This window comes from Klebsiella grimontii (assembly GCF_900200035.1).
Classification (GTDB): Bacteria; Pseudomonadota; Gammaproteobacteria; order Enterobacterales; family Enterobacteriaceae; genus Klebsiella; species Klebsiella grimontii.
The window spans coordinates 855,904-912,502 of sequence record NZ_FZTC01000015.1 but is presented as its reverse complement, the minus strand read 5'-3'; the positions used below and the strand labels follow the sequence as shown (position 1 = coordinate 912,502).

56 protein-coding genes (2 of these 56 running past the window's edge) are annotated in these 56,599 nt (G+C 56.7%); 28 read left to right on the top strand and 28 right to left on the bottom strand.

Annotated elements, in window-relative coordinates; all coding sequences use genetic code 11:
* The 4 genes from cydD to infA form a co-directional block, all read left to right on the top strand.
* A protein-coding gene (gene cydD / locus KOSB73_RS12105; protein ID WP_064371664.1) for a heme ABC transporter permease/ATP-binding protein CydD crosses the window boundary here: on the top strand, nucleotides 1-574 show its final stretch. The gene continues 1,193 nt to the left of window position 1, outside the view; 574 of the gene's 1,767 nt are visible here — the last part of the coding sequence; the start codon falls outside the window, past its left edge; its stop codon occupies nucleotides 572-574.
* Nucleotides 575-2,296 carry a heme ABC transporter ATP-binding protein/permease CydC gene (cydC, locus tag KOSB73_RS12100; RefSeq protein WP_024360088.1) on the top strand — a complete coding sequence of 574 codons (1,722 nt, stop codon included), beginning with the start codon at nucleotides 575-577 and terminating at the stop codon, nucleotides 2,294-2,296.
* 38 nt (nucleotides 2,297-2,334) lie between these two features.
* A complete protein-coding gene (gene aat, locus KOSB73_RS12095; RefSeq protein WP_024360089.1) occupies nucleotides 2,335-3,039 on the top strand; it encodes a leucyl/phenylalanyl-tRNA--protein transferase in 705 nt (234 codons plus the stop codon).
* Nucleotides 3,040-3,318: 279 nt separating this feature from the next.
* The gene (infA, locus tag KOSB73_RS12085) at nucleotides 3,319-3,537 is read left to right on the top strand and encodes a translation initiation factor IF-1 (RefSeq protein WP_002211347.1); all 219 of its coding nucleotides are present in this window, start codon (nucleotides 3,319-3,321) and stop codon (nucleotides 3,535-3,537) included.
* A gap of 138 nt (nucleotides 3,538-3,675) precedes the next feature.
* Here the strand turns inward: infA and clpA are convergent, their stop codons facing one another.
* Nucleotides 3,676-5,958, bottom strand: a complete 2,283-nt coding sequence (gene clpA, locus KOSB73_RS12080) for an ATP-dependent Clp protease ATP-binding subunit ClpA (protein WP_032711149.1) — start codon at nucleotides 5,956-5,958, stop codon at nucleotides 3,676-3,678.
* Nucleotides 5,959-5,988: 30 nt separating this feature from the next.
* The gene (gene clpS, locus KOSB73_RS12075) at nucleotides 5,989-6,306 is read right to left on the bottom strand and encodes an ATP-dependent Clp protease adapter ClpS (protein ID WP_004130898.1); all 318 of its coding nucleotides are present in this window, start codon (nucleotides 6,304-6,306) and stop codon (nucleotides 5,989-5,991) included.
* Nucleotides 6,307-6,630: 324 nt separating this feature from the next.
* Between clpS and cspD the strand changes: the two genes are divergently transcribed.
* Complete coding sequence (gene cspD / locus KOSB73_RS12070; RefSeq protein WP_004100627.1) at nucleotides 6,631-6,861, top strand: cold shock-like protein CspD; 231 nt, start codon at nucleotides 6,631-6,633, stop codon at nucleotides 6,859-6,861.
* A 68-nt stretch (nucleotides 6,862-6,929) separates the two neighbouring features.
* Here cspD and macB read toward each other — a convergent pair whose 3' ends face one another.
* The 3 genes from macB to KOSB73_RS12055 form a co-directional block, all read right to left on the bottom strand.
* The gene (macB, locus tag KOSB73_RS12065; RefSeq protein ID WP_024360091.1) at nucleotides 6,930-8,876 is read right to left on the bottom strand and encodes a macrolide ABC transporter ATP-binding protein/permease MacB; all 1,947 of its coding nucleotides are present in this window, start codon (nucleotides 8,874-8,876) and stop codon (nucleotides 6,930-6,932) included.
* Nucleotides 8,873-9,988: a macrolide transporter subunit MacA gene (macA, locus tag KOSB73_RS12060; RefSeq protein WP_004871729.1), complete on the bottom strand. Its 1,116-nt coding sequence runs from the start codon at nucleotides 9,986-9,988 to the stop codon at nucleotides 8,873-8,875. The genes macB and macA overlap by 4 nt, the downstream gene beginning before the upstream one ends.
* A gap of 172 nt (nucleotides 9,989-10,160) precedes the next feature.
* Nucleotides 10,161-11,819: an ATP-dependent endonuclease gene (locus tag KOSB73_RS12055; RefSeq protein ID WP_004871731.1), complete on the bottom strand. Its 1,659-nt coding sequence runs from the start codon at nucleotides 11,817-11,819 to the stop codon at nucleotides 10,161-10,163.
* Between the two features lie 384 nt (nucleotides 11,820-12,203).
* Here KOSB73_RS12055 and aqpZ point away from each other — a divergent pair, with 384 nt between their 5' ends.
* From aqpZ to hcr, 4 genes are all read left to right on the top strand, one after another.
* Nucleotides 12,204-12,899 (top strand): aquaporin Z, encoded by a 696-nt coding sequence (gene aqpZ / locus KOSB73_RS12050; protein ID WP_024360092.1) that lies wholly within the window; start codon nucleotides 12,204-12,206, stop codon nucleotides 12,897-12,899.
* A 124-nt stretch (nucleotides 12,900-13,023) separates the two neighbouring features.
* Nucleotides 13,024-13,923, top strand: coding sequence for a LysO family transporter (locus tag KOSB73_RS12045; protein WP_004871736.1), 900 nt, complete (start codon nucleotides 13,024-13,026; stop codon nucleotides 13,921-13,923).
* A 145-nt stretch (nucleotides 13,924-14,068) separates the two neighbouring features.
* Complete coding sequence (gene hcp, locus KOSB73_RS12035; protein ID WP_098140534.1) at nucleotides 14,069-15,721, top strand: hydroxylamine reductase; 1,653 nt, start codon at nucleotides 14,069-14,071, stop codon at nucleotides 15,719-15,721.
* Between the two features lie 11 nt (nucleotides 15,722-15,732).
* Nucleotides 15,733-16,701: an NADH oxidoreductase gene (gene hcr / locus KOSB73_RS12030; protein ID WP_098140533.1), complete on the top strand. Its 969-nt coding sequence runs from the start codon at nucleotides 15,733-15,735 to the stop codon at nucleotides 16,699-16,701.
* A 39-nt stretch (nucleotides 16,702-16,740) separates the two neighbouring features.
* Here the strand turns inward: hcr and KOSB73_RS12025 are convergent, their stop codons facing one another.
* Nucleotides 16,741-17,175, bottom strand: coding sequence for a DoxX family protein (locus KOSB73_RS12025; protein ID WP_004871745.1), 435 nt, complete (start codon nucleotides 17,173-17,175; stop codon nucleotides 16,741-16,743).
* Between the two features lie 151 nt (nucleotides 17,176-17,326).
* Here KOSB73_RS12025 and poxB point away from each other — a divergent pair, with 151 nt between their 5' ends.
* The 4 genes from poxB (at nucleotide 17,327) to KOSB73_RS12005 (ending at nucleotide 22,755) form a co-directional block, all read left to right on the top strand.
* On the top strand, nucleotides 17,327-19,045 hold the full coding sequence (poxB, locus tag KOSB73_RS12020; RefSeq protein ID WP_098140532.1) for a ubiquinone-dependent pyruvate dehydrogenase: 1,719 nt from the start codon (nucleotides 17,327-17,329) through the stop codon (nucleotides 19,043-19,045).
* Between the two features lie 154 nt (nucleotides 19,046-19,199).
* Complete coding sequence (gene ltaE / locus KOSB73_RS12015; protein WP_004871751.1) at nucleotides 19,200-20,201, top strand: low-specificity L-threonine aldolase; 1,002 nt, start codon at nucleotides 19,200-19,202, stop codon at nucleotides 20,199-20,201.
* Between the two features lie 10 nt (nucleotides 20,202-20,211).
* Complete coding sequence (locus KOSB73_RS12010) at nucleotides 20,212-21,645, top strand: DUF2867 domain-containing protein (protein WP_098140531.1); 1,434 nt, start codon at nucleotides 20,212-20,214, stop codon at nucleotides 21,643-21,645.
* 96 nt (nucleotides 21,646-21,741) lie between these two features.
* Nucleotides 21,742-22,755 carry an NAD-dependent epimerase/dehydratase family protein gene (locus KOSB73_RS12005; RefSeq protein WP_049130688.1) on the top strand — a complete coding sequence of 338 codons (1,014 nt, stop codon included), beginning with the start codon at nucleotides 21,742-21,744 and terminating at the stop codon, nucleotides 22,753-22,755.
* Here KOSB73_RS12005 and KOSB73_RS12000 read toward each other — a convergent pair.
* Both KOSB73_RS12000 and KOSB73_RS11995 read right to left on the bottom strand, forming a co-directional pair.
* Entirely contained in the window at nucleotides 22,752-23,582 is an 831-nt protein-coding gene (locus KOSB73_RS12000; protein WP_049087316.1) for an N-acetylmuramoyl-L-alanine amidase, read from the bottom strand. The genes KOSB73_RS12005 and KOSB73_RS12000 overlap by 4 nt on opposite strands.
* Nucleotides 23,579-23,902: a heavy metal-binding domain-containing protein gene (locus tag KOSB73_RS11995; protein WP_004100606.1), complete on the bottom strand. Its 324-nt coding sequence runs from the start codon at nucleotides 23,900-23,902 to the stop codon at nucleotides 23,579-23,581. Before KOSB73_RS11995 ends, KOSB73_RS12000 begins: the two co-directional genes overlap by 4 nt.
* A gap of 117 nt (nucleotides 23,903-24,019) precedes the next feature.
* Here KOSB73_RS11995 and KOSB73_RS11990 point away from each other — a divergent pair, with 117 nt between their 5' ends.
* The 6 genes from KOSB73_RS11990 (at nucleotide 24,020) to artJ (ending at nucleotide 28,538) form a co-directional block, all read left to right on the top strand.
* Nucleotides 24,020-24,535, top strand: a complete 516-nt coding sequence (locus KOSB73_RS11990; protein WP_004849391.1) for a lipoprotein — start codon at nucleotides 24,020-24,022, stop codon at nucleotides 24,533-24,535.
* 227 nt (nucleotides 24,536-24,762) lie between these two features.
* Nucleotides 24,763-25,491, top strand: coding sequence for an arginine ABC transporter ATP-binding protein ArtP (gene artP, locus KOSB73_RS11985; protein WP_024360099.1), 729 nt, complete (start codon nucleotides 24,763-24,765; stop codon nucleotides 25,489-25,491).
* Nucleotides 25,492-25,510: 19 nt separating this feature from the next.
* Nucleotides 25,511-26,242 (top strand): arginine ABC transporter substrate-binding protein ArtI, encoded by a 732-nt coding sequence (gene artI, locus KOSB73_RS11980; RefSeq protein WP_004130868.1) that lies wholly within the window; start codon nucleotides 25,511-25,513, stop codon nucleotides 26,240-26,242.
* Nucleotides 26,243-26,248: 6 nt separating this feature from the next.
* On the top strand, nucleotides 26,249-26,965 hold the full coding sequence (artQ, locus tag KOSB73_RS11975; protein WP_049090041.1) for an arginine ABC transporter permease ArtQ: 717 nt from the start codon (nucleotides 26,249-26,251) through the stop codon (nucleotides 26,963-26,965).
* A complete protein-coding gene (gene artM / locus KOSB73_RS11970) occupies nucleotides 26,965-27,633 on the top strand; it encodes an arginine ABC transporter permease ArtM (RefSeq protein WP_004130864.1) in 669 nt (222 codons plus the stop codon). Before artQ ends, artM begins: the two co-directional genes overlap by 1 nt.
* A 173-nt stretch (nucleotides 27,634-27,806) precedes the next feature.
* The gene (gene artJ / locus KOSB73_RS11965) at nucleotides 27,807-28,538 is read left to right on the top strand and encodes an arginine ABC transporter substrate-binding protein ArtJ (protein WP_024360101.1); all 732 of its coding nucleotides are present in this window, start codon (nucleotides 27,807-27,809) and stop codon (nucleotides 28,536-28,538) included.
* Between the two features lie 216 nt (nucleotides 28,539-28,754).
* Here the strand turns inward: artJ and KOSB73_RS11960 are convergent, their stop codons facing one another.
* From KOSB73_RS11960 to KOSB73_RS11905, 12 genes are all read right to left on the bottom strand, one after another.
* A complete protein-coding gene (locus KOSB73_RS11960) occupies nucleotides 28,755-30,227 on the bottom strand; it encodes a sensor histidine kinase (protein ID WP_098140530.1) in 1,473 nt (490 codons plus the stop codon).
* A complete protein-coding gene (locus KOSB73_RS11955; RefSeq protein WP_004134579.1) occupies nucleotides 30,224-30,940 on the bottom strand; it encodes a response regulator transcription factor in 717 nt (238 codons plus the stop codon). The genes KOSB73_RS11960 and KOSB73_RS11955 overlap by 4 nt, the downstream gene beginning before the upstream one ends.
* A gap of 78 nt (nucleotides 30,941-31,018) precedes the next feature.
* On the bottom strand, nucleotides 31,019-32,149 hold the full coding sequence (rlmC, locus tag KOSB73_RS11950) for a 23S rRNA (uracil(747)-C(5))-methyltransferase RlmC (RefSeq protein ID WP_098140529.1): 1,131 nt from the start codon (nucleotides 32,147-32,149) through the stop codon (nucleotides 31,019-31,021).
* 42 nt (nucleotides 32,150-32,191) lie between these two features.
* Entirely contained in the window at nucleotides 32,192-32,680 is a 489-nt protein-coding gene (locus KOSB73_RS11945) for a YbjO family protein (RefSeq protein ID WP_004134587.1), read from the bottom strand.
* A gap of 57 nt (nucleotides 32,681-32,737) precedes the next feature.
* A complete protein-coding gene (potI, locus tag KOSB73_RS11940; protein WP_024360104.1) occupies nucleotides 32,738-33,583 on the bottom strand; it encodes a putrescine ABC transporter permease PotI in 846 nt (281 codons plus the stop codon).
* Entirely contained in the window at nucleotides 33,580-34,533 is a 954-nt protein-coding gene (potH, locus tag KOSB73_RS11935) for a putrescine ABC transporter permease PotH (RefSeq protein ID WP_014228601.1), read from the bottom strand. Before potH ends, potI begins: the two co-directional genes overlap by 4 nt.
* A 10-nt stretch (nucleotides 34,534-34,543) precedes the next feature.
* Nucleotides 34,544-35,677 (bottom strand): putrescine ABC transporter ATP-binding subunit PotG, encoded by a 1,134-nt coding sequence (gene potG / locus KOSB73_RS11930; protein ID WP_098140554.1) that lies wholly within the window; start codon nucleotides 35,675-35,677, stop codon nucleotides 34,544-34,546.
* Between the two features lie 102 nt (nucleotides 35,678-35,779).
* Nucleotides 35,780-36,892 carry a spermidine/putrescine ABC transporter substrate-binding protein PotF gene (gene potF, locus KOSB73_RS11925; RefSeq protein WP_004134594.1) on the bottom strand — a complete coding sequence of 371 codons (1,113 nt, stop codon included), beginning with the start codon at nucleotides 36,890-36,892 and terminating at the stop codon, nucleotides 35,780-35,782.
* Nucleotides 36,893-37,240: 348 nt separating this feature from the next.
* Nucleotides 37,241-37,720 (bottom strand): type III secretion system chaperone family protein, encoded by a 480-nt coding sequence (locus KOSB73_RS11920; RefSeq protein ID WP_004130838.1) that lies wholly within the window; start codon nucleotides 37,718-37,720, stop codon nucleotides 37,241-37,243.
* Nucleotides 37,721-37,809: 89 nt separating this feature from the next.
* Complete coding sequence (gene rimK / locus KOSB73_RS11915) at nucleotides 37,810-38,712, bottom strand: 30S ribosomal protein S6--L-glutamate ligase (RefSeq protein WP_004134597.1); 903 nt, start codon at nucleotides 38,710-38,712, stop codon at nucleotides 37,810-37,812.
* 103 nt (nucleotides 38,713-38,815) lie between these two features.
* Entirely contained in the window at nucleotides 38,816-39,538 is a 723-nt protein-coding gene (gene nfsA, locus KOSB73_RS11910; RefSeq protein ID WP_004134599.1) for a nitroreductase NfsA, read from the bottom strand.
* Entirely contained in the window at nucleotides 39,522-39,812 is a 291-nt protein-coding gene (locus tag KOSB73_RS11905; protein WP_004134601.1) for a YbjC family protein, read from the bottom strand. Before KOSB73_RS11905 ends, nfsA begins: the two co-directional genes overlap by 17 nt.
* 204 nt (nucleotides 39,813-40,016) lie before the next feature.
* Here KOSB73_RS11905 and KOSB73_RS11900 point away from each other — a divergent pair, with 204 nt between their 5' ends.
* Nucleotides 40,017-40,280 (top strand): GrxA family glutaredoxin, encoded by a 264-nt coding sequence (locus KOSB73_RS11900; RefSeq protein WP_004100567.1) that lies wholly within the window; start codon nucleotides 40,017-40,019, stop codon nucleotides 40,278-40,280.
* A gap of 6 nt (nucleotides 40,281-40,286) precedes the next feature.
* Here KOSB73_RS11900 and ybjM read toward each other — a convergent pair whose 3' ends face one another.
* A complete protein-coding gene (gene ybjM / locus KOSB73_RS11895) occupies nucleotides 40,287-40,670 on the bottom strand; it encodes an inner membrane protein YbjM (protein ID WP_004134606.1) in 384 nt (127 codons plus the stop codon).
* Between the two features lie 267 nt (nucleotides 40,671-40,937).
* On the opposite strand from ybjM, the gene KOSB73_RS11890 reads away from it, so the two are divergent.
* Entirely contained in the window at nucleotides 40,938-42,623 is a 1,686-nt protein-coding gene (locus KOSB73_RS11890; protein ID WP_004134610.1) for an aspartate:alanine antiporter, read from the top strand.
* 157 nt (nucleotides 42,624-42,780) lie between these two features.
* On the opposite strand, the gene KOSB73_RS11885 is transcribed toward KOSB73_RS11890, so the two are convergent.
* Nucleotides 42,781-43,323, bottom strand: coding sequence for a TetR/AcrR family transcriptional regulator (locus KOSB73_RS11885; RefSeq protein WP_004130826.1), 543 nt, complete (start codon nucleotides 43,321-43,323; stop codon nucleotides 42,781-42,783).
* Nucleotides 43,324-43,472: 149 nt separating this feature from the next.
* On the opposite strand from KOSB73_RS11885, the gene KOSB73_RS11880 reads away from it, so the two are divergent.
* Both KOSB73_RS11880 and KOSB73_RS11875 read left to right on the top strand, forming a co-directional pair.
* Complete coding sequence (locus tag KOSB73_RS11880; RefSeq protein WP_004135117.1) at nucleotides 43,473-44,675, top strand: MFS transporter; 1,203 nt, start codon at nucleotides 43,473-43,475, stop codon at nucleotides 44,673-44,675.
* Nucleotides 44,675-45,490, top strand: a complete 816-nt coding sequence (locus tag KOSB73_RS11875; RefSeq protein WP_049099688.1) for a Cof-type HAD-IIB family hydrolase — start codon at nucleotides 44,675-44,677, stop codon at nucleotides 45,488-45,490. Before KOSB73_RS11880 ends, KOSB73_RS11875 begins: the two co-directional genes overlap by 1 nt.
* A 47-nt stretch (nucleotides 45,491-45,537) precedes the next feature.
* On the opposite strand, the gene KOSB73_RS11870 is transcribed toward KOSB73_RS11875, so the two are convergent.
* Nucleotides 45,538-46,773, bottom strand: coding sequence for an MFS transporter (locus tag KOSB73_RS11870; RefSeq protein WP_024360107.1), 1,236 nt, complete (start codon nucleotides 46,771-46,773; stop codon nucleotides 45,538-45,540).
* 318 nt (nucleotides 46,774-47,091) lie between these two features.
* Here KOSB73_RS11870 and ybjG point away from each other — a divergent pair, with 318 nt between their 5' ends.
* A complete protein-coding gene (gene ybjG / locus KOSB73_RS11865) occupies nucleotides 47,092-47,685 on the top strand; it encodes an undecaprenyl-diphosphate phosphatase (protein ID WP_024360108.1) in 594 nt (197 codons plus the stop codon).
* Nucleotides 47,686-47,810: 125 nt separating this feature from the next.
* Complete coding sequence (gene deoR, locus KOSB73_RS11860) at nucleotides 47,811-48,569, top strand: DNA-binding transcriptional repressor DeoR (RefSeq protein WP_004135121.1); 759 nt, start codon at nucleotides 47,811-47,813, stop codon at nucleotides 48,567-48,569.
* A 28-nt stretch (nucleotides 48,570-48,597) separates the two neighbouring features.
* Here the strand turns inward: deoR and dacC are convergent, their stop codons facing one another.
* The gene (dacC, locus tag KOSB73_RS11855; protein ID WP_029669928.1) at nucleotides 48,598-49,800 is read right to left on the bottom strand and encodes a serine-type D-Ala-D-Ala carboxypeptidase; all 1,203 of its coding nucleotides are present in this window, start codon (nucleotides 49,798-49,800) and stop codon (nucleotides 48,598-48,600) included.
* 257 nt (nucleotides 49,801-50,057) lie between these two features.
* On the opposite strand from dacC, the gene KOSB73_RS11850 reads away from it, so the two are divergent.
* Complete coding sequence (locus tag KOSB73_RS11850; protein ID WP_004135126.1) at nucleotides 50,058-50,684, top strand: glutathione S-transferase family protein; 627 nt, start codon at nucleotides 50,058-50,060, stop codon at nucleotides 50,682-50,684.
* Between the two features lie 2 nt (nucleotides 50,685-50,686).
* Here the strand turns inward: KOSB73_RS11850 and KOSB73_RS11845 are convergent, their stop codons facing one another.
* A complete protein-coding gene (locus KOSB73_RS11845; RefSeq protein ID WP_098140528.1) occupies nucleotides 50,687-51,799 on the bottom strand; it encodes a PQQ-dependent sugar dehydrogenase in 1,113 nt (370 codons plus the stop codon).
* Between the two features lie 104 nt (nucleotides 51,800-51,903).
* Complete coding sequence (gene bssR / locus KOSB73_RS11840) at nucleotides 51,904-52,287, bottom strand: biofilm formation regulator BssR (RefSeq protein WP_004135130.1); 384 nt, start codon at nucleotides 52,285-52,287, stop codon at nucleotides 51,904-51,906.
* Nucleotides 52,288-52,666: 379 nt separating this feature from the next.
* On the opposite strand from bssR, the gene KOSB73_RS11830 reads away from it, so the two are divergent.
* A complete protein-coding gene (locus tag KOSB73_RS11830; RefSeq protein WP_165775005.1) occupies nucleotides 52,667-53,896 on the top strand; it encodes an oligosaccharide MFS transporter in 1,230 nt (409 codons plus the stop codon).
* Between the two features lie 33 nt (nucleotides 53,897-53,929).
* On the opposite strand, the gene KOSB73_RS11825 is transcribed toward KOSB73_RS11830, so the two are convergent.
* Nucleotides 53,930-54,409, bottom strand: a complete 480-nt coding sequence (locus KOSB73_RS11825; RefSeq protein WP_165775004.1) for a hypothetical protein — start codon at nucleotides 54,407-54,409, stop codon at nucleotides 53,930-53,932.
* A 298-nt stretch (nucleotides 54,410-54,707) separates the two neighbouring features.
* Between KOSB73_RS11825 and rimO the strand changes: the two genes are divergently transcribed.
* Entirely contained in the window at nucleotides 54,708-56,033 is a 1,326-nt protein-coding gene (gene rimO / locus KOSB73_RS11820) for a 30S ribosomal protein S12 methylthiotransferase RimO (protein ID WP_004135138.1), read from the top strand.
* 182 nt (nucleotides 56,034-56,215) lie between these two features.
* Here the strand turns inward: rimO and gsiD are convergent, their stop codons facing one another.
* On the bottom strand, nucleotides 56,216-56,599 hold the 3' end of the coding sequence (gene gsiD / locus KOSB73_RS11815; protein ID WP_004135139.1) for a glutathione ABC transporter permease GsiD. It continues 528 nt past the right edge of the window; 384 of the gene's 912 nt are visible here — the last part of the coding sequence; the start codon falls outside the window, past its right edge — the gene reads right to left on this strand; it ends in the stop codon at nucleotides 56,216-56,218.

The following is a 56,599-nucleotide window of genomic DNA, read 5'->3' as shown; positions in this document are numbered from 1 at the left end:
TTTTCTTCCTTATGATGGCTCTCTCAGGGTCAATGGCGTTGAGTTAAAGAGCCTGGACGCCGACCGCTGGCGCCGTCTCCTGAGCTGGGTTGGGCAAAATCCGCAGCTGCCCGCGGCGACGCTGCGCGAAAACGTCCTGCTCTCCTGCCCTGATGCTACTGAAGCCCAGCTGCAGCTTGCGCTGGATAAAGCCTGGGTCAGCGAGTTCCTCTCCCTTCTGCCGCAGGGTATCAATACCCCTGTTGGCGATCAGGCCGGTCATCTGTCGGTCGGGCAGGCCCAGCGCGTCGCCGTCGCCCGGGCGCTGCTGGTGCCCTGTCGTCTGCTGCTATTGGACGAGCCAGCGGCCAGCCTTGACGCGCATAGCGAACAGCGGGTGATGCAGGCGCTGACCAATGCGTCAACGCAGCAAACCACGCTAATGGTTACCCACCAGTTGGAAGGCCTGGCAAACTGGGATGCCGTCTGGGTTATGCAGGATGGTCAAATTGTTGAGCAAGGCAGTTATTCGCAGCTGGCGGCCGCAGGCGGCCCGTTCGCGACCCTACTCGCCCATCGTCAGGAGGAGATTTAAATGCGCGCGTTGTGGCCTTACCTGGCGCTCTACAAACGACACAAATGGCTGTTGCTGCTCGGAATCGTGCTGGCGATCGTGACGCTGCTGGCCAGTATTGGCCTATTAACGCTGTCGGGCTGGTTCCTGTCGGCATCCGCCGTGGTTGGCGTAGCGGGCATCTACAGCTTTAACTATATGCTGCCTGCCGCCGGCGTACGCGGCGCGGCGATTATTCGCACCGCAGGCCGCTACTTTGAGCGTCTGGTTAGCCATGATGCCACCTTCCGCGTCCTGCAGCACCTGCGGGTCTTTACCTTCAGCAAGCTGCTGCCGCTCTCCCCAGCCGGGCTGGCGCGTTTTCGTCAGGGCGAGCTGCTCAACCGGGTGGTTGCCGATGTCGATACCCTGGATCATCTCTATCTGCGCGTTATATCGCCGCTGGTAGGGGCGCTGGTGGTGATCCTGGTCGTCACCGTGGGGCTGAGCGTGCTGGACGTCACGCTGGCCCTGACCCTCGGCGGTATTATGCTGCTCACCCTGCTGGTGATGCCGCCGCTGTTCTATCGCGCCGGCAAACCCGCTGGTGAAAGCATGACCCGGCTTCGCGGGCAGTATCGCCAGCAGTTGACCTCCTGGCTGCAGGGACAGGCGGAGCTGATGCTGTTCAACGCCAGCGATCGCTACCGGCGGCAAATGGAAAAAACGGAAGCGCATTGGCTGGATGCGCAGCGTCGCCAGGCGGAACTGACCGCCCTCTCTCAGGCGCTGATGCTACTGATTGGCGGTATTGCAGTTATTGCTATGCTGTGGCTCGCCTCCGCGGGGGTTGGCGGCGATACTCAGCCAGGGGCGCTGATTGCGCTGTTTGTCTTTTGCGCGCTGGCGGCGTTCGAAGCGCTGGCGCCGGTTACCGGCGCATTTCAGCATCTCGGGCAGGTGATCGCTTCTGCAAAACGCATCACGCAAATAACCGAGCAAGAGCCGGAAGTCTCCTTCACTCAGGGCGAAGAGCGGAAGCTGGAGCGCGTCGCGTTGAACTTAAATCAGGTTAGCTTCAGCTATCCTCAGCAGCCCTCCCCTGCGCTGGAGAAAATTTCATTGCAGGTCAAGGCCGGGGAGCATATCGCCATTCTGGGGCGCACAGGCTGCGGTAAATCAACCCTGTTGCAGCTGCTGACCCGGGCATGGGATCCGGCGGAAGGTGAAATATTACTCAACGGTGAGCCACTGGCGCAGCTTAACGAGGCAACGCTGCGTCAGGCGATGAGCGTCGTGCCGCAGCGCGTGCACCTGTTCAGCGCCACGCTGCGCGATAACCTGCTGCTGGCTTCCCCGAACGCCAGCGACGCCCGGCTTGCCGAAACGCTTGAGCGCGTCGGTTTAGCAAAATTACTGGACGATAGCGGCCTGAATAGCTGGCTGGGCGAAGGCGGCCGTCAGCTCTCCGGCGGCGAACTGCGCAGACTGGCTATCGCCCGCGCCCTGCTCCACGACGCGCCGCTCATGCTGCTTGATGAGCCTACTGAAGGCCTCGATGCGACGACTGAAAGCCAAATCCTTGATTTACTCGCAGAAGTGATGCGTGAAAAAACCGTATTAATGGTGACCCATCGTCTGCGCGGACTGGCGCGTTTTAATCAGATAATAGTCATGGACAACGGGAAGATTATTGAGCAAGGTAGTCACGCAGAACTGCTGGCTGAACAGGGGCGTTACTACCAGTTTAAGCAGCGCCTGTAGGCTACTATTGAATCATTGCCTGATGCGTTGAGGTAAAAATGCGGCTGGTTCAGCTCTCTCATCATTCCATCGCCTTCCCCTCCCCGGAAGGCGCTTTACGTGAACCTAATGGCCTGTTGGCGCTGGGCGGCGATCTTAGCCCGGCGCGGCTACTGATGGCCTATCAGCGCGGTATTTTTCCGTGGTTTTCACCCGGCGATCCTATTTTATGGTGGTCTCCCGATCCGCGAGCGGTACTGTGGCCGGAGAAATTCCATCTCAGCCGCAGCATGAAGCGCTTCCATCAGCGCTCGCCCTATCGTGTGACGCTGAATCACGCCTTCGGTCAGGTTATCGAGGGCTGTGCCGACCATCGCGATGAGGGCACATGGATAACGGCAGGAATCGTTCAGGCCTACCATCAGCTGCACGAGCTGGGACATGCGCATTCTATTGAAGTGTGGCAGGGAGATGCTTTAGTCGGTGGAATGTACGGCGTCGCGCAGGGCGCGCTGTTTTGCGGAGAGTCGATGTTCAGCCGTGCCGAAAACGCCTCTAAAACCGCGCTGCTGATCTTTAGCCAGGTATTTTCACAGGATGGCGGAAAATTAATCGATTGTCAGGTGCTGAATAAGCATACGGCGTCGCTGGGCGCAGTGGAAATTGCTCGCCGGGATTATCTCGACTATCTCTCCGTGCTGCGGACTTATCGTCTACCGGAACGATTCTGGGTACCGAGGGTGCTATTTGCAGGAGAAGCGTAAATGTTTTCAGCACATTTTTTGTTGGGATGTTATAATTGCGCGGTAGAGTAGCTTCTGCCCGTTGCCCCGCCGCCGTTTGGGAATAATAAGAGTCAGATAACACCCATTGTTCTGTCACTCCCCCTTTACGTTTGCGCCTGTCACCCGGTTTATCCGCGTGAATTACGGGTAATGCGCCAAAACTACTTCGGCGATTTGACGTAAAACTTTACATACTTGCTGAACTTCGGCATTATCTTGCCGGTTCAAAACTACGGTAGTGATACCCCAGAGGACTAGATGGCCAAAGAAGACAATATTGAAATGCAGGGCACCGTACTTGATACGCTGCCTAACACTATGTTCCGCGTAGAACTGGAAAACGGTCACGTGGTAACTGCGCATATTTCCGGTAAAATGCGTAAAAACTACATCCGCATTCTGACGGGCGACAAAGTGACTGTTGAGCTGACCCCGTACGACCTGAGCAAAGGCCGCATTGTCTTCCGTAGTCGCTGATCGTTTTCGCGCTTAACGCGCCAGATGCTGAAGGCCGGGATAATTCCCGGTCTTTTCATTTCTACATCATAGACAACTTAAAGCGCGCAGATAAAAAAACCGGCCCTAAGGCCGGTTTTGTCATTGAGTACCAGAAACTTAATGCGCCGCTTCCGGTTTGTGCTTCTGCGCACTCTGGAAGTCGTAGGTCAGCGCGTTTTTCTCTTTATCCAGTTCCACAGTCACCTGGCCGCCGTCAACCAGTAAGCCAAACAGCAGCTCGTTGGCCAGCGGTTTTTTCAGGTTGTCCTGAATTACCCGTGCCATCGGACGTGCGCCCATGGCCCGGTCGTAGCCTTTCTCGGCCAGCCAATCGCGGGCTTCCTGGCTCACTTCCAAAGAGACGCCTTTCTGATCCAGCTGAACCTGCAGCTCGACGATAAATTTATCCACCACCTGATGGATAACCGTCGTAGACAGGTGATCGAACCAGATAATGTTGTCGAGACGGTTACGGAATTCCGGCGTAAAGATCTTTTTGATCTCATCCATCGCATCCGGACTGTTGTCCTGATGGATAAGGCCAATGGATTTACGCTCGGTTTCACGCACCCCGGCGTTGGTGGTCATCACCAGCACCACGTTGCGGAAATCCGCTTTGCGGCCATTGTTATCGGTCAGCGTCCCGTTATCCATCACCTGCAACAGCAGGTTAAAGACGTCCGGATGCGCTTTTTCAATTTCATCCAGCAGCAGCACCGCGTGCGGATGCTTGATAACCGCATCGGTCAGCAGCCCGCCCTGATCGAAACCTACGTAGCCCGGAGGCGCGCCGATTAAGCGGCTGACGGTATGACGTTCCATATATTCGGACATATCAAAACGCAGCAGCTCAATACCCAGCGACTTCGCCAGCTGCACGGTGACCTCGGTTTTACCCACCCCGGTAGGTCCGGCGAACAGGAAAGAACCCACAGGTTTGTGCTCATGGCCAAGCCCGGCGCGCGCCATCTTGATCGCTTCGGTTAAGGCCTCAATCGCCTTATCCTGGCCAAAGACCAGCATTTTCAGGCGATCGCCGAGGTTTTTCAGCGTATCGCGATCGCTGCGGGAAACGCTCTTCTCAGGAATGCGCGCAATCCGCGCCACCACGGACTCAATATCCGCCACGTTAACCGTTTTCTTACGTTTGCTCACCGGCATCAAGCGCGCACGCGCTCCGGCTTCGTCAATCACGTCAATCGCCTTATCCGGCAGATGACGATCGTTAATGTATTTCACCGCCAGTTCCACCGCCGCACGTACCGCCTTCGCGGTGTAACGGACATCGTGGTGCGCTTCATACTTCGGCTTCAGGCCGTTAATAATCTGCACCGTCTCTTCCACGGAAGGTTCGGTGATATCAATTTTCTGGAAACGACGCGCCAGGGCACGATCTTTTTCAAAGATGTTGCTGAATTCCTGGTAGGTTGTCGAACCAATTACCCGGATCTTACCGCTGGAAAGCAGCGGTTTAATCAGGTTAGCGGCATCGACCTGCCCGCCGGAAGCCGCGCCCGCACCGATGATGGTGTGGATTTCATCAATGAACAGAATACTGTTGGTGTCCTGCTCCAGCTGCTTGAGCAGCGCTTTGAAGCGTTTTTCAAAATCGCCGCGGTATTTGGTGCCTGCCAGCAGCGAGCCGATATCCAGCGAATAGATAGTGCAATCTGCCATCACTTCCGGCACATCGCCCTGCACGATACGCCAGGCAAGACCTTCAGCAATAGCGGTTTTACCGACGCCGGATTCCCCCACCAGCAGCGGGTTGTTCTTGCGACGGCGGCACAGAACCTGAATAGCGCGTTCCAGCTCTTTCTCGCGGCCGATCAGCGGATCGATACCGCCTACGCGGGCAAGCTGGTTGAGGTTGGTGGTGAAGTTTTCCATACGATCCTCCCCGCCTGCTTGCTCTTCGCTGCTGCCTGGCTGGCTTCCGCTGTTATCGGAAGACTGGCTCGGCTCGTCTTTACGCGTACCATGAGAGATGAAATTCACCACATCAAGTCGGCTGACTTCATGTTTACGCAGCAGATAGGCCGCCTGAGACTCCTGCTCGCTAAAAATCGCGACCAGAACGTTGGCGCCGGTCACTTCGCTGCGGCCGGAAGACTGGACGTGGAAAACGGCACGCTGCAGTACGCGCTGGAAGCTCAGCGTCGGCTGAGTATCGCGCTCTTCTTCCGTTGCAGGCAGTACGGGTGTGGTCTGTTCGATGAAGGCTTCAAGCTCCTGACGCAGCGCGACCAGGTCCACTGAACACGCTTCAAGCGCTTCGCGGGCCGAAGGGTTGCTAAGCAGCGCCAGCAACAAGTGCTCGACGGTCATGAACTCATGACGGTGCTCGCGCGCTCTGGCGAAAGCCATGTTTAAACTGAGTTCCAGTTCTTGATTGAGCATAGGCACCTCCCCCAAGTTTATTGCCTGCATTCAGGCTTTTTCTAGCGTACACAACAACGGATGTTCGTTCTCCCTCGCGTACTGGTTCACCATCGATACTTTGGTTTCCGCGACTTCGGCGGTAAAGACCCCGCAAATCGCTTTACCTTGATAGTGAACCGTCAGCATCAGTTGCGTTGCACGTTCAACATCATAAGAAAAGAATTTTTGTAACACGTCAATAACAAACTCCATTGGAGTGTAGTCATCATTGACTAATATCACTTTATACATAGATGGCGGTTTAAGCGCATCCTTAACTTCGTCCTCTACTAGCTGATCGAAGTCCAACCAGTCTCTCTTACTCATCGTCAGTGTTCATCATCGGTTGCTGTTGCCAACAGGCGGTGGCCTGTCGATGACCAGAGGCTATGCACATCACAAATCTACAATAGATCATAGATAATTATCATCTATTACTTCCATCCGCGATGTCTGTCACATTCCCCGGCAATAGCGTTAACTGCTTCAAATTTTGACGCATTTTTCACCGTCCCCCAGCGTCAATCGCTTGACGCATTTCCTGATTTCTCTAAATTGTAGTGGCGAGAGTTGGCGAGCAAATGAACAACTCGTCACTCCACTACCGGTTCATTCCATCTTACTTATAAGATTTACGAAGGATGTCGAAGTATGGAAATGGGTACTGTTAAGTGGTTCAACAATGCCAAAGGGTTCGGTTTTATCTGCCCTGAGGGCGGCGGCGAAGACATTTTCGCCCATTACTCGACCATCCAGATGGATGGTTACAGAACGCTAAAAGCCGGACAAGCGGTTCGGTTTGATGTTCACCAGGGGCCAAAAGGTAACCACGCCAGCGTGATTGTCCCTGTTGAAGCTGAAGAAACAGAAACAGCCGCATAACTCTTTTGCTTCATTGTGTACATCCCGCCAGCAAAATGCCAGTCCTTCTGACTGGCATTTTTTTATCGCTACTCGCGCGCCAGGGCGTCTACCGGGTCCAGACGCGCCGCGTTGCGCGCCGGTAGCCAGCCAAACAGCACCCCGGTCAGCGTGGAGCATAAAAACGCGGTCAATAGCGCCAGCGGTGAAAAACCGATCTCCCAGCCGGGTAAAAACAGCTGTAGAACAAAGGCGATCAGCAGCGAAAGCGTGACGCCCAGCGCCCCGCCGACCAGGCAAACCAGCACCGCCTCGATCAAAAACTGCTGTAACACATCGCTGGCCCGCGCCCCGACCGCCATACGGATACCGATCTCCCGCGTGCGCTCGGTGACTGAGACCAGCATAATGTTCATTACGCCAATTCCGCCGACCACCAGCGCAATCACCGCCACCAGCGTCAGAAACAGCTGTAATGTATGTGTGGTCCGCTCCGCCGTTTTCAAGACGCTGTCCATATTCCAGGTAAAAACATCTTTCTTGCCGTGACGCAGTTCCAGCAGGCGCAGCAGCTGCTGCTCAGCAATCGAGCTGTCATAACCTTCGTTCACCCGCACGGTAATGGAGTTCAGCCACGACTGTCCCATCACCCGCCCGGCCATCGTGGTATAGGGTAACCAGACGCGCAGAATTTTGCTGCTGCCGAACATCGACTGTTTTTCATCCGCGACGCCGATCACCGTTGCTGGCATATTGCCGACCAGAATGATCTCACCCACCACTTTCGCTTTGTGCGGAAACAGCTGTCGACGCGCGTTGCTGTCGAGCACCACCACCTGCGCGCGGCTATTTAGCTGGAGCTCGTTAAAGGTATTTCCTTCGCTAAAAGTCATGCCGTAGACGTTAAAATACTGCGCCCCCACGCCCTCGGCGCTGGCGGCAACGTCAATATTATCCGCCCGCAGACGCAGGCTTTTTGATACCGCCGGGGTCGCCGAGCTGACCCAGGGCTGTTTCTGAATAGCCAACAGATCATCGTACTTGAGAGACTGCTGATAGCGGGGATCGTCATCGCCGAAATCCTTGCCGGGATAAACATCAATGGTATTGGTACCGATAGCGCGAATATCGGCGAGCACCATCTGCTTCGCGGCATCGCCCACCACTACAATCGACACCACCGAGGCAATGCCGATAATAATCCCGAGCATCGTCAGCAGCGTGCGCATTTTATTCGCCGCCATCGCGCGCCAGGCCATGACCAGCGCTTCGCGAAAGCCGCTGCTGAACTGACGCCACGCCGATGGCTCAGCCGCCCCGCGCTGGTGCAGCACGCCGCCGTGGGCGGAACCCAGCGCGGGCGGATTACGCACGATTTCACCATCGTGTATTTCAATGACCCGTTCCGCCTGGGCCGCCACCTGCGGGTCGTGGGTGACAATAATCACCGTATGCCCCTGCGCTTTTAGCTGGTGAAGGATCCCCATGACCTCTTCGCCGGAGCGGCTGTCCAGCGCGCCGGTTGGCTCATCCGCCAGAATCACTTCCCCGCCGTTCATCAGGGCGCGGGCGATACTCACCCGCTGCTGCTGGCCCCCGGAGAGCTGCGAAGGCTGATATTCAGCCCTGTCGCCCAGCCCCAGCCGAATCAGCAGCTCATGGGCCCGAGCCAGGCGCGCTTTACGCTCCGCGCCGGCATAAACCGCCGGAACTTCGACGTTCTGCGCCGCGGTCAGATGCGATAGCAGATGATAGCGCTGGAAAATAAAACCGAAATGTTCCCGCCGCAGGCGTGCCAGTTCATCGCCGTTAAGACGGGCCACGTCCGTACCCGCGACCCGATAGGTGCCGCTGGTGGGTTTGTCCAGACAGCCCAGAATATTCATCAGCGTGGATTTACCGGAGCCGGACGCCCCGACGATAGCCACCATTTCTCCGGCGGCGATGCTCAACGTAATGCCTTTCAGCACCTCAACGTTGCCCTCGCCAGAAGGATAGCTGCGGCGAATATCACGCAGTTCCAGTAACGCCGTCATTTCGCCGCTCCGGCCGCACCTTCGCCGATAATCACTTCATCCCCCTCTTCCAGCCCTTTCACCACCGCCACATCGGTGTCGTTACGCGCGCCGATAACGATTTCGCGCTCTTTAACTTCACCGGTACGCAGCAGACGCACGTGATAGCGGTTATCGCCGATGGCGTCACCCAGCGCGCTCAGCGGGAGGGTGATGACGTTTTTTACTTCAGAAAGCTGGATATGCACCTGAGCGGTCATCTCCAGACGCAGGATCCCCTGCGGGTTCGGCACTTCAAAACGGGCGTAGTAGAAAATCGCGTCATTGACCTTTTCGGGTGTCGGCAGGATATCCTTCAATGTTCCTTCATAGCGCGTCAGCGGATCGCCCAGCACGGTAAACCAGGCTTTTTGCCCCGGCTTCAGATGAATCACGTCCGCTTCCGAGACCTGCGCCTTCACCAGCATGGTGCTGAGATCGGCCAGGGTTAAAATATTCGGCGCCTGCTGGGCGGCGATCACCGTCTGCCCCTGCAGGGTAGTGATTTGCGTCACTTCCCCGGACATCGGCGCCAGAATTTTGGTGTAGTCGAGGTTGGTTTTGGCCGTATCCAGGGTAGCCTGATTACGTTTGACCTGCGCTTCAATCGTACCGATTTGCGCTTCTTTGACCGCTAAGTCGGTCGCGGCGGTATCGAGGTCCTGGCGAGAGACCAACTGGCGCTGCGCCAGCTGCTGCTGGCGGGCCAACGTCGTCGCGGACAGTTTACGTTCCGCACGCGCCTGGTTGAGCTGCGCCCGCAGCTCCATCAGCGTCGCTTCAACTTCTTTAATCTGGTTTTCCGCCTGCTCGGGATCGATAACCCCCAGCAGCTGATCTTTTTTCACTTTGTCGCCAATCTCAACGCGCAGCGTTTTTAGCTGTCCGCTCACCTGCGCCCCGACGTCAACTTTTTTTAACGCATCCAGCTTACCGGTCGCCAGCACGCTCTGCTGCAGGTCTCCTTTGCGTACCACCAGCGTCTGATACTGCGGCAGCGGCGCATTCAGAATTCGCCATCCCCAGACGGCGAGGGCCAGTACGACAATCGCCAGCAGCCACCATACTTTCCTGCGCTTTCCATTTAATTTCATAAAAATTCCTGATGTTTTAACCCGCAGAACCCGCGACAATTCTATCTAAATGCGGTAATAGAATAACGCGCATTTTTAGCTGCGCTTAATTTTTGTTTAACCGAAGTTGAAGGTCGTGCGGATAAAGGCGTGCCGGGAGAGTTCCCGGCAGAGAGATAAACGGCGGTCGGCGCTAATCCGCCCGCCCGCGCGCCAGCCATAGCACGCGGGAGAACATTTTTTTCAACAGCGCAGGAATGGCGTCAACCCCGCGACGCCCGGCCTCCATCGCCACTTCAATCGCCAGGTCCGGTTTTGACGAACGGTGGATCGCTTTGGTGATCACCCGCCGCATATTCATGGGAATATTTATCGGCAGCTGGGCCACCCGATGATAAACATCGTCGAAGCCCTGGCGATACATAAAATGCTCCATATCCATCGCCGGTAGCGCGGTGAGATGGTCGCGCTCAAGCATTTTGTCGTCATTCAATAGCCCGCGAACGGTGGCGGCATATTTCTTCCCGGCCTCATCGCCGTCCACCAGCACGTGCCATTCAATCCCCATTCGCCGGGCGAATTTGATAAGCGGTTTTAATCCCGACTGGGCAAACTCAATCACCTTCACCCCTTCCGCATCAAAGTGGTGGCCGCACTGGCGCGCCAGCTCGTTGATAACCCAGGTTTCGGTCTCCCCTTCGACCAGTAGCCAGCAGCGGGCAAACAGCGATGAAGCGCGGTTAAAGCGAATATGAAAAGCGATGCGCCGGCTGTCTTCGGCATTCATCCCGCCGGGCCCCAGCCGCCAGGCGGATACCCGTGATGATTCACGCACCAGCCGGCAGACGTGCTCGACGGGCGTTAATGACAGCAGTTCGCCGGAGTTCGTCGTCGTCACCCGCTGTAGCGGCAGTAAATTAAGTAAATGCCAGGCTACGGACAGCATAATCGGATGCAGCCGGGTTTCCGGATCCTCAATCAACAAGAGCGGCCGCGCATCGCGATCGAGTCTCACCGTGCCTTTCGCCTGCAGCAGCGTAGAAAACAGTCCCAATAAAATCACCCGATGGCTGCGCCCGCCGGGCTTGTCGATCATCCTGTTAATGATGTCCAGGTAGCGCCAACTGCGCTGTTCATCATGTGAATGACGGCGCATCAGGCGATGACGCGACTGCGCGCTGCTCTGCTCGGCAAAATAGTGCTCCAGCAATTGCACCATGGCCGACAGTCCCTGGCGGATCTGCCCATCGGTTAAATTTTGCGGATGATGCACCAGTTCACGAGAGAGGAAATCAAGCTGGCGTGCGGTAATCTCGATCTGCGGCGAATGCGGAACGGTGCCGTTGTGGATCCGTCGCATAAAGCGGGCGTCGCGCAGCCGCAGAACCGGCATCAGCCGCACCAGGTGACGGGCGAGTTCATCAATATCGTCAAGCTCCAGCGCTTCCCCTTCACCGTTAATAAAACTACGCAGGGTCATTACGCTGTCGTCATCGGCAAGCTCCCCCTCGAGGCGATAGAAAACGCGCTGATAGCCGTCGTCGCAGGGCACCCAGCAGTTACTGAGAGGGCGATAGCGTCGCACTCGATGGCGGCCGGGTTCATTCTCACGGAAGGTCAAAATGATATGCAGATGATGCTCGCGTCCCTGAATATCGCCGGGCGGAAACCAAAAATCTTCCCGAACAAAATGATAAAGGTCAAACTCCGGGGACAGGAGTAGCGTCAGGGCATCCAGCAGGCTGGATTTACCCCAGGCATTTTCGCCAATCAGCACGTTATTTTGCTCAAGCATCAACGATAAACGGTTAATGCCGCGAAAACCGACTATTTCGACGCGCTCAAGATGCATATGCCCTCCGCTCGGTGGCGACTATCTCCTTCAGTTATCAGCAGTATAGCGAGGTGAGCATCAACATGACACTCCGGGCGTATTATGAATCGCTATAGGGTGAAGAGGCGGAATGTGATGCGCGGTATTTCACTTAATTGAGAAACGCATTCATCATCAAAAGTCGTTTTTTTAATCATTTTTGTTCTACACTTTTAAAAATTCCCATGAAAAAAGGAATCCCAGCACATTGTTCTAAATCAAATTACATCAATTTATTTAACTGGTCCCGGAGTAGCGATCGTCCATAGAATAGCGTCGCTTTATTCTAGTCGTCATTCTTTGTGTCGAAAATAAAGGCCGGCACGAAAACTCGTGCGCGTTTACGTTTTTATTGAGGTGGTTATGTTTAGAAAATTAGCAGCAGAATGCTTTGGTACATTCTGGCTGGTATTCGGTGGTTGCGGCAGCGCCGTTCTGGCTGCAGCGTTCCCGGAACTGGGAATTGGTTTTGCCGGCGTCGCGCTGGCTTTCGGTTTAACCGTATTAACCATGGCCTATGCCGTTGGTCATATTTCCGGCGGGCATTTTAACCCGGCGGTGACTTTAGGTTTATGGGCCGGCGGTCGTTTCCCGGCCAAAGAGGTAATTGGTTATATTATCGCCCAGGTTGTCGGCGGTATTATCGCCGCCGCTATTCTGTATGTTGTCGCCAGCGGTAAAGCGGGCTTCGAGGCCGCCGCTAGCGGGTTCGCTTCGAACGGTTATGGCGAACACTCTCCGGGCGGCTTCTCAATGCTTTCCGCCATTGTGATTGAGATTGTCCTGACCTGCGGCTTCCTGCTGGTTATTCACGGCGCCACGGATAAAAACGCCCCTGCCGGCTTCGCCCCTATCGCCATTGGTCTGGCGCTGACGCTTATTCACCTAATCAGCATTCCGGTCACCAACACGTCGGTAAACCCGGCGCGTAGCACCGCGGTAGCGATTTTCCAGGGCGGCTGGGCGCTGCAGCAGCTGTGGCTATTCTGGGTAATGCCGATTATCGGCGGCATTCTCGGCGGCGTGCTCTACCGCACCCTGCTGGAAAAACGCAGCTAAGCTCCCACGATTCTCTTGAGGCCCGGTACTGCCGGGCCTTTCTTTTTTCCGACTACTTTACTCAGTCCGGCGATTTGGGTAGTGTCAGTGACGCTATTTTCACTCTGCAAGGATCGTGTCGTTCATGTTTTCGGGACTATTAATCATTCTGCTGCCGTTGGTCATAGGCTATCTTATTCCTCTTCATCGGCCATCAGCCCTTAAACTCATTACGCGATTTCTGAGCTGGATCGTCTACGTTATTCTCTTCTTTATGGGTATTAGCCTGGCCTTCCTGGATAATCTGGCCAGCAATCTTCTGGCTATCCTTCATTATGCGGCGGTCAGCGTCGTTATTATTATGCTGTGCAATATTGCCGCCCTGATGTGGCTTGAACAGAAAATGCCCTGGCAAAATCATCATCGTCAGGAAAAATTACCCTCGCGTCTGGCAATGGCGCTGGAATCCCTTCAGCTATGCGGCGTGGTGCTTATTGGCTTCCTGATTGGTCTGAGCGGTCTCTCTTTTTTACAACACGCCACCGAGGCCAGCGAATATACGCTGATTTTCCTTTTGTTCCTCATCGGTATTCAGCTGCGTAATAATGGCATGACGCTGCGGCAAATCGTTCTTAATCGTCGCGGCATGATTGTCGCGGTGGTGGTGATGGTCAGTTCATTGCTGGGCGGCGTCATCAATGCCTTTATTCTCGACCTGCCGCTAAAAACCGGGCTGGCCATGGCCTCCGGTTTTGGCTGGTATTCGCTCTCCGGGATCCTGCTGACCGAATCCTATGGCCCGGTGATTGGCAGCGCGGCATTCTTTAACGATCTTGCCCGTGAACTGCTGGCGATTATGCTTATCCCCGGGCTGGTGCGCCGCAGCCGTTCAACGGCGTTAGGCCTTTGCGGCGCGACATCAATGGACTTTACGCTGCCGGTACTACAACGCTCAGGCGGGGTGGAGATCGTCCCGGCGGCCATCGTGCATGGCTTCATTCTGAGCCTGCTGGTGCCCATCTTGATGGCTTTTTTCTCCGCTTAATACCTCTCTGGCGGTAGTTCCCTGCCGCCAATTTTGCGCTAAATCAATCTCCCTGTAAGTTGTACGAGAAATACCTTTTATCTTCACGCGCTCGGGCATAACCTTAAACATGTATATTAAATATAACTTTAAAAAAGGTGTGACCATGTTTTGTGTGCAATGTGAACAAACCATCCGTACCCCGGCAGGGAACGGCTGCTCTTACGCGCAGGGTATGTGCGGGAAAACGGCCGAAACGTCCGATCTGCAGGATCTGTTGATTGCTTCTCTGCAGGGCCTCTCCGCATGGGCGCTTAAAGCCCGCGAATACGGCATCATCGACCATGACATCGATAGCTTCGCGCCGCGCGCTTTTTTTTCCACGCTGACCAACGTTAACTTCGACTCCCCGCGTATCGTTGGCTACGCCCGCGAGGCCATCACCCTGCGCGAAGCGCTGAAAGCCCGGAGCCTGAATATCGACGCTCATGCGACGGTTGATAACCCGATGGCCGATCTGCAGTTAGTGAGTGACGATCTCGGCGACCTGCAGCGTCAGGCGGCGGAATTCACCCCGAACAAAGACAAAGCGGCCATCGGCGAGAATATTCTCGGCCTGCGCCTGCTGTGCCTGTACGGTCTGAAAGGCGCGGCGGCCTACATGGAACACGCCCACGTTCTCGGTCAGTACGACAACGCCATCTACGCCCAGTACCACAAAATCATGGCGTGGCTCGGTACCTGGCCTGCCGATATGAACGCGCTGCTGGAATGTTCGATGGAAATCGGCCAGATGAACTTTAAAGTCATGAGCATTCTGGACGCCGGCGAGACCAGCAAATATGGCCATCCCACCCCGACGCAGGTCAACGTCAAAGCGACCGAAGGCAAATGTATCCTGATTTCTGGCCATGACCTGAAAGATCTGTACAACCTGCTGGAGCAGACCGAAGGCACCGGCGTTAACGTCTACACCCACGGTGAAATGCTGCCGGCGCACGGTTACCCGGAGCTGCGTAAATTCAAACATTTGATCGGTAACTACGGCAGCGGCTGGCAAAACCAGCAGGTCGAGTTTGCCCGCTTCCCTGGCCCGATTGTCATGACCTCAAACTGCATCATCGACCCAACCGTCGGCGCCTATGACGATCGTATCTGGACCCGCAGCATCGTCGGCTGGCCGGGCGTGAATCATCTGGAAGGCGAAGATTTCGCCCCGGTTATCGCTCAGGCGCAGCAGATGGCGGGCTTCCCGTACAGCGAGATCCCGCACCTGATCACCGTTGGTTTCGGTCGTCAGACCCTGCTGGGCGCGGCGGATACGCTGATCGACCTGGTGAGCCGTGAAAAGCTGCGCCATATCTTCCTGGTGGGCGGCTGCGACGGGGCGCGCGGCGAACGTAACTACTTCACCGATTTCGCCACCAGCGTACCGGACGACTGCCTGATTCTGACCCTGGCCTGCGGTAAGTACCGTTTCAACAAACTCGAATTCGGCGATATCGAAGGTCTACCGCGTCTGGTCGATGCCGGTCAGTGTAACGACGCTTACTCTGCCATCATCCTGGCGGTCACCCTGGCGGAAAAACTGGGTTGTGGCGTGAACGACCTGCCGCTGTCTCTGGTGCTCTCATGGTTTGAACAGAAAGCGATTGTTATTCTGCTGACCCTGCTGTCGCTGGGCGTGAAAAACATCGTCACCGGCCCGACGGCGCCGGGCTTCTTCACGCCGGATCTGCTGGCCGTGCTTAATGAGAAATTCGGTCTGCGTTCGGTGACCACCGTAGAAGAAGACATGAAGCAACTGCTGAGCGCGTAAGGAGTAAAAGTATGACTTTGCCAACCCATCAGTGCCCGTGGCGGATGCAGGTTCACCACATCCATCAGGAAACGCCGGATGTGTGGACAATTTCGTTGCTCTGCCACGACTATTATCCGTATCGTGCCGGGCAGTACGCGCTGGTCAGCGTACGCAATTCGCAGGAGACGCTGCGTGCCTACAGCCTCTCCTCGACGCCGGGCGTTAGCGAATATCTTACGCTGACCGTACGCCGTATTGACGAGGGCGCGGGTTCGCAGTGGCTCACCCGCGACGTGAAGCGCGGCGACTATATCTGGCTGTCCGACGCGATGGGTGATTTCACCTGTGACGATAAAGCGGACGATAAATTCCTGATGCTGGCCGCAGGATGCGGCGTCACGCCAATCATGTCAATGCGCCGCTGGCTGGCGAAATATCGCCCGCAGGCTGATGTTCAGGTGATTTTTAACGTGCGTTCTCCCCAGGATGTCATTTTCGCTGAGGAATGGCGTCAGTATCCGGTGACGCTGGTGGCGGAAAATCACGCCGCCCACGGTTTCGTGGCAGGACGTTTAACGACCGAACTGCTGCAAAGCGTGCCGGATCTGGCATCGCGTACCGTCATGACCTGCGGCCCGGCGCCGTATATGGAGTGGGTTGAGCAGGAAGTGAAAGCGCTGGGCGCGACGCGCTTCTTCAAAGAGCAGTTCTTTACGCCGGTAGCCGACGCCGCTACCAGCGGCCTGAAGTTCACCAAACTGCAACTGGCGAAAGCGTTCTATGCGCCGGTCGGCGCCACGCTGCTCGAAGCGCTGGAAAGTAACAAAGTGCCGGTTACCGTCGCCTGTCGCGCAGGCGTCTGCGGCTGCTGCAAAACGAAAGTGGTTTCCGGCGAGTATACCGTCAGCAGTACCATGACGTTAACCGATGCGGAAATCGCAGAAGGCTACGTGCTGGCCTGCTCCTGCCATCCGCGGGGCGATCTGGTACTGGCTTAACCAGCAACTGCCGGATGGCGCAGCGCCATCCGGCTATCTTTACCGCCAGGCCGAATTGCCGGCGATGGCATAGCGCCCTGCCCCCAAAAAAGCGACCGCCAGCGCACCCACGAAAAAATAGACCAGGCTCTCAATCGCCCACGCGCCGACCGCATCCAGCGCGAAGGTTTTGCCCGTCCCGACCATCAGCCAGGCGACGACCATCGTAAACGCCAGCACCAGCGCCGCCGGACGGGTAAGAATTCCCAGGATCAGCAGGCAAGGCGCAACCACCTCACCCACTAATACCCCATAAGCGATAAAACCCGGCAATCCTTTTGCTACCAGCATATTGCTGATTCCCCCTACGCCATCAAATAGCTTGTGCAATCCGTGAAACAGCATCAGTCCGCCAACGGCAAGTCGTAACAAGAGTTTGCCGAAATCGTCATGAGACAGCAGTTTATTAACAGCATTTAACAGCGATTTAACCATTTGAAATGATTCCTGTTTACCACTTTATGTGAGCACAGATTATGCGGAGTTTTTGCTGAAAAAAACCAGCGAAAATGAGGGGTTAAAGCGAGCGTAACTGGCAGTATCATCTAAGCTTGTAAGCGTTATCACAAAAAGGAGATGGAGAACCATGAAACAGACCGTGGCGGCATACATTGCCAAAACTCTTGAACAGGCTGGCGTTAAACGTATTTGGGGCGTAACCGGGGATTCTCTTAACGGCTTAAGCGACAGCCTGAACCGCATGGGGACCATCGATTGGATGCCCACGCGCCACGAAGAAGTGGCCGCCTTCGCCGCCGGAGCGGAGGCCCAGCTTACCGGCGAACTGGCGGTATGCGCCGGTTCCTGCGGGCCGGGCAACCTGCACCTGATTAACGGCCTTTTCGACTGTCACCGCAACCATGTTCCGGTGCTGGCTATCGCCGCCCATATTCCTTCCAGTGAAATCGGCAGCGGCTATTTTCAGGAGACGCACCCTCAGGAGCTGTTCCGCGAATGCAGCCACTACTGCGAACTGGTCTCATCCCCGGAACAAATTCCGCAGGTGCTGGCCATCGCCATGCGCAAAGCAGTAATTAACCGCGGCGTCTCGGTAGTGGTGCTCCCCGGCGACGTTGCGCTAAAACCCGCGCCGGAAAGCGCCAGCAGCCACTGGTACCACGCGCCGCTGCCGCAGGTGACGCCGGCGGAAGAAGAGCTGAAGAAGCTGGCCCAGCTGCTGCGCTATTCCAGCAACATCGCCCTGATGTGCGGCAGCGGCTGCGCCGGAGCGCATAAAGAGCTGGTGGCGTTCGCCGCGAAGCTCAAAGCGCCTATCGTTCATGCGCTGCGCGGCAAAGAGCACGTTGAATACGACAACCCTTATGATGTGGGGATGACTGGGCTGATTGGCTTCTCCTCCGGCTTCCACACCATGATGAACGCCGACACCCTGGTACTGCTCGGCACCCAGTTCCCCTATCGCGCCTTCTACCCGACGGACGCGAAAATTATTCAGATCGATATCAACCCCGGCAGTATCGGCGCCCACAGTAAAGTGGACATGGCGCTGGTCGGCGATATCAAATCCACCCTCAACGCGCTGCTGCCGCTTCTCGAAGAGAAAACCGACCGCAAATTCCTCGATAAAGCGCTGGAACACTATCGCGACGCGCGTAAGGGGCTCGACGATCTGGCCAAGCCCAGCGACAAAACGCTTCATCCGCAGTATCTGGCGCAGCGCATCAGCCACTTTGCCGACGAGGACGCCATTTTTACCTGTGACGTGGGTACGCCGACCGTCTGGGCCGCGCGCTATCTGCAGATGAACGCCAAGCGCCGCCTGCTCGGCTCCTTCAACCATGGGTCAATGGCTAACGCCATGCCGCAGGCCATCGGCGCAAAAGCCACGGCTCCCGACCGCCAGGTCGTGGCAATGTGCGGCGACGGCGGCTTTAGCATGCTAATGGGGGATTTCCTCTCGCTGGCGCAAATGAAGCTGCCGGTGAAAATCGTTATCTTCAATAACAGCGTACTGGGTTTCGTGGCGATGGAGATGAAGGCCGGGGGCTATCTGACAGACGGCACCGAGCTGCACGCCACCAACTTTGCCCGCATCGCCGAAGCGTGTGGTATCAAGGGCATACGCGTTGAGCGTGCGTCAGAGGTTGATGAAGCGCTGCAAACCGCTTTCGCTACCGATGGCCCGGTACTGGTGGATGTGGTCGTCGCCAGTGAAGAGCTGGCGATGCCGCCGCAAATCAAACTGGAGCAGGCCAAAGGTTTCAGCCTTTATATGCTGCGCGCGATTATCAGCGGCCGCGGCGACGAGGTTATTGAACTGGCGAAAACTAACTGGCTAAGGTAAAAATATCCTTTTCAATTCATACACAAAATCCTTCGTGTTGCCTCAAGGCGGCAAGCCCGAACATCCCCGGGAGCATAGATAACTATGTGACCGGGCTTTGAGGGTGTAGCCAACGCAGAAGCAGCGCGAAGAATGAAGTGTATAAGGATATGACATGATAGATTTACGCAGTGATACCGTCACCCGCCCGGGCCGCGCCATGCTGGAAGCTATGATGGCCGCCCCGGTCGGGGATGACGTCTATGGCGACGACCCGACCGTTAACGAACTCCAGCGCTTTGCTGCCGAGCTGGCGGGCAAAGAAGCCGCGATCTTCTTGCCCACCGGCACCCAGGCCAACCTGGTCGCCCTGCTCAGCCACTGCCAGCGCGGCGAAGAGTATATCGTCGGCCAGGGCGCGCATAACTATCTCTATGAAGCCGGCGGCGCGGCGGTACTCGGCAGCATCCAACCGCAGCCCATCGACGCCGCAGCGGACGGCACCCTGCCGCTGGACAAAGTCGCGGCCAAAATCAAACCGGACGATATTCATTTCGCGCCCACCCGCCTGCTGTCGCTGGAAAATACCCATAACGGCAAAGTGCTGCCGCGTGAATATCTGAAAGAAGCCTGGGAATTCACGCGCCAGCGCGGCCTCGGACTGCACGTGGACGGCGCGCGTATTTTTAACGCCGTCGTGGACTACGGCTGCGAGCTGCGCGATATCACCCGCTACTGCGATTCTTTCACCATCTGCCTGTCCAAAGGCCTTGGCGCGCCGGTAGGCTCGCTGCTGGTAGGGAGCGAAGAGTATATTCGCCGCGCGATCCGCTGGCGGAAAATGGTCGGCGGCGGAATGCGTCAGGCGGGGATTCTGGCGGCGGCTGGCCTGTATGCTTTGCAGAACAACGTCGCGCGCTTAAAAGAGGATCATGACAACGCCGCGTGGATGGCGGAACAGCTGCGCGCCGTCGGCGCTGACGTGATGCGCCACGATACCAATATGCTGTTTGTTCGCGTTGGTGAAGCGCGCGCCACCGCGCTGGGCGAGTATCTGCGCGAACGCGGGGTGCTGATCAACGCCTCGCCCATCGTGCGCCTGGTGACGCATATTGACGTTAACCGCCAGCAGCTCGCCGAGGTAGTGAGCCACTGGCAGGCATTTTTAAACCGTTAAGGAGTCCGGTGTGTCGCAGCGAATTCTGGTGCTTGGCGCCAGCGGTTATATCGGCCAGCATCTGGTGAAAAGACTCAGCGAGCAGGGCTTCACCGTGCTGGCGGCGGCACGCCACATCGACAGGCTTAAAAAACAGCATCTCCCCGGCGTCGAGTGCTATTCGCTCGATTTAAACCAGCCGGAAGCGCTACCCGACCTGCTGGCGCAGGCTGATACCGTTTACTATCTGGTGCACGGGATGGGCGAAGGCGGCGACTTTATCCGCCACGAGCGGCAGGTCGCGCTCAACGTTCGCGACGCGCTGCGCGAGACGCCGGTGAACGAAGTCATCTTTCTCAGTTCCTTACAGGTGGAGGAGCAGGAGCAATCCGATCATCTACGCGCCCGCCAGATCACCGGCGATCTGCTGCGCGAATCGGGCGTCCCGGTAGCGGAAGTTCGCGCCGGCATTATCGTCGGCGCCGGTTCCGCCGCCTTCGAAGTGATGCGCGATATGGTTTACAACCTGCCGGTGCTGACGCCGCCGCGCTGGGTACGCTCGCGCACTACGCCGATTGCGCTGGAAAATTTGCTCTACTATCTGCTGCGGTTGCTTGACCATCCGTCCCGCGAGCATCGGGTGTTTGAAGCCGCCGGGCCGGAAACGCTAAGCTATCAGCAGCAGTTTATCCGCTTTATGGCGGTCAGCGGCAAACGACGCCCGCTGATTCCTGTTCCTTTCCCTACCCGCTGGATTTCAGTGTGGTTTCTCAATGTGATTACCTCGGTGCCGCCAACCACGGCCAAAGCCCTGATTCAGGGGCTAAAGCACGATCTGATCGCCGACGATCGCGCCCTGCGGGCCTTAATTCCTCAACCGCTTATCGCGTTTGATGAGGCGGTGCGCCGCACGCTTAAAGAAGAGGAGCAGCTGGTGAACTCCAGCGACTGGGGCTACGATGCGCAGGCCTTCGCCCGCTGGCGGCCCGAATACGGCTACTATCCGAAACAGGCGGGCTGTACCGTTAATACTTCCGCCAGCTCCGGCGCGCTGTGGGAGGTGATCAACCAAATCGGCGGCAAAGAGGGCTATTTCTTCGGTAACGTGCTGTGGAAAACTCGCGGGGCGATGGACCTGCTGGTCGGCCATCGGCTGGCAAAGGGGCGTCCGGAAAGAGCGTATCTGCAAACCGGCGACGCGGTGGACAGCTGGAAGGTCATTATCGTCGAGCCGGAAAAGCAGCTGACGCTGTTATTCGGCATGAAAGCGCCCGGCCTTGGCCGCCTGAGCTTTACCCTGCGCGATAAAGGCGATCATCGCGAGCTGGACGTGCGCGCCTGGTGGCACCCGCACGGTATGCCGGGGCTCTTCTACTGGCTACTGATGATCCCGGCGCATCTGTTTATTTTTCGCGGTATGGCGCGACGCATCGCCCACCTGGCGGAGCAAATCACCATCAAATAGAGTATACGTATAGAATTCTTTCATGATTCTCATTGCATCGTAGTCAGAATCACGGAAAAATGCGCACGAAATTCTTTTGTTTAACAGTGGATCGATATGAAGGTACTGGTTACCGGTGCGACCAGCGGATTGGGCCGCAACGCGGTGGAATATCTGCGTAACAGGGGCATTAGCGTCAGAGCGACCGGGCGCAACGAAGCGATGGGCAAGCTTCTGAGCAAAATGGGCGCAGAGTTCGTCCCTGCGGACTTAACCGAGCTGGTCTCTTCGCAGGCCAAAGTGATGCTCGCCGGTATCGATACCCTGTGGCACTGTTCCAGCTTTACCTCGCCGTGGGGCACCCAGCAGGCCTTCGATTTAGCTAACGTCCGCGCGACTCGCCGTCTCGGCGAGTGGTCGGTAGCCTGGGGCGTGCGCAACTTCGTGCACATCTCTTCGCCGTCGCTCTATTTTGATTATCACCATCATCGCGATGTTAAGGAAGATTTTCGCCCGCAGCGTTTCGCCAACGAATTCGCCCGCAGCAAAGCGGCAAGCGAAGATGTGATCCATCTTCTGGCGCAGGCCAACCCGAATACCCGCTTTACGATCCTGCGCCCGCAGAGCCTGTTTGGCCCGCATGATAAAGTGTTTATCCCGCGGCTGGCGCAAATGATGCAGCACTACGGTAGCGTTCTGTTGCCGCGCGGCGGCAGCGCGCTGGTGGATATGACCTACTATGAAAACGCGGTACACGCGATGTGGCTCGCCAGCCAGCCCCAGTGCGACCTCTTGCCCTCGGCCCGGGCGTACAACATCACTAACGGCGAACCGCAAACCCTGCACAGCATCGTACAGAAACTCATCGATGAGCTGGGAATAAAGTGCCGCATCCGTTCGGTCCCTTACCCGATGCTGGATATTATTGCCCGCAGCATGGAGCGCTTTGGCAATAAGTCAGCTAAAGAGCCCGCCTTTACCCACTACGGCGTCTCTAAGCTGAACTTTGATTTCACCCTTGATATCTCCCGCGCCCAGCAGGAGCTAGACTACCGGCCGGTTGTCACGATGGATGAAGGCATTATCCGTACCGCCGCGTGGTTGAAGGACCACGGTAAGCTGCACTATTAACCCCGCCCATACTTTTCCAGCAGCGCTTCGGCTATCGCCAGGGTTTGGGCATCGGCAACCCCGTCCCAGCGCTCGGGGCGGAAGTGCATCTGGAAAGCCATAATGACCCGCTTCTGCTGTGCAGGGGTCATGTCCGGCGTTACCTGATAGCCGTAGCGAGACAGCACGTCCAGCAGCTCTGCGGCGTCGACCGGCTCGTATGACGGGCGCCCCTGCAGATAAAACGCCACGCGCTGGGCATCCGGCCATGCGCCAATTCCCTGTTCGGCCAGCCTGCGCCACGGGAACAGCGGCCCCGGATCGTCTTTACGCTGCGGGGCGATGTCCGCATGCGCGACCACGTTCTGCGGCGCGATATGGTAGCGGGCGATAATGTCTTTCGCCAACGGGATCAGAGCGTCAATTTGCGCCGGATTAAACGGCGTGAAGCTTTTGCCCCCGGCCGTTTTTTGCCAGCCGCGATTCTCCAGCTCAATACCAATCGAGGTATCGTTAATACGCGTGCTGCCGCGCCAGAAGCTGACGCCCGCATGCCAGGCCAGATCCTCTTCCGGCACCAGCTGCCAGATCCGCGGTTTGCCTCCGTGCAGCGGCGGTATCTCCGGAATCAGGTAGTGAGAGCTCACCTGGTTATCCGTCAGCGTCGCCAGCGAAACGTCGAAATCATCGGCGGTGTAGTGGATCACCAGCACTTTGATGCGCGGATAAGCCGCCTGCGCCGGGTGGCGCGTATCCAGCTGATAGCCGTCGCGATCGATAATGCCCTTTTCCGTAGCGCAGCCCGCCAGCAGCAGCGTCAGCAGGACGCCTGCCCGGCACATTCTCATCGCCGGGTCTTCACCGCGGTGCCGCTGACGCTGACCATCAGCATGCTGCTATCTTTACCGACGGTTTCATAATCAATATCAATGCCGACAACCGCGTTGGCGCCCAGCGCTTTGGCCTGTTCGCTTAGCTCTTCAAAGGCGATTTCCCGGGCTTTACGCAGCTCTTTTTCATAGGCGCCGGAACGACCGCCGACGATATCGCGGATGCTGGCGAAAAAATCGCGGAATACGTTAGCGCCGAGAATCGCTTCCCCGGTGACGACGCCGCAGTATTCGATGATGGGCTGACCTTCGAGGGTTGGCGTAGTTGAAAATTGCATGTTCAAACTCCTTCTTTAGCGTTCAATGCGTTAGCTCTAAGGGTCAAGCACAATCCCTATCTGATACACTATGCTTGAACAGATATTCTAACGTAGTGAGCTCATAAGGAAATCATCATGCGCTACAAAGTTCTTGCATTAGTCCTCCCCTGCGCGCTGGCGCTCAGCGCCTGTACAACCGTCACGCCTGCCTACAAAGATAACGGCACCCGCAGCGGCCCCTGCATCGAAGGCGGCCCGGATGACGTGGCGCAGAAGTTTTATGACTATCAGGTGCAGCACCGCAACAGCGATTTAACGGCGCTGCGTCCGTACCTGAGCGACGGTCTGGCAAAACTGCTGAACGACGCGCGTCAGGACCCGTCTAACAACGCCCTGCTGCAGTCAAACCTGTTCTCCAGCAGCACAACGCCAGCCGACAGCGCCGATGTCGCCAGCGCCTCGACCATTCCTAATCGCGACGCGCGCAATATTCCGCTGCGCGTGGAGCTGAAACAGGGCACCCAAAGCTGGAAGGACGAAGTATTGATGATTCAGGAAGGCCAGTGCTGGGCCGTGGATGACGTGCGTTATCTCGGCAACAACGCCCATGCGCCGGCGGGCACCCTGCGTCAGAGTCTCGAAAAACGCTAATCCGGGCGCCAGGCCGCTCAGGCCGAATGAAATAACCCCGGTAAAATGTCGGCATTTCCGCTGGTAATGCCGACATTGACTTCTCCCGCCTTCACGAAGCCATATTTTGTGCTAACTTTAAATGTAAACATGGTTTACATTTAACTTTTAACGCATAAATATTGCATAACTATTCTGCCAAAGGTACTATTTGCGGCCTCAATTGCTATTTGTATCAGACTGCCCAGATGAGCATTAAATTAAACGGCATTAATTGCTTCTACGGCGCGCACCAGGCGCTGTTCGACATCACGCTGGATTGCCCGCAGGGGGAAACGCTGGTGCTGCTCGGCCCAAGCGGTGCCGGTAAAAGCTCGCTGCTGCGCGTCCTCAATCTGCTGGAGATGCCGCGTTCCGGTACGTTGCATATCGCCGGAAACCATTTCGACTTTACCAAAGCGCCTTCTGACAAAGCCATTCGCGAGCTGCGCCAGAACGTGGGTATGGTTTTCCAACAGTATAATCTGTGGCCGCATCTGACCGTGCAGCAAAATCTGATTGAAGCCCCCTGCCGCGTACTCGGTTTAAGCAAAGATCGGGCGTTAGACCGCGCGGAAAAGCTGCTCGAACGTCTGCGCCTGAAACCCTATAGCGATCGCTACCCGCTGCATCTTTCCGGCGGCCAGCAGCAGCGCGTGGCCATTGCCCGCGCCCTGATGATGGAACCGCAGGTTCTGCTCTTTGATGAACCCACGGCGGCGCTCGATCCAGAAATCACTGCCCAGATCGTCAGTATTATCCGCGAACTGGCTGAAACCGGCATTACGCAGGTTATCGTCACCCACGAAGTGGAAGTGGCGCGCAAAACAGCCAGCCGCGTGGTCTATATGGAAAATGGCCATATCGTTGAACAAGGTGATGCCGGCTGCTTCGCGCATCCGCAGACCGACGCGTTTAAAAACTATCTTTCACATTGATGTTTTCGGGGAAATGACGATGAAAAAAGTACTGATTGCCGCTCTTCTTGCGGGCATGAGCCTCTCCGCTACCGCAGCCCAGACCATTCGTTTCGCCACCGAGGCCTCCTACCCTCCATTTGAATCGATCGATGCCAATAACAAAATTGTCGGCTTTGACGTCGATCTGGCGAACGCCCTGTGTAAAGAGATTGATGCGACCTGCACCTTTACCAACCAGGCCTTCGATAGCCTGATCCCCAGCCTGAAGTTCCGTCGTTTCGACGCGGTCATGGCCGGGATGGACATCACTCCTGAGCGTGAAAAGCAGGTGCTGTTCACCACCCCGTACTATGAGAATTCCGCGCTGTTCGTCGGCCAGCAGGGTAAATTCACCAGCATTGATGCCCTGAAAGGCAAAAAAGTCGGCGTGCAGAACGGCACCACTCACCAGAAATTCATCACCGACAAACACCCGGAAATCACTACCGTTCCTTACGACAGCTACCAGAATGCGAAGCTGGACCTGCAGAACGGCCGTATTGATGCGGTATTCGGCGATACCGCCGTAGTGACCGAATGGCTGAAGAGCAATCCGAAGCTGGCCGCGGTGGGCGACAAGGTTACCGATAAAGACTATTTCGGCACCGGTCTCGGCATTGCGCTACGTCAGGGCAATACCGAACTGCAGCAGAAATTTAACGCTGCGCTGGAAAAAGTAAAAAGCGATGGGACTTACCAGTCTATCTATAACAAATGGTTCCAGAAGTAACGCTGAATGAACGAATTTTTTCCATTAGCAAGCGCCGCCGGGATGACCGTCGGCCTTGCCGTTTGCGCCCTGATCATCGGCCTGGTGCTGGCGATGCTGTTTGCCGTCCTCGAGTCGGTGAAGCTGCGTCCGATCGCCTGGCTCGCAACCGGCATTGTCACCCTTTTACGCGGACTACCGGAAATTCTGGTGGTTCTGTTTATCTATTTTGGTTCCTCACAGCTGCTGCTGACCCTCTCTGACGGCTTTACGATCAATCTCGGCTTTGTGCAGATCCCGGTACAGATGCAGATTGAAAACTTCGACGTCAGCCCGTTCCTCTGCGGAGCTATCGCGCTTTCTCTGCTGTATGCCGCTTACGCATCGCAGACCCTGCGCGGAGCGCTAAAGGCCGTTCCGCAAGGGCAATGGGAATCCGGCCAGGCGCTGGGACTATCGAAAGCCGCTATTTTCTTTCGCTTAGTGATGCCGCAAATGTGGCGTCACGCGCTGCCGGGTCTCGGTAACCAGTGGCTGGTGCTGCTGAAGGATACCGCGCTGGTGAGCCTGATCAGCGTCAACGACCTGATGCTGCAAACCAAAAGCATCGCCACTCGTACCCAGGAGCCGTTTAACTGGTACATCATCGCGGCGGCAATCTATCTGGTCATCACCCTGTTGAGTCAGTACATCCTGAAACGTATTGACCAGCGTGCGACGCGCTTCGAACGGAGACCGGGCTGATGCTTGATTACTTACCTGAACTGCTAAAAGGGCTGCATACCAGCCTGACGCTGACGGCGGCCTCTATCGTCGTGGCGCTGATTCTGTCGCTGATCTTTACCATTATCCTGACGCTAAAAACGCCGGTGCTGGTGTGGATCGTGCGCGGCTATATCACGCTGTTTACCGGCACGCCGCTGCTGGTGCAGATCTTCCTGATTTACTACGGCCCGGGACAGTTCCCGTCGCTGCAGGAGTATCCGGTACTCTGGCATCTGATTTCCGAGCCCTGGCTCTGCGCGCTGATCGCCCTTTCTCTTAATAGCGCCGCCTATACCACGCAGCTGTTTCATGGCGCCATTCGCGCCATCCCGGACGGCCAGTGGCAATCCTGCGGCGCGCTGGGGATGAGCAAGAAAGATACCCTGGCGATCCTGCTGCCGTACGCCTTTAAACGCGCCCTCTCCTCCTACTCCAACGAAGTGGTGCTGGTGTTCAAGAGTACGTCTCTGGCCTACACCATTACCCTGATGGAAGTGATGGGTCACAGCCAGCTGCTCTATGGCCGCACCTATGACGTGATGGTGTTCGGCGCCGCCGGTATTGTCTACCTGGTGGTCAACGGCCTGCTGACGCTGCTGATGCGCCTGATTGAACATAAAGCGCTGGCGTTTGAGCGACGGAATTAAAATCGCATAACTAGCCAGACCAAGACGGATAACTTCACTGAATTATCCGTCTTTTTTTAACCAAATAAAAATAACTATCCATCTTTATTGAATATAAATTCATTTGGTGGCATTGTTAGACCCAGCCGCAAACACGGCACAACATCATAAGATTGACCGACGGGAGTTCCACAATGAAAAAGTTAGTTCTGGCCGCACTGCTTAGCTCTTTCGCCTTTGGTGCCGCTGCCGCAGAAAAAATAAGCTTTGGCGTTTCTGCAACTTACCCACCGTTTGAATCCATGGACGCCAATAACCAAATCGCCGGTTTCGACATCGACCTGGCGAACGCGCTGTGCAAACAGATGCAGGCCGAGTGTACTTTTACCAACCATGCTTTCGACAGCCTGATCCCGGCGCTCAAATTCAAGAAATATGATGCGGTCATTTCCGGCATGGATATTACCCCCGAGCGCAGCAAGCAGGTGGCGTTCACCGACCCGTACTACGCTAACTCCGCGCTGGTTATCTCGAAGAAAGATGCCTTCCACTCTTTTGACGATCTGAAAGGCAAACGCATCGGGATGGAAAACGGCACCACGCACCAGAAATACCTGCAGGATAAACATCCTGAGGTGAAAACCGTGGCTTACGATAGCTACCAGAATGCGTTTATCGACCTGAAAAATGGCCGTATTGACGGGGTGTTTGGCGATACCGCCGTGGTCAACGAGTGGCTGAAAACCAACCCGCAGCTGGGCGCGGCGACGCCGAAAGTGACCGACGCGCAGTACTTCGGCACCGGCCTCGGCATTGCGGTACGCCCGGATAACAAAGCGCTGCTGGAAAAACTGAACGCCGCGCTGAAGGCGATTAAAGCCGACGGCACCTACGAAAAAATCAGCCAGCAGTGGTTCCCGGAGTAAGCATTTCCCGGAGGCGGCGCTTGACGCGCCTGTCCGGGCTACCGGCCCGCAGACAGCCGTGGCCCCGTAGCCCGGTCAAGCGCAGCGCGGCCCGGGAAACAGCCGCAACAAAGCCTCAATCCCGCGCATTCCCCGGGTTGCGGCGTAAACGCCTTACCCGGGCGACCGATTAGCAGACGGCGGTAAACCGGTAGCCCGATCGGCTAATCCGCAACCTTACACCGGCAGGGTAAACTGGAAACAGGCCCCTGCCGGCGCGTCAAGCAGGCGAATATCGCCGCCGTGCAGCTGCAGCATCCGTCGCACAATCATCAACCCCAGTCCCCCTCGTGATGCGCTTTGCGCGCCAGGCGCCAGCACCGAAGGCCGCTCGAACAGCGTTGCCCGCAGCTCGCTGCCAATGCCCGGCCCGCTGTCGGCCACCTCGACGATAAACTCCGGTCCCGAGCGACGCGCCGCCAGACGGATAAGCCCGCCTTCCGGGGTATGACGAATGGCGTTATCGAGCAGATTAGTCAGCACCCGCTCAATCATCGAGAGATCCGCGGTTATCGGCGGTAACCCAGTGGCCAGCTCCAGCCGTAGACCGATATTGCGCGTCGCGATTGGCAGGTCGAATTTTTGCGCCACATCCTGTACCAGCTCGGCCAACACAAATGTTTCCGGCTGCGGCTTAATCCCGCCGTGCTCCAGGCGAGCCAGCTCAAACAGCTGCTGAGACAGATGGCGGACTTTGTTGCCCTGGCGCAGGGCGATATTCAGATACTGCTTGTTCTCCTCCATCGTCAGGCGATCGGCCTTCAGGCTTAACGTTTCCAGATATCCCAGCAAAGAGGTAAGCGGCGTGCGTAAATCGTGGGAGATGTTGGCGACAAATTCCCGCCGCTGACGATCGCTATCGGCCAGACGGTCCCACTGGCTGGCAATCTGGCGAGCCAGCTCAATAAAGCGATTGTGCAGCACGGCCACTTCATTTCCGGGGTTTGCCTCCGGGGTTTGCGCCGCCAGCGCCTTGATCGCATGAATACTGTCCTGGCTGTCGGTTGCCACCAGCGCGGTGAGCTGACGCACCGGGCGCGTTACCCAGAACCAGGCCAGCCAGCCCGCCAGCCCGCCGAGACCGGCCACCAGCAGCAGAGTCCACAGCAGCAGGCTCCACAAGGTTTTCTGCCAGGCGCTCGCCGCCAGCTCATTAAAGGTTTCGCCTTGCAGGATAATGTAGAGATAGCCGCGCAGCTGGCCGTCCTGGCGCAGCGGCGCCACGCTAAACACCTTTTGCTTATCAAGGCTGCGCGGATCGTCGCCGTACACCGGCCAGGCGCCGCCGGACAGGAACGTTTGCACCGGTGCCAGATCGATGCGCTGGCGTTTAATATGCCCCGGCGGCGCGGCGTCGGCCAGCAGCTCGCCGTCGGGCGAAAGCAGATACAGCTCCACGCTGGGATTAAAGGTCATCAGCCGGTCAAAAAGCGGTTTCAGCATCTGGCGGTCAACCTGCCCCTGAGCGTCCAGCAGCGGCTCGCGGGCGGCGATCTGCTGCGCCAGCCCGGCGGAGAGACGCTGGACCATCACATTACCGTACTGCGCGCTGCTGTACAGCTGGATCAGGCAAACGGCTATGGCGCAGAGCAGCAGCAGTGAGGTAAACACCAGCGCCAGGCGCTGGCTGAGGCTGATACGGCGGATCATGGCTGCGCCTCTTTGCGCTCCACGGCAAACTTATAGCCTTTTCCCCAGACGGTCAGAATGATGTCCGGCTCCGCCGGGTCGCGCTCAATTTTGGTGCGCAGGCGGTTGATATGAGTATTGACCGTATGCTCATAGCCGTCGTGCTGATAGCCCCACACCCGATCGAGCAGCTCAAGGCGGGAAAAGACCTCCCCCGGATGGCGGGCAAAGTAGTAGAGCAGGTCGAACTCGCGCGGCGTCAGATCCACCGTCTCGCCGCGCAGCTTAACGTCGCGCGATAAGGGGTCAATGCTTAAACCATGGCTGGCAATACGCCCGGCATCCATCAGCAGATTTTGCCCCATCGCCTCCTGACGACGGAACACCGCCTTAACCCGGGCGGTCAGTTCGAGAATCGAAAACGGTTTGGCCAGGTAATCATCCGCTCCCATCTCCAGCCCCTGCACCCGTTGGGTTTCGCTGGCGCGGGCGCTGATAATAATCACCGGCAGATAGCGGGTTTGCTGACGAATGCGGCGACAAATTTCCAGACCGTCGACGCCCGGCAGCATCAGGTCGAGGATCACCGCATCCCAAAGCTCTTTTTCCAGCAGACTCAGGGCCTGCGCCCCGTCCGCCACGTGGACAATCTGATAACCCTCATCCAGCAGATTCAGGCGCAGCAGCGCGGCGATATCTTCATCATCTTCAACCAACAGGATTTTTTTTGCCACCGGCAGCACTCCGCTATTCTTACGTTCTGATTAGCCAAGCTTACCCGATCTTCACCGCCTGAAGAGTTCACATTTTGTTTATACTTCGCGAACCAGCAGGGTCAGCACCTCATAATGGGCGGTGTGGGGGAACATATCGAACAGCTGGACGCGCTCAATACGATAACCGCTCAGGCGAGCGATATCTTTCGCCATCGTTCGGGCGTTGCAGCTGGAATAGATAATAAACTCCGGCGCCATACGGCTTAAATACGCGCATAGCTCGTCGCCGATGCCGCGACGCGGCGGATTCACCAGCACCAGATCCGGGATCTCGCCTTCGCCGGTGGCAAACTGCGTGGAATCAAGCGCCTGGAAATGCAGGTTATGCAGGCCGAGCTCTGCCGCCGACTGCTTCGCGCAGGCGATGGCTTCCGGGGCGATTTCGATCCCGGTCAGGCGCATCTCAGGCGAAGCGCAGTGCAGACCAAAGCCGCCGACGCCGCAGAACAGATCCCACATATGGTTGACCGGCAACTGGCGCACCCAGTCGCGAGCGGTGGCATACAGCCGGCTGGCGACCGTCGGGTTAGTCTGAAAGAAGCTCTGCGGGCGGATCCACAGCGGTACGCCGTTGAAATTTTCCGCCAGCGCCTGCTGGTCGGTAAGGAAAATTTCCTGCGGCCCCTCCATGATAGCCATATGCACCGGCTGAATATTGGCGGTAATGACTTTCAACTGCGGCAGCAACGCCTGCAGCGCCGGCAGCGCGGCGCGCAGCTGGGTAAGCTTGGTCTCCGAGCGCAGGACAAAGCGCAGCATCATACCGCCGTCGAGCCGGCTTTCGGTCAGCAGAATGTACTTCAGCTCTCCGCGCCTGCGGGCGACATGATAGGGCGTGAGCCCGGCGCGGGCGATAAACGGCTTAAGCGCAGCGAAAACCGGCGCGAAGCTTTGCGGATAAAGCGGGCAATCGGTCAGGTCTTCCGGAGCGCCATCACGGTGCAGCATCCCGAGCAGCGGGCGCTCAACGCTACCGCTGACCACCATTTTGGCTTTGTTGCGAAACCCACTCTCCGGGCCGCAAGCCGGTGCGCACCACTCAGCGACGGGCGCATCGGCCAAAAGCGCGCGCAGATCGGCCATTTTATCGGCGAGCTGTTGGGATATCGGCAGTTCCAGCCACTGGCAGGAGCGGCAGCGACCCGCGTCATAAAGTGCGCAATGCATAACAAGACCTTCATAAAAACAGGGGCGGGGATTGTATCACCGTTACTGTAAACGGAAAAAGCGTCGGCACGGGGCCGGCACAAACAGCATCGCCAGCACCAGCAGATCCGGTAGTTTTTGCAGCACCAGGGAGCGAAAGATTTCGCGCTTCGATTCCCCGGCAATGCTAAACAGCTCGGGGTAACCGTAGCCCAATGACGCGGCCCACAGGTAGCCAATCACGATAATCTGCGTCAACAAGAATAGCCAACGCGCCCAGTTGCGCCCTTTTACCAGCGAAAAAGCGCACCAGATTTCAATAAACACCAGCACCAGGCTTGAGAGGAACACCAGGGTGAGCGCCCACGTCTGCACGCTGCGATGGACAAAATCCACCATTCCCTGAACGCCAAGCTGGTTGAGGATCATCAGCAAATCCAGACCGCGGATTAAAATAATGGCGAAGGCCGCCACCTGCACCAGCGCAGGAACGTTAAGACGTGCATGAGAAGAACGCGTATTAGTAAACAATCCCAACGTAAAGTCTTCCATGAAAACGGCGCCTCAAGTGCGGCGCCGATGTTAACTCTATTGCAGATTTTAGGTGGTTCAGCCGGTTCTTGCACGCTGGATATCGCGTACCCGCTGCTTTTCCGCGCGGGCCATCAAATACCAGGCGATAAAACCAACAATTCCAACCACGCCGAGGATTAACGTCGCCAGGGCGTTAATCTCCGGGTTGACCCCCATGCGCACGCTGGAGAAGACCAGCATCGGTAGCGTTGTCGCCCCCGGTCCGGAAACAAAGCTGGCTATGACAAGGTCGTCGAGCGACAGCGTAAAGGCCAGCAGCCAACCGGAGACCACCGCCGGCATAATCATCGGCAGCGTAATGACGAAAAAGACCTTCAGCGGCGCGGCCCCCAGATCCATCGCCGCCTCTTCAATGGAGTGGTCAAGCTCACGCAGGCGCGATGAAATAACCACCGCGACGTACGCGGTACAGAAGGTGACGTGCGCCAGCCAGATGGTCAGCATGCCGCGATCCGACGGCCAGCCAATGGAATGCCCCAGCGCCACAAACAGCAGCAGCAGCGACAGGCCGGTAATCACATCGGGCATCACCAGCGGCGCGGTGATCATAAAAGCAAAGCCGTTTGAACCGCGGAAGCGGCCAAAACGCACCATTACCACCGCGGCAATGGTACCGAGGATCACCGCCGCCGTCGCGGCGCAGGCGGCAATGGTCAGACTTAAGCCTACCGCGCTCATCATCGCATCGTCATGAAACAGTTCGCGATACCAGCGCGTCGACCACCCGGCCCATACCGTCACCAGCTTTGAGCTGTTGAACGAGTAAATCACCAGCATCAGCATCGGCGCATACAAGAAGGTAAAGCCGAGCAGCAGAATTAAAATTCGCCACGGCGAACGGACTACCGGCAAATTATTCATCCGTGTTCCCCCACCTGTTTTTGCTGATGCTTGTGGAACCACATGATCGGCACGATCAGCAGCAACAGCATCACGATCGCCACCGCCGACGCGACCGGCCAGTCGCGGTTATTGAAGAACTCCTGCCACAGCACGCGGCCAATCATAATGCTGTCCGGGCCGCCCAGCAGTTCCGGGATAACGAACTCCCCGACCGCCGGAATAAACACCAGCATCGACCCGGCAATAATCCCGCCTTTGGTGAGCGGAACGATCACCTGGAAGAAAGTCTTCAGCGGTCGGGCGCCCAGATCCAGCGACGCCTCCACCAGCGAGTAATCAATACGCGTGAGGGCGGTATAGATCGGCAGCACCATAAACGGCAGATAGGCGTAAACAATACCGATATAGACCGCCAGGTTGGTGTGCAGGATCTCCAGCGGCTGGTCGATGACCCCCAGCCACAGCAGGAAGTTATTGAGCACGCCGTTGCTTTTCAGCAGCCCCATCCAGGCGTAGACGCGGATCAGAAACGAGGTCCATGACGGCAGGATCACCAGCAGCAGCAGGATATTTCGCGTCGATGGCTTACTGTGCGCTACCGCCCACGCCAGCGGATACCCCAACAGCAGGCAGCAGAACGTCGAGATCGCCGCCACCTGAAGCGACTGCAGATAGGCTTCAAAATAGAGCGGATCGTCGGTGAGCTGCAGGAAATTCCCGAGATTCAGCGTTAACGTGAGCTGACCGTCGGCCCACTCCAGCAGGTCGGTGTACGGCGGGATCGCCCGCGCCATCTCCGCCAGGCTGATTTTAAAAACAATCAGGAACGGCAGCAGGAACAGCAGGATCAGCCACACGTAGGGCAGCGCAATAACCAACTTGCGCCCGTGGGCCATCTGCAGTCGCGCCAGCCATAGCGCAAAACCGCCCGGTTTTTTTACGCCTGACGGGGGTTCTAATGTACTCATCGCCCTCTCCTTACACCGTCAACACGACGCAGCTATCGGCATCCCAGCACAAACGCACCTCATCACCCCAGGTTGGCGCCCCCTTACGGTAACGATGTTCGTTCTGCAGCTGAGCGCTCAGCATCTGCCCGCTTTTCAGGCGCACATGGTAGATAGACAGGTCGCCGAGATAGGCTATATAGATAACCTCGCCCACCGCGAAGTTATAGCCATCCGCGGGCGGGTCCTCGCAGAGCATGATTTTTTCCGGGCGCAGGGCCACCCACACCGGGACGTTATCGACGACGGAGGCATCGGGATCGACCTTCAGCGGATGGGTCAGGCCCGGAGAGTCCAGCACCAGGCCATCTTCCTGACGCTCTTTCACCAGCCCTTCAAAGACGTTGACCGAGCCGATAAACTCTGCGCTGTAGCGGGTGGTCGGGTGTTCGTAAATTTCCTCCGGCTCGCCGATTTGCACGAACTTGCCGCGGTTCATAATGGCGATGCGCCCCGCCATGGTCATCGCCTCTTCCTGATCGTGGGTCACCATCACGCAGGTGACGCCGACGCGCTCAAGAATATCGACGACTTCGAGCTGCATCCGATCGCGCAGCTTTTTATCCAGCGCCCCCATCGGCTCATCAAGCAGCAGCAGTTTCGGTCTTTTCGCCAGACTGCGGGCCAGGGCCACGCGCTGACGCTGGCCGCCGGAGAGCTGATGCGGTTTACGCTTTGCAAACTCCTGCATATGCACCAGCGCCAGCATCTCCTGCACCCGGCTGGTGATTTCGGCCTTGGGCAATTTGTCCTGCTTGAGGCCAAAGGCGATATTCTGCTCCACCGTCATATGGGGAAACAGCGCGTAGGACTGGAACATCATATTAATCGGCCGCTGATACGGCGGCACCCGCGCCAGATCGACGCCATCCAGGACAATCTGTCCGGCGGTGGGCTGTTCAAAACCCGCCAGCATACGCAGCAGGGTTGACTTGCCGCAGCCGGAAGCGCCCAGCAGAGCGAAAATTTCGCCTTTATAAATAGTGAGGTTGACGTCGTCGACGGCGTGCTGACCGTCGAACGACTTGGTTAAATTACGGATTTCCAGCAGCGGGGTCAGCGCTTTGGGGTTTTTCGCCTGCGGGCGAGGAATCACATCGTTCACGGGGTGTTCTCCGGCAGAAATCAAATCATGGTGCAGGCGCACCATCGCGGTGCGCCTGTTGCCGGCAGCGCGAGGCATCGCCGGCCTACAACTCACGGAGAATTACTTACCGCTTTTCACCTTCGTCCAGGCGCGAGTACGCACGCGGTCGATTTTCGGATCCTGTACTTTTAGCGTGAACAGCTTGGCGAAGACGTCAGCCGGCGGATAAATGGCCGGGTTATTGCGGATCTCTTCGCTGACCAGCGGGAGAGAGGCTTTATTGCCGTTAGCGTAATAGACATGATCGCTGATGTGGGCGATAACATCCGGGCGCATCAGGTAGTTGAGGAACTGATAAGCCTCATCTTTGTTTTTCGCATCTGCAGGCATCGCGAAGACGTCAAAGAACGCCAGCGCCCCCTCTTTCGGAATAAAGTAGGAGACATTAACGCCGTTCTTCGCTTCTTTCGCCCGGTTCGCCGCCTGCCATACGTCGCCCGCCCAGCCGATAGCGACGCAGATATCGCCATTCGCCAGGTCATTGATGTACTGCGAGGAGTGGAAATAACGAATATTCGGCCGCAGCTTCAGCAGCAGGTCGGTCGCCGGGCCGGTGTAATCGTCGGCTTTACTGCTGTTAGGATCTTTGCCGAGGTAGTTCAGCACGGTGGCGAAAATCTCTTCCGGGGCATCAAGGAAGGAGACGCCGCAGCTTTTCAGTTTCTCCAGGTTCTCCGGCTTCATCACCAGATCCCAGCTGTCCAGCGGCGCGTCTTTACCCAGTACGGCTTTCACTTTATCGATGTTATAGCCAATACCGGTGGTCGCCCACAGGTACGGGATCGCGTATTTATTGTCCGGGTCGTGCTTCGCCACCAGCTTCAGCACTTCCGGATCGAGATTTTTCCAGTTGGGAAGTTTGCTCTTATCCAGCGGCTGGAAAACCCCGGCCGCCAGCTGGCGCTCAAGGAAACTCGCCGACGGCACCACCAGGTCAAAACCGGTGCTGCCCGCCATGAGCTTACCCTCCAGCACTTCGTTGGAGTCAAAGACGTCATACACCACTTTAATGCCGGTCTCTTTTTCAAAATTCGCCACCGTATCCGGCGCAATATAATCAGACCAGTTATAAACATGCAGGGTTTTTTGTTCGGCTGCGAGCGAACCGGCAGAGACGGCCATCAGCGCACCCGTAACCAGACCTGTTAACCATTTTTTACCAAAGGCGGTCATATCTCTTATTCCTTCTCAATGCCCGTTAACAAGCGGGCTGAATATACGCACTTGTTCGCATGCAATAATCATGCATATTTTTTCATTGCCTAAGAAAAGGAGAGAGGACCTCTCCCGGAATGGTTGCCCGCAACTGGAAGCAGCGTCAGAATAACTGTAGCCAGAATAAGAGGCTATAGCCCAGGTAAAAAAACGGCTTTTATCAATTTTTTATGCAATAAGGGTCTATGTGATAAGCCGAAAGCGGCAGAATGGCGGTGAAAAATTCTTTACAGGAAGGTTAATAGCAGAATAAAAGCACGTAATACGCAGCCGCCATGGCAGTGGCTGCGCTATTTTTCGACAGGCTTAGTGAAGAAAATGGTACTGAATATTCTCAGCCGCCGGCTCTTCTTCCTCGGACTTATACAGCACCTGATTGGCGCTGGCCTCAAGGATAACCATAGAAATCTGTTCTTCGCTCTGGCGGAAAAACCACGCGAACTGGTCGAGGGTCACGCCGACGCCGACGGTCAATGCCTGACACACCACCAGTTTCGGCAGATTATCGTCCTGAATATCGAGGAAAGCTTTGACCGTCAACGAACTGGCGTTAATCGCAGAAAGATCGGCGGAAAGCGGCAACAGCGCGGAGGGTTTGACCTCAGCCAGCGCGGAGAAAAGCACCACGTTATCCACCAGGTCAAGTTTGGCATCAAAAATGCCTTCGAAATTTTGCATATGCGGCAGGTGCAGTGCCTGGCAGGAATCACACTCAAAAAAGCTGATGCCCAATTCGTCGAGCCATTGACGTAATGTATCAAGACCCGGAACGACCAGTGAATCCATATGACCTGTGACCTCTTACTGTGAAAAATGCGACGCCATAGCTTACGCAAAAAAAGCGGCGTATTCCATGACGGTGTCGTGAAAGGGAACTATCCGCCCATTTTCAGACAAAATCCGGGCGTGGCTTGTCGTTCGATCCAGGCGATCATTTTGCCGGCGATATCGACGCCGGTGGTGGTTTCAATCCCTTCAAGCCCCGGAGAAGCATTAACCTCCATCACCAGAGGACCGCGCGTGGCGCGCAGAATATCAACGCCAGCGACGTCCAGCCCGAGCGTCTGCGCGGCCTTAATGGCCATTTCACGCTCCTGCTCGCTGATAAACGCCACCGACGCTACGCCGCCGCGATGCAGGTTAGAGCGAAAATCCCCCTCCTTCGCCCGCCGCTCAATCGCCGCCACGACCTCATTGCCCACGACCAGGCAGCGCACGTCCCGGCCTTTCGCCTCGGCGATATACTCCTGCACCAGAATATGCGCATTCAGACCGCGAAAAGCGTCAATGACGCTCTCTGCCGCCTGCCGCGTTTCGGCCAGCACGACGCCGATGCCCTGAGTGCCCTCCACCAGCTTTACCACCAGCGGCGCGCCGCCAACCATCGCGATCAGGTCGCTGGTATCGTCTGGCGAATGGGCAATGCCGGTGAGCGGCAGGTCGATTCCCTGACGCGCCAGCAGCTGGAGCGAACGCAGCTTGTCGCGGGCGCGGGTGATGGCGACGGACTCATTGAGCGGATAGCTGCCCAGCAGCTCAAACTGACGCAGCGCCGCGGTGCCGTAGTAGGTAATCGCCGTGCCGATGCGCGGAATGACGGCGTCAAAATGCGGGAGCTGGCGGCCTTTGTAGTGAATCGATGAGGCCACCGGACTGACGTTCATATAGCAGGAAAGCGGATCGAGGATTTCCACCTGATGACCGCGTTTTTGCGCGGCTTCGCGCAGGCGTCGACATGAATAAAGCGTTCCATCCCGGGATAATATGGCAATTTTCACCCTGCACCTCTGCGAAAAGACCCGCTCCGGCGGGCCTTTGGTAGTCAATGAGCGCTGACCTGCGAAATTTCCTTACGTCAGACCAGGGGCAGTTTACACGCAATCAGCGCGTAGCCCATCCCTGCTTATGCAGATATTCCAGAATAAATGGACGGCTCTCTTTGACGATAGTCCGGCGGATATGGTCGCTCCAGGTATCGCGACGCGTGTTGCTGCCGCGTGAGAGATAATACTGCGCCAACTGCTCGTCATATTCCGCAAGGACCGTCTCATCCAGCGGCTGATAGTGATTTTCATGCACCAGCATCGCCGACGGCATGCGCGGTTTCACTTCCGGGTTATCGTCAGGCCAGCCAAGGCACAGGCCAAACAGCGGCAGCACGTGCTGCGGGAGCTTCAGCAGCTCGGTCACCGCATCGATATTGTTGCGCAGGCCGCCGATATAGACGCCGCCCAGGCCAAGGGATTCCGCCGCCACCAGCGCATTCTGCGCCAGAAGAGCGGTATCGACGCAGCCCAGCAGCAGCTGTTCGGCGAGGCCCAGCTGAGCGTCCGGGCAGATTTGCAGATTGCGGTTAAAATCAGCGCAGAATACCCAAAACTCCGCGGCCTGCGCCACGTGCTGCTGACCGCCGCTCAGCGGGACCAGCTGTTGACGTATTTCCGGGTCGGTAACGCGAATAATTGAGGAACATTGTAAAAAACTGGAGCTGGAAGCGCCCTGCGCGCTGGCAATAATCGCGGCGCGCTGTTCGTCGCTTATCGGCGCGTCGGTAAAATGGCGAATAGAACGGTGGCTACGCAGCAGCTCAATGGTCGGCGTCATCTCGTTTTTCTCTGTCAGGCAGTGAGGAAGGTGGGGTTTTCGTGTGCGTCAACTGCGGGGCAATGACTTGCGCCACGCGCCACATTAACGCCACGGCGGCCGGGAGCATCAGCAGGATCCCCGCGAAGATCATCAGCAGCGCCGCCGTCGGGCTGGAAAACGGCGCGGGCAGGCTGACGTACTGGTTGAGCGAGAGCCAGGCCAGGGTCAACAGCACCATGCCGATAATCTCGACTACCAGAATACTTGTGGGTAATGCAGCGGGCGATCGCATAACGCTCCTCCGGTCCAAATCATGCACGCTCCCGGGCAAAAACCGGTCGCATATCAGGCCAGTATAGCGGTTTCATCAGCAGAATATTTAACAAACATAGCCTTAAGCCATCAAAGCAAAAGGCAGAACCTTCTTTCCCTCGCCGACATAACGCGGCATGATACCCGCCATTCGCCATCCGGCTGAGGTTTAAGGAGAGAGACTATGTTTACGGTAATTTTTGGTCGTCCAGGCTGCCCCTATTGCGTTCGCGCCAAAGAGCTGGCGGAAAAGCTGAGCAATGAGCGCGATGATTTTAACTATCGCTACATTGATATTCACGCAGAAGGCATCAGCAAAGCCGATCTGGAAAAAACCGTGGGTAAACCGGTAGAAACCGTGCCGCAGATTTTTGTCGATCAGAAGCACATTGGCGGCTGCACTGACTTTGAAGCCTGGGCGAAAGAGAATCTCGGCCTGTTCGCCTGAGACGGCTCACTCCTCTGACGAGGGCTTGCGTCTGGTATCAAGCCAGGCGCAAATAAACAAAAAGCACAGCGCGCCCAGCGCGCACCAGAACACCGCGCTAAACAACCACGCCAGTTCCTGCCAGAAAGAACGCTGGGTCACAAAGAAAAGCCGCATGACCACCAGACACACTGGCGCAGCCAGCATCGCGCCGATAAGCGGGCGAATAACCCGCTGTCCGGGAGAGAGGCAGCTTGCCGCCGCACCGGGTAGCAAAAAGAATAGCAGCCCGAGCTCAGGGTTACCGGTAGCCCGAAAGGCGCCTTTCATATGTAACAGTAGTGACAAACAAACCACAATAAATAGAAAGAACCCACAGATAATACCGGCCCAGGTACGCTCAGATTTCACGACATCCTCCTGATTTTGCCTCTAACCAACTTCCACTTCGCCCAGTCAGATAAAGATTCTGGCAATCCATGCCAATAAAAGATCCCGTCAATGTAAAAACGATTGTTACTAGCCGCAGCCTCCAGGAAGGATTAAACTGTCGACTATATTTTGCTGGTTATAACGGGATGCCAGAATAGCGTTCGGGACAACGCGAACACTGGACCAACCTTAGACCAAATAACCATTTCCTTCAACAACTTACTAGTAAATGAGAAGTTGGCTTTCGTGAATATAAACGTCGCAGATTTGTTAAACGGGAATTACATCCTGTTATTGTTCGTTGTACTAGCATTAGGACTCTGCCTCGGGAAACTGCGTCTCGGGTCGGTACAACTTGGTAATTCCATTGGCGTTTTAGTCGTTTCCCTATTATTAGGGCAGCAGCATTTCAGTATTAACACTGACGCCCTCAATCTCGGCTTTATGCTGTTTATTTTCTGCGTCGGCGTGGAGGCGGGACCCAACTTTTTTTCTATTTTTTTTCGCGATGGGAAAAATTACCTGATGCTCGCTCTGGTGATGGTCGGCAGCGCGATGCTGATCGCCATGGGGCTGGGTAAGCTATTCGGCTGGGATATCGGCCTGACGGCCGGGATGCTCGCCGGCGCTATGACCTCCACCCCCGTGCTGGTGGGCGCCGGAGATACGCTACGCCACTTCGGCCTGCCCAGCGACCAGTTAGCCCTTTCGCTCGATCATCTGAGCCTCGGCTATGCCCTGACCTATCTGGTTGGCCTGGTCAGCCTGATCGTCGGCGCCCGCTATATGCCGAAGCTGCAGCATCAGGATTTACAGACCAGCGCCCAGCAGATCGCCCGCGAGCGCGGCCTCGACACCGATTCCCGGCGTAAGGTGTACCTGCCGGTGATCCGCGCCTACCGCGTCGGCCCGGAGCTGGTGGCGTGGGCTGATGGTAAAAACCTGCGCGAGCTGGGCATTTACCGCCAGACCGGCTGCTACATTGAGCGCATCCGCCGCAACGGCATTCTCGCGAACCCGGACGGCGATGCGGTGCTGCAGATGGGCGATGATATCGCCCTGGTGGGTTACCCGGATGCCCATGCCCGCCTCGACCCAAGCTTCCGTAACGGCAAAGAGGTCTTCGACCGCGATCTGCTCGATATGCGTATCGTCACCGAAGAGATCGTGGTCAAAAACCACAACGCCGTCGGCCGCCGCCTGGCGCAGCTGAAGCTTACCGATCACGGCTGCTTCTTAAACCGCGTTATCCGCAGCCAGATCGAAATGCCGATCGACGACAACGTTGTGCTCAACAAGGGCGATGTGCTGCAGGTTAGCGGCGATGCGCGTCGCGTCAAAACCGTCGCGGATCGTATTGGCTTTATCTCCATCCACAGCCAGGTGACCGACCTGCTCGCCTTCTGCGCCTTCTTTATTGTTGGCCTGATGATCGGCATGATCACCTTCCAGTTCAGCTCGTTCAGCTTCGGCATCGGTAACGCCGCCGGTCTGCTGTTTGCCGGCATCATGCTCGGCTTCCTGCGCGCCAACCATCCGACGTTCGGCTATATCCCGCAGGGGGCGCTGAATATGGTGAAAGAGTTCGGCCTGATGGTATTTATGGCCGGCGTGGGGCTCAGCGCCGGCGCCGGCATTAATAACGGCCTCGGCGCCGTCGGCGGTCAGATGCTGGCGGCGGGCCTCATCGTCAGCCTGGTGCCGGTGGTTATCTGCTTCCTGTTCGGCGCGTACGTCCTGCGCATGAACCGCGCGATGCTCTTCGGCGCCATGATGGGCGCCCGCACCTGCGCGCCGGCGATGGAGATCATCAGCGATACCGCGCGCAGCAATATTCCGGCGCTGGGATACGCGGGGACCTACGCCATCGCTAACGTGTTGTTAACCCTGGCAGGTACGCTGATTGTTATCATCTGGCCGGGGCTACAGTAAACTTTTCAGAAAAAAAACGCGTATACGCAGAACTTTTTTAGCTGGCGTCAGTCATAAGTAGTGCCACTGCTTTTCTTTGATGTCCCCATTTTGTGGAGCCCATCAACCCCGCCACTTAGGTTCAAGGTTGATGGGTTTTTTGTTTTCTGCGCCCCGCTCACTCTCCCGCCAGCCGGTCTACCATCAGTCGAATCGCTTCTCTTGATAGCGGCGCTCTGTCGGTCACGAAGTGCAGCGTCATCCCCTCGATAAAGGCGTCCAGCCCGCGGGCCGTTGCCGGTTCAAACCACTGCTCAAGGGTCTGCTGGCTGCGCAGCATCCAGTTCTGCATGACCGCTTTTAAATTCGGCTGGCTGCTGCAAAAAGCATAAAGCTGATACATCAGCTCCATATTGCGCGCGGTAGTGACCTGGGCGCTAAAAATCAGCTCGGCAATGGCGTCACAGGCCTCCCGGCGATTATGCACATCGGCAAAAAACTGCTGATACTGCGCCGACATCTGGCCGGTAAACAGGCTGAACGCCTCTTCGACCAGCGCCTCAATACCGCTAAAATAGTAGGTCAGCGAACCCAACGGCACGCCCGCGCAGGTGGCGATTTTCCGGTGCGTAACCGCATGAATGCCGTGTATCGCGATCGTGTCCAGCGTCGCCTGCAAAATCCGCTCCCGACGCTGCGGGTCGTTTGGTCGACGGGCCATACTCTTTTCCTCTTTCATTTAATATGCCTCAGGCTGAATCGAATCATAGAGGTCAATAAAAAAGCATTCCTCAGCAAGCAACCTGGATGTACAAATGTACACAACCTTGCTACTGTTGTCTGCATCTCTTCACTCTCGGGCATTTACGGATGACAGCGCAAACTTCACGCAGGGCCCTTCAGCTAAGGCTGTGGGCGCTCTTCATGTTCTTTTTTATCCCCGGATTACTCATGGCGTCATGGGCCACCCGCACGCCGGCGATTCGCGATCTGCTCGCGCTATCGACGGCGGAAATGGGGATTGTATTATTTGGACTCTCAATAGGTTCAATGAGCGGCATCCTCTGCTCAGCGTGGCTGGTCAATCGATTCGGCACCCGTAAAGTGATTCGCGCCACCATGTCCTGCGCGGTGGTCGGCATGCTGGTGCTCAGCGCCGCGCTATGGTTCACGTCGGCGGTGCTGTTTGCCATTGGCTTAGCCATCTTCGGCGCCAGCTTTGGCTCCGCGGAAGTGGCGATTAACGTCGAAGGCGCCGCCGTTGAACGCGAAATGAATAAAACCGTCCTGCCAATGATGCATGGTTTCTACAGCTTCGGCACGCTCGTCGGCGCCGGGATTGGCATGGCGGTAACCGGCTTCGGCCTGCCCGCCGCGCCGCACATTCTGCTGGCGGCGCTGGTGGCTATCGCCCCCATCGCTATCGCCATTCGCGCGATTCCTGAAGGCACCGGCAAAAATGCGGCGGAAGCGGCGCGCCATGAAGGCAAAGGCCTGCCGATCTGGCGCGATGCCCAGCTGCTGCTGATTGGGGTGATCGTCCTGGCCATGGCCTTTGCCGAAGGCTCCGCTAACGACTGGCTGCCGCTGCTGATGGTGGACGGCCATGGCTTCAGCCCAACCTCCGGCTCGCTGATTTATGCAGGCTTCACCCTCGGCATGACCCTTGGCCGCTTTACCGGCGGCTGGTTTATTGACCGCTACAGCCGCGTGACGGTGGTACGCGCCAGCGCGGTAATGGGCGCGCTGGGCATTGGCCTGATTATTTTCGTCGACAACCCGTGGGTCGCCGGTCTCTCCGTATTATTATGGGGCCTCGGCGCGTCGCTGGGCTTCCCGCTGACCATTTCCGCCGCCAGCGATACCGGCCCCGATGCGCCGAAGCGCGTCAGCGTGGTGGCGATTACCGGCTACCTCGCCTTCCTCGTCGGGCCGCCGCTGCTGGGCTTTCTCGGCGAACACTTCGGCCTGCGCAGCGCCATGATGGTAGTGCTGGCACTCGTGCTGGTCGCGGCCATCGTCGCCCGCGCGGTAGCGAAGCCACAATCTGAACCCGTGATGGAGAACAGTTAATGAGCATCAAATTGATTGCGGTAGACATGGACGGCACCTTTCTGAGCGATGCCAAAACCTATAACCGTCAGCGTTTCCTCGCCCAGTATGCGCGAATGCGCGAGCAGGGCATCCGCTTCGTCGTCGCCAGCGGCAACCAGTATTACCAGCTCATCTCCTTTTTCCCTGAGGTGGCGCACGAAATCGCTTTTGTCGCCGAAAACGGCGGCTGGGTGGTCAGCGCCGGCGAGGATGTGTTTAACTGCCGGATGCAGAAGGAACATTTCAATACCGTCATCGACCATCTTCTGACGCTGACCAACATTGAAATTATCGCCTGCGGTAAGCGCAGCGCTTATACCCTCAACCGCTATAACGATGCGCTGAAAGCGGTCGCGGCGAAGTACTATCATCGCCTCGAACTGGTCGACGATTTTAATCATATTGCTGATGATGAAATTCTGAAGTTCGGTCTCAACGTGCCGGATCAGCTGATTCCGCAGATCCAGCCGAAGCTGCACGCCGCGCTTGGCGATATGGTGACCGCGGTCGCCACCGGCTACGGTAGCATTGACCTGATTATTCCCGGGGTGCATAAAGCCAACGGACTGCGCATCCTGCAGGAACGCTGGGGCATAAAGAACCATGAAGTGGTGGCGTTTGGCGATAGCGGCAACGATATCGAAATGCTGCAACACGCCGGATTCGGTTTCGCGATGGCCAACGCCGCCGCGCCGGTGAAGGCCGTCGCCGGCTACCGTGCCCCGCACAATAACGAAGAAGGCGTGCTGCATATTATTGATAAGGTACTGAATCGCGAAGCGCCGTTCGCCTGAGGTAGCGCCTGCTGCGGCGCGTCACGTCGCAGCAGGGCATTTGAAGGTTACTGCGGTTCGTGGGCGTTGCCCACGCGTTTATCCTTCAGGAAGTAGACCGTCATCGCCAGCCAGAGCACCCCGCTCAGCAGGTTGAGCAAGCTGAAGAGCCCGCTACCGCCAGACTCATAGGCGTGCTTACTGACTTCGATACCCACGGTAAAGATCAGCATTTGCAGCATCCCCATCGCCGCCGACACCGTCCCCTTACTCATCTCGCTGGCAAACAGCGTCAGACGCACCAGTCCGGCGTTGGCGAGACCAATCCCGAAGGCGTAAACGCTCAGCCCGGCGGTCATCCACAGATACGCGTGCGTCGACGCCACCGTCGCCACAGCGGAGATCAGCAGGCCGATCATAATCGGCCAGCCGCCGAGAATAATCAGCGAGCGCACCGTTTTGCGTGAAGTCTGGCGCGCCAGCACCAGGTTCCCGGCAATCAGCGCGCCAAAAATCGGCACCTGCAGCAGGCCATATTCGTAGCTGGTCGCCTGCTCGCCGCTGATGATGATCACCGGCGATTGGGCAATCCACGCCAGCAGCGGCAGGCTGACAAAACCGGTGGCCAGCGCGCCGGCGACAAAGCGCAGGTTTTTCAGCACTTCACGATAATCACGCCCCAGCTCTTTTACCGATAGCTTCTCGCCCATGCGGGTGGCGGTTTCCGGCATCGCCTTCTGTAGCCCGAAAAAGGCGATGGCGGCCAGCACGGCAAACAGGACAAACATCATCTCCCACGGCAGGAGATGAACCCAGGCCGCGCCCACCAGCGGCCCGAGCAGCGGCGCAATCAGCGCGACGTTGGCCATCAGGGCGGTGATCTTGATGCACACCGCCTCTTCAAAAGACTCCTGTATCGCCGCATAGCCGACCGCGCCGATAAAGCACAGGCTGATACCCTGCAAAAAGCGCAGCAGCGTGAACTGCTCAATAGTTTGCGCCAGCAGCGTCGCCAGGCAGGTTACGATAAACCACACTACCCCGGTCAGCATCACCGGACGACGGCCGATGCGGTCCGAAAGCGGCCCCAGCAGCCACTGCAAAAACATACCGCCGGCCAGATAGGCGGTCATTGAGGTCGGCACCCACTCGTTGCCCACGCCAAATTCTGCCACCACCGAGAGCATGCCCGGCTGGATCATGTCATTGCCGATATAGGTGGAGAACTCGTATAACACCAGGCACAACGGAAAGAGCAGCGCCTGACGTCCGAGGCGTTTGCCAGAAAGCGAATAATTCTGCATGAAATCTCTTATTTAAATAAAACCGCGCAAAGTTTAATGAAAGTCGTCTCGGGGAGATAGCGAATTGTGAGCGATGAAGCAAAATATCGCCACACGGATAGCGCATCGCCAGCAACCAATCAAAATCCAGCTGTATATATTTCGTTTATGTTTCAATTAGATTACAGGCTATATACTCCTTCAATCAGTCTGTTAACGAAGCCACGCCCGCGTTTTAATTCATAACAAACTGATAATTAAGACAATACTGCTTTATCTTATCGCCACCGTTTTTTAAGGTGGGCGGCTTGTTGCTAACGGACCCAAGAGCCTGGATGTATGCTGGAAAATATTAACTACTCGCTGTTTGCATTACTCAACGCTACCCCCGCATCGCCGTGGTGGGCGATTGAAATCGCGACGTTTATCGCCAAAGACCTGATAATTATGGTGCCATTATTGGTGTTGGCCTTATGGCTTTGGGGCCCAAACCAGCGGCAGTTAGTATTTAAGGTCATGATGGCATTAGCCATTAGCCTGACGCTTTCGTGGATATTCGGCGTATTTTTTCCGCATGACCGTCCGTTTGCCGCCGGTATTGGCTATAACTTCCTGCATCATTCGCCCAATAACTCCTTCCCGAGCAATCACGGCACGATCTGCTTTACCTTTGCGCTGGCCTTTATGTTCTGGCACCGCCTGTGGTCGGGCGCGCTGCTGTTCTCCCTTGCCTGCGCGATTGCCTGGTCCCGGGTCTATCTCGGCGTGCACTGGCCGATGGATATGCTGGGCGGGCTGCTCACCGCGATGATCGCCTGCCTTAGCGCCCAACTGCTGTGGCAAAGCGGCGGAAAAACCCTCTATCAGCATCTGCAGCGGCTGTACCGTCTGTTTTTTTCGCTGCCGATTCGCAAAGGTTGGGTGCGCGAATAGATGTTCCTGACCAGCTGGTAAAGTTGCGGTAGCGCCCAATTCCTGCGCGTGACTAAGCCTCTTCCGGCAGGTAAAATCGCCGCTGACGCCCTGTCAATGCAGGGCGCTTTCAGCTTAGAGGGAATATGGAAACTCGTCGTGACGAACGCATCAGTCAGCTTATTCAGGCACTCAAGCGCAGTGATAAACTCCATCTAAAAGAAGCGGCCACCCTGCTTGGCGTGTCAGAGATGACCATTCGTCGCGATCTCAACGGCCACAGCGGCCCGGTCGTGTTGCTGGGCGGCTATATCGTTCTGGAGCCGCGCAGCGCAACGCACTATCTGCTGAGCGATCAGAAAACACGCCTTGTGGATGAAAAACGCCGCGCAGCCCGCCATGCGGCTAAGCTGCTTGAGCCCCACCAGATGGCCTTTTTTGACTGCGGGACCACCACGCCGTGGATCATCGACGCCATCGATAGCGCCCTGCCCTTTACCGGGGTCTGCTATTCGCTCAATACCTTTCTTTCCCTGCAGGAAAAACCCCAGTGCCGCGCGATTTTGTGCGGCGGCGAGTTCCACGCCAGCAACGCCATTTTTAAACCGCTAAGCCTGCAGGATACGCTGAGCCACCTTTGCCCGGACATCGCGTTTTATTCCGCCGCGGGCGTCGATTGCGAGCAGGGCGCGACCTGTTTTAACCTGGAAGAGCTGCCGGTCAAACACTGGGCGATGAAAAGCGCGCGCTACCACGTGCTGGTCGTCGATCACAGTAAATTTGGTAAAGTTCGCCCGGCGAGGATGGGGGATTTAGCGCAGTTTGACGTGATTGCCAGCGACGTGTGTCCGGATGACGATCTGCTCGCGCTGGCGAAGGAAAAACAGATTTCACTGCTTTACTAACCGCGCCCCGCAGGGCGCGGCCTGCATTTTAAGAGAACCAACCGCCGAACCAGCCGTGCAATTTCATCAGCACAAAATCGATCATCCGGCTAAAGAAACCGCCTTCGTTTACCGCTTCCATCACAATCAGAGGCCGCTGCTCAATGGTTTTATCATTAAGCTTGAAGTCGATGGTGCCGACCACCTGCCCTTTGGTGAGCGGCGCGGTCAGCTGCGTATCATTCAGGGTGTAGCTGGCCTTGAGGTTTTTCAGCTGGCCTTTCGGCAGCGTGATGGAGCCGGCCTCGCCCGCCCCCAGCTTCGCTTCGCTGCTATCGCCAAACCAGACGCGCTGGGTAATAAAGGTGGCATCGGGTTTAATCGGCGTCACGGTTTCATAGAAACGGAAGCCCCAGGTCAGCAGTTTTTCTGATTCGTTAAAACGGATACGGTCAGTTTTGGTGCCGAGCACGACGGCAATCAGGCGCATATCGTTTTGCGTCGCGGAAGAAACCAGATTGTAGCCCGCCCCGGCGGTGGTCCCGGTTTTCACGCCGTCAGCGTTGAGATTCGTGCTCCACAGCAGACGGTTGCGGTTCGGCTGACGGATTTTGTTGAAGGTGAACTCTTTTTCTTTATGGATCGCATACTCTTCCGGCACGTCATGGATCATCGCTTTGGTGAGCAGCGCCATATCGCGGGCGGTACTAAACTGACCCGGCGCATCCAGACCGTGCACGGTCATAAAGGTGGTGTTGGTCAGGCCCATTTTCTGCGCATAGCCGTTCATCAGGCTGACAAACGCGTCCTGGCTGCCCGCCACGTAGTCGGCGATCGCGATGCTGGCGTCGTTGCCGGATTGAATGATAACGCCCTTGTTAAGATCTTCGACCGACACCTGCATTCCTGGCTTAAGGAACATCACCGATGAGCCGCGCAGCGCCGGGTTACCGGTTGCCCACGCGTCGCGCCCGATAGTCACCATATCGGTCGACTTAATCTTACCCGCCTTTAACGCCTGGCCGACAACATAGCTGGTCATGATTTTGGTCAGGCTCGCCGGATCGAGTTTTTCATCGGCATTGCCTTCGCTGAGCACTTTGCCGCTGGCATAGTCCATCAGGATCCAGGCTCGCGCGTCAATGGATGGCGCATCGGGGAGTTGTTCTGCAGCCTGCACCGCAGGCGCAACGAGAAATAAAAGCGCGCAGCCTGCCGCGAGGCCGCGAAGGGAAAAAGCATCATGCGTCATAAGAGCCACCCAAGTATCCTTTCCAAACAAAAATATGCCGCCACACTCGTTCGGCGCCGCAGCAGCCGGTGAGTAAAGCGTACAAATGACCTTAAAGAAACAGCGAGTTGGTAAAGTTTTTAAAGTTTACGCAATAACCTCGCCCGGTGCTGCAAACAGAGCAATTTTTTTGATCGCGGTTGCCTAAATATTAACTTTATTCCAACATGAATGCTCACTACGCCGCAACGGCGGCTTAATAAAAAGCAGGAGCGGATATGATTACGCTGTGGGGCAGAAATAACTCGACCAATGTGAAGAAAGTGCGCTGGGTGCTGGAAGAACTCGACCTCCCGTATCAGCAAATTCTGGCCGGTCTGGAGTTCGGTCTGAATCACGATGCGGACTATCTGGCCATGAATCCCAATGGCCTGGTACCGTTATTGAAAGATGAGACGACCGATCTCGTGCTCTGGGAATCAAACACCATTATCCGCTATCTGGCCGCGCAGTACGGTCAAAATCGCCTGTGGGTGGAGTCGCCCGCCGAGCGCGCTCAGGGGGAAAAATGGATGGACTGGGCCAACGGTTCGCTCTCGCCTGCCCATCGGCCGGTGTTAATGGGGCTGGTGAGAACCCCGCCGGAAAAACGCGACCCCGCCGCGATTGAAGCCGGTATTGCCGCCTGCGAGACGCTGTTCGCCATTCTGGATGATGAACTGTCGCGTCATCAGTGGCTCTCAGGCAACGCCTTCGGCCTCGGCGACATCGCCGTCGCGCCGTTCATTTATAACCTGCTGGAGATCGTTAAAACCTGGCAACCGCGCCCGCACCTGCAGCGCTGGTATCAGCAGATTAACCAGCGCCAGGCCTGGCGCAACGTGGTGATGATTCCGGTCACCTGATATTAGCCCGCCGGTCTCACCTTCAGCAGCTCGCCGTTGGATTCGTCGGTTAGCACATACAGATAACCATCGGGTCCAACGCGCACATCGCGGATACGTTTTCCGCGATCGCCCAGAATCCGCTCCTGTTCCGTGACGTTATCGCCGTCAACCTTGAGAACAATCAGCGATTTATCCTTCAGCGCGCCGATAAACAGCCGGTGCCGCCACTGCGGAAAAGTCTGCGCGTCGTAAAACGCCATACCGCTCACCGCCGGCGATTTTACCCAGACAAACAGCGGCGCTTCGGTTCCTTCCGCCGTTTTGCCTTTGGCCTCCGGGATCGGCAGGCCGCTGTAGTTAATGCCGTGCGTCGCCAGCGGCCAGCCGTAGTTTTTGCCTTTTTGCGGAATATTGATCTCATCCCCGCCTCGCGGCCCGTGCTCATTTAACCACAGCGTATCGCTCCACGGGTTCATCGCCATCCCCTGGGGGTTGCGAATACCGTAAGACCAGATTTCCGGTCTGACGCCGGCCTGGCCGACAAAAGGATTATCGTCCGGGACCTTGCCATCAGCCGTTAGCCGCACCACTTTTCCCTGCAGCTTATCGAGATCCTGAGCGGTCGAACGCTGGTTATTCTCCCCGAGTCCAATAAACAGATAACCGCGGCCGTCGAACACCAGCCGTCCGCCAAAATGATTGCCGGTTGAGAGCTTCGGCTGCTGGCGGAAAACCACCTGGAAATTTTCCAGGCGCTGGAGGTCATCGCTCAGTCGGCCGTAGCCCACGGCGGTCCCGGCCTTGCCGTCACTCCCGCCTTCGGCGTAGCTCAGCCAGACCCGGCGCGACTGGGCGAAATCCGGAGCCAGCGCCACGTCCAGCAGACCGCCCTGCCCGTTGGCCCAGACCTGCGGCACGCCCGAAATCGCAGGCGCGAGGCCTTTATCCCGCTGCCACAGACGGAGCTCGCCGCCGCGCAGGGTCATCAGAATCCCCCGGTCGTCGGGAAGAAAGGCCAGCGCCCACGGGTGTTCAAGCTGGTTCTGCAACATCTCTACGCGCTCCTGGGCGGCAAGACTTGCCGTTGGCAACAGCAGCGCGGTAAGGGCGATCAGGTTAATGGTCTGGCGCATGGCATACTCCTTTTGTCAGCAATGCTGATAAGGGTAGCCAGCGTGGGAAAGCGGGAAGGGATTTTTACATAACATTAATCGGGGGGAGCAGGCTCCCCCCGATTTCAGGCGTGCGTAATGGGCTGAGAATCATTCAATTTATGAATATTTAGCCGCAATACCGCCAGACAGCTTTCCAGCTTATCTACGTCGACAGCGATGTAGGACGGGCAGTCATGATGTCCGCTCAACAGGCAGACCGCCGCGGAAGCGACGGCCTCGCCGGCCAGCCGCAGGGCTTCCTTCTCCTCCGGCGCGACGGCGTGCTGCAGGCGCGGCGCGTGTTGATGCATTTCATGGCACAGTTCAAACAAGTTATCACGTAGATGGTCGTTTTCGCTGACTGACATATAGCCTTTTGCTTTACGCAGCTGCAAATAAGCGTCGAGATCAATGTTGGCATTAATCAGCTTATTCATCAGGTTACGATACAGTCTGTCAACGCTCATCGCGGTTCCTCCTCTGTCGTCCTTTACCACAACCATAATATGGTCATTTTTTTGTACAAAACGATGAGGCAGATCAATAATTCTCAGGTCATTAACATCCTTTACAATGTTACAACGGCGATTAAAATCCTTTTCGGCGATCTCAACGACAAAAAGCAAAAAATGTTATACGTTCTCAAAATTAAAACATTTCAACTCACGATGATAAAATTATTTATTGCAGTAATGATCACATATTAGCGCAATTCACATTGCCATAAAATGCCGCCAGGTGTCATATCATTTCATAAAATGTATTACGTATAACATTCAATAAGAGCAGCAAGCAGATCGATCCTGTTTGTAACCTTTACCGCTACCGCTTGAAGGAACTGAAATGATTACGCCCGGCAAAAGAAACTATATCTTGTTGAGTCTTTTCGATTTCCTCTACCTCTTCGCCTGGTCCTCGACCATGGCGTTCTTCGTTATCTGGACCACTCAGCATCTCGGGATTAGCGCAACCAAAACCGGTCTGCTCTACTCGGTCAACGCCTTTATCGCCCTGCTGATGCAGCCCTTCTTCGGCTTTATTTCCGATAAGTTCGGCCTGAAAAAACGGCTGATCTGGATCCTGGTCGCCATGCTGCTGCCGGTAGGCCCGTTCTTTATTTATTTGTATGCGCCGCTGCTGGTGCACAGCTTCTGGCTGGGCGCGCTGCTTGGCGGGGTATACCTGGGGATTATTTTCAACTCCGGCTGCGGAGTTATCGATTCGTATATTGATAAAATTTCGCGGCGCTACCAGTTCGAATACGGCCGGGTCAGGATGTGGGGATCGTTAGGCTGGGCCGCCGCCGCGTGGATCGTCGGCAAATATATCGACAGCAATCCAAACCTCGCCTTCTGGCTGGCCAGCGTCGCCATCGTTATCGCGGCGATCTGCTTTATGCTGACCAAAATCGAACTGACCGAAGCGGAAATGCAAAAAAGCAGCGCGCTGAAAGTTTCGCACGCCCTGGAGCTGGCCAAGAACGGCCAGTTCTGGATGCTGCTGGTCTTCACCCTTTTCGTCACGCAAATCTATGACACCTACGATCAGCAGTTCGCCCAGTACTTTTCTCTGCAGTTTTCGACGCCGGAAGAAGGCAATCGCTGGTACGGCATTCTGGCCTCCATTCAGGTATGCGGCGAGACCCTGTTTTTATGCCTGATGCCGTGGTTCGTAAACCGCACCGGCGCGAAATGGGCGCTGATCATCGCCGGGCTGATCATGTCGGTGCGTATCGTCGGCTCCGCAATTCCGCTGGGTCCGGTGTGGATAGGCGCGGTAAAAATGATGCATGCGCTGGAAAAACCGCTGATTTTAGTGTCGGTGTTTAAATTTATCGCCGCCAACTTCGACAACAAGCTCTCCTCGACGGTCTACCTGCTGGTGCTGTTCGTCGCCTCTATCGCCACCGCCATTTACTCGCCGCTGGCCGGGTATTTGTACGACACCATCGGCTTTGCGCATACCTATTATATTCTGGGCGGCATCGCCGGGCTGTTTACGCTAATCTCGGTATTTACGCTTCGCGATAATAGAGAACAGACCGCGCCGGGGGCTGGCGTTGCGCAAAGCCATTAATCAAAATTCGCCCGGAAGCCTCTTTCGGGCGAATTAGCGGAAGCTCCACTGCACGCTCATCACAAATATGGCCGGGACGATAATGCCCGTTTCGACGCCGAAATAATCGGTAAAATTGTACTGCAGGCCATGATAAATATAGGGAGAGAAACCGACGCCGGTGAGTTTCTTCGCCGTTCGATAGGTGCCTGAATCGCCGCAATCGCGAAAGGCTTTAAAGAAGAACTCGCCGGTATAGGCATAGACGCCCTTGAACGTCCAGCCATTTGCCCCCGCGTACCAGTCCCTTCGCGCTCCCAGAGAGAGGCAGCGGTCGGCAAAACTATTCTTCATGGTCCCGACCAACGCGCTGTACTTTGAATCCGCAGACAGCTTGCGCTCAACGGAAAAAAACTGGTTATTGAATTTTTCGTTATATTGACCGTGATTACCGGTCATGTGATAAACAAATGAACCGGTATTGACCGAATATAACGCCATCTCGTTGGCATAAACGGGCGTCGCGCCGATCATGGCCAGCGCGCAGACGAAACCACCCAACTTTTTAAACATGGGAAACCTGATAAAAAATAAAGACTAAAAGCAGCGGCTATTTTACCGCTTCAGGTTAAACCAGATCTAAACCGACGTCCCCCGATTGCCGAGATAATGGCTGAATAACCCCCTTATTTTGATTAACAATCTGGATAATCATGCCGATAAAAAGAAACACAGATATCGCCGGGCTAACATGAAAAGGAGTATAAACTTTCCGCCGATCTCTGTAGAATCCCTGCCCTGACCATCCCAATAATTGAACACTTTTTAAGCTATGAGCAATGTCACCCCTCAGCCGAAAATCGGCTTTGTCTCTCTGGGCTGCCCGAAAAATCTCGTGGACTCAGAACGTATCCTGACTGAACTGCGCACCGAAGGATATGACGTGGTTCCCTCCTACGATAACGCTGATATGGTTATCGTTAACACCTGCGGCTTTATCGATAGCGCCGTGCAGGAGTCGCTGGAAGCGATTGGCGAAGCGTTGAAAGAAAACGGCAAAGTGATCGTCACCGGCTGCCTGGGCGCAAAAGAAGATCAGATCCGCGAAGTGCATCCGAAGGTGCTGGAAATTACCGGCCCGCACAGCTATGAACAGGTGCTGGAACACGTCCACCACTACGCGCCGAAGCCTAAACACAACCCGTTCCTCAGCCTGGTGCCGGAACAGGGCGTGAAGCTGACGCCGCGTCATTACGCTTACTTAAAAATTTCCGAAGGCTGCAACCATCGCTGCACCTTCTGCATCATCCCGTCCATGCGCGGCGATCTGGTCAGCCGTCCGATTGGCGAAGTGCTGGCGGAAGCCAAACGCCTGGCCGATGCCGGGGTCAAAGAGCTGCTGGTGATCTCTCAGGACACCTCCGCCTACGGCGTTGATGTCAAACATCGCAGCGGCTTCCACAACGGCATGCCGGTCAAAACCAGCATGGTTAGCCTGTGCGAAGAGCTGGCGAAGCTCGGTATCTGGGTGCGCCTGCACTACGTCTATCCGTACCCGCACGTTGATGATGTAATCCCGCTGATGGCGGAAGGCAAAATTCTGCCTTATCTCGATATTCCGCTGCAGCACGCCAGCCCGCGTATTCTCAAAATGATGAAACGCCCGGGCTCCGCTGACCGCCAGCTGGCGCGCATCAAGCAGTGGCGTGAAGTTTGTCCCGAACTCACCCTGCGTTCGACCTTTATCGTCGGCTTCCCGGGCGAAACGGAAGACGATTTCCAGATGCTGCTCGACTTCCTGAAAGAAGCCCGCCTCGACCGCGTCGGCTGTTTCAAATACAGCCCGGTAGAAGGCGCAACCGCTAACGAACTGGCGGATCAGGTGCCGGAAGAGGTGAAAGAAGAGCGCTGGAACCGCTTTATGCAGCTGCAGCAGCAGATCTCCGCCGAGCGCTTGCAGGAGAAAGTCGGTCGCGAAATTTTGGTGCTGATCGACGAAGTGGATGAAGAAGGGGCAATTGGCCGCAGCATGGCCGATGCGCCGGAAATCGACGGCGCGGTCTACCTTAACGGTGAGAGTAAAGTCAAACCGGGCGACGTTGTGCGGGTGAAAGTCGAACACGCCGACGAATACGATCTATGGGGCTGCCGGGTTTAATTTCGCCCGCTGACCGTATCCCGGATGACGGCGCTCGCGCGCCTTATCCGGGCGACAAAACCGCACAGGATTAACGTGCGGAGTGCTTTCCCGGAGGCGGTGCTGCGCACCTGTCCGGGCTACTAAACCGCATACGGTGGTGAATCCGTAGCCCCGGTCAGCGCAGCCGGGGAATCACGCCCCTACCCTTTTATCCTCGGATCCAGCGCATCGCGCAGGCCGTCACCCAGCAGGTTAAACGCCAGCACCGTCAGGAAAATCGCGATTGCCGGGAACAGCGCCACGTGCGGCGCCATCACCATATCCGCCCGCGCTTCGTTGAGCATCGCCCCCCACTCCGGCGTCGGCGGCTGCGCGCCAAGCCCCAGAAATGACAGGCTGGCGGCGGAGATAATCGACACGCCGATGCGCATCGTAAAGTAGACCACAATCGACGATACCGTGCCGGGCAAGATGTGATTAAACAGGATGTTAGCATCGCTGGCGCCAATGCTGCGCGCCGACTCAATAAAGGTCTGCTGCTTAAGCACCAGAGTATTGCCGCGCACCAGACGTGCAAATGCCGG

Bases quoted from the DNA above. Each gene is read 5' to 3' on its own strand.
- cydC (WP_024360088.1), top strand. From the start codon at position 575: ATGCGCGCGTTGTGGCCTTACCTGGCGCTCTACAAACGACACAAATGG.
- aat (WP_024360089.1), top strand. From the start codon at position 2,335: ATGCGGCTGGTTCAGCTCTCTCATCATTCCATCGCCTTCCCCTCCCCG.
- infA (WP_002211347.1), top strand. From the start codon at position 3,319: ATGGCCAAAGAAGACAATATTGAAATGCAGGGCACCGTACTTGATACG.
- clpA (WP_032711149.1), bottom strand. From the start codon at position 5,958: ATGCTCAATCAAGAACTGGAACTCAGTTTAAACATGGCTTTCGCCAGA.
- clpS (WP_004130898.1), bottom strand. From the start codon at position 6,306: ATGAGTAAGAGAGACTGGTTGGACTTCGATCAGCTAGTAGAGGACGAA.
- cspD (WP_004100627.1), top strand. From the start codon at position 6,631: ATGGAAATGGGTACTGTTAAGTGGTTCAACAATGCCAAAGGGTTCGGT.
- macB (WP_024360091.1), bottom strand. From the start codon at position 8,876: ATGACGGCGTTACTGGAACTGCGTGATATTCGCCGCAGCTATCCTTCT.
- macA (WP_004871729.1), bottom strand. From the start codon at position 9,988: ATGAAATTAAATGGAAAGCGCAGGAAAGTATGGTGGCTGCTGGCGATT.
- KOSB73_RS12055 (WP_004871731.1), bottom strand. From the start codon at position 11,819: ATGCATCTTGAGCGCGTCGAAATAGTCGGTTTTCGCGGCATTAACCGT.
- aqpZ (WP_024360092.1), top strand. From the start codon at position 12,204: ATGTTTAGAAAATTAGCAGCAGAATGCTTTGGTACATTCTGGCTGGTA.
- KOSB73_RS12045 (WP_004871736.1), top strand. From the start codon at position 13,024: ATGTTTTCGGGACTATTAATCATTCTGCTGCCGTTGGTCATAGGCTAT.
- hcp (WP_098140534.1), top strand. From the start codon at position 14,069: ATGTTTTGTGTGCAATGTGAACAAACCATCCGTACCCCGGCAGGGAAC.
- hcr (WP_098140533.1), top strand. From the start codon at position 15,733: ATGACTTTGCCAACCCATCAGTGCCCGTGGCGGATGCAGGTTCACCAC.
- KOSB73_RS12025 (WP_004871745.1), bottom strand. From the start codon at position 17,175: ATGGTTAAATCGCTGTTAAATGCTGTTAATAAACTGCTGTCTCATGAC.
- poxB (WP_098140532.1), top strand. From the start codon at position 17,327: ATGAAACAGACCGTGGCGGCATACATTGCCAAAACTCTTGAACAGGCT.
- ltaE (WP_004871751.1), top strand. From the start codon at position 19,200: ATGATAGATTTACGCAGTGATACCGTCACCCGCCCGGGCCGCGCCATG.
- KOSB73_RS12005 (WP_049130688.1), top strand. From the start codon at position 21,742: ATGAAGGTACTGGTTACCGGTGCGACCAGCGGATTGGGCCGCAACGCG.
- KOSB73_RS12000 (WP_049087316.1), bottom strand. From the start codon at position 23,582: ATGAGAATGTGCCGGGCAGGCGTCCTGCTGACGCTGCTGCTGGCGGGC.
- KOSB73_RS11995 (WP_004100606.1), bottom strand. From the start codon at position 23,902: ATGCAATTTTCAACTACGCCAACCCTCGAAGGTCAGCCCATCATCGAA.
- KOSB73_RS11990 (WP_004849391.1), top strand. From the start codon at position 24,020: ATGCGCTACAAAGTTCTTGCATTAGTCCTCCCCTGCGCGCTGGCGCTC.
- artP (WP_024360099.1), top strand. From the start codon at position 24,763: ATGAGCATTAAATTAAACGGCATTAATTGCTTCTACGGCGCGCACCAG.
- artI (WP_004130868.1), top strand. From the start codon at position 25,511: ATGAAAAAAGTACTGATTGCCGCTCTTCTTGCGGGCATGAGCCTCTCC.
- artQ (WP_049090041.1), top strand. From the start codon at position 26,249: ATGAACGAATTTTTTCCATTAGCAAGCGCCGCCGGGATGACCGTCGGC.
- artM (WP_004130864.1), top strand. From the start codon at position 26,965: ATGCTTGATTACTTACCTGAACTGCTAAAAGGGCTGCATACCAGCCTG.
- artJ (WP_024360101.1), top strand. From the start codon at position 27,807: ATGAAAAAGTTAGTTCTGGCCGCACTGCTTAGCTCTTTCGCCTTTGGT.
- KOSB73_RS11960 (WP_098140530.1), bottom strand. From the start codon at position 30,227: ATGATCCGCCGTATCAGCCTCAGCCAGCGCCTGGCGCTGGTGTTTACC.
- rlmC (WP_098140529.1), bottom strand. From the start codon at position 32,149: ATGCATTGCGCACTTTATGACGCGGGTCGCTGCCGCTCCTGCCAGTGG.
- KOSB73_RS11945 (WP_004134587.1), bottom strand. From the start codon at position 32,680: ATGGAAGACTTTACGTTGGGATTGTTTACTAATACGCGTTCTTCTCAT.
- potI (WP_024360104.1), bottom strand. From the start codon at position 33,583: ATGAATAATTTGCCGGTAGTCCGTTCGCCGTGGCGAATTTTAATTCTG.
- potH (WP_014228601.1), bottom strand. From the start codon at position 34,533: ATGAGTACATTAGAACCCCCGTCAGGCGTAAAAAAACCGGGCGGTTTT.
- potF (WP_004134594.1), bottom strand. From the start codon at position 36,892: ATGACCGCCTTTGGTAAAAAATGGTTAACAGGTCTGGTTACGGGTGCG.
- KOSB73_RS11920 (WP_004130838.1), bottom strand. From the start codon at position 37,720: ATGGATTCACTGGTCGTTCCGGGTCTTGATACATTACGTCAATGGCTC.
- nfsA (WP_004134599.1), bottom strand. From the start codon at position 39,538: ATGACGCCGACCATTGAGCTGCTGCGTAGCCACCGTTCTATTCGCCAT.
- KOSB73_RS11905 (WP_004134601.1), bottom strand. From the start codon at position 39,812: ATGCGATCGCCCGCTGCATTACCCACAAGTATTCTGGTAGTCGAGATT.
- KOSB73_RS11900 (WP_004100567.1), top strand. From the start codon at position 40,017: ATGTTTACGGTAATTTTTGGTCGTCCAGGCTGCCCCTATTGCGTTCGC.
- KOSB73_RS11885 (WP_004130826.1), bottom strand. From the start codon at position 43,323: ATGGCCCGTCGACCAAACGACCCGCAGCGTCGGGAGCGGATTTTGCAG.
- KOSB73_RS11880 (WP_004135117.1), top strand. From the start codon at position 43,473: ATGACAGCGCAAACTTCACGCAGGGCCCTTCAGCTAAGGCTGTGGGCG.
- KOSB73_RS11875 (WP_049099688.1), top strand. From the start codon at position 44,675: ATGAGCATCAAATTGATTGCGGTAGACATGGACGGCACCTTTCTGAGC.
- KOSB73_RS11870 (WP_024360107.1), bottom strand. From the start codon at position 46,773: ATGCAGAATTATTCGCTTTCTGGCAAACGCCTCGGACGTCAGGCGCTG.
- ybjG (WP_024360108.1), top strand. From the start codon at position 47,092: ATGCTGGAAAATATTAACTACTCGCTGTTTGCATTACTCAACGCTACC.
- deoR (WP_004135121.1), top strand. From the start codon at position 47,811: ATGGAAACTCGTCGTGACGAACGCATCAGTCAGCTTATTCAGGCACTC.
- dacC (WP_029669928.1), bottom strand. From the start codon at position 49,800: ATGACGCATGATGCTTTTTCCCTTCGCGGCCTCGCGGCAGGCTGCGCG.
- KOSB73_RS11850 (WP_004135126.1), top strand. From the start codon at position 50,058: ATGATTACGCTGTGGGGCAGAAATAACTCGACCAATGTGAAGAAAGTG.
- KOSB73_RS11845 (WP_098140528.1), bottom strand. From the start codon at position 51,799: ATGCGCCAGACCATTAACCTGATCGCCCTTACCGCGCTGCTGTTGCCA.
- bssR (WP_004135130.1), bottom strand. From the start codon at position 52,287: ATGAGCGTTGACAGACTGTATCGTAACCTGATGAATAAGCTGATTAAT.
- KOSB73_RS11825 (WP_165775004.1), bottom strand. From the start codon at position 54,409: ATGATCGGCGCGACGCCCGTTTATGCCAACGAGATGGCGTTATATTCG.
- rimO (WP_004135138.1), top strand. From the start codon at position 54,708: ATGAGCAATGTCACCCCTCAGCCGAAAATCGGCTTTGTCTCTCTGGGC.